Source organism: Segetibacter sp. (assembly GCF_025963695.1).
GTDB lineage: Bacteria > Bacteroidota > Bacteroidia > Chitinophagales > Chitinophagaceae > Segetibacter.
The window spans coordinates 1-57,671 of record NZ_JAOQAH010000053.1 but is presented as its reverse complement, the minus strand read 5'-3'; the positions used below and the strand labels follow the sequence as shown (position 1 = coordinate 57,671).

Sequence of the window (57,671 nt, the reverse complement as noted above, 5' to 3'; positions counted from 1 at the left end):
TTTTCAGCCATTCCTTGTATTGCTTGTCAGCAGCCGGCGAAAGTTTTTGCTCTTCCAGAGTAAACCCCTCACTTACTGCAAACTTCTGGGCGCCTTCTCCAACCAACATTACATGCGGCGTTTTTTCCATCACCCTTCGCGCTACCGTAATCGGATGTTTTATGCGTTCCAATGCAGCCACACATCCTGCATTTCCTTTTTCATCCATGATCGATGCATCGAGGGTAACAATTCCATCACGATCGGGATTAGCGCCGAGGCCCACACAACAATTAATAGCATTTTCAGTAACCATTACGCCCGCCTCAACAGCATCAATTGCTCGGCCTTTTTTGCTCAGTATTTGCCATGCCGCATTATTTGCAGCAATGCCTTCTTTCCATGTAGAAATCACAATAGGCCTGTTGCCCCTTTGAGGTGCCCTAAAAAATTCCGGACTAACAAGACCTGTGATTCCCAAAGTGGACAATTGAAGAAAATATCGTCTTTTAATCATTGCAATTTTTTTATGTTGAGTTGTACTTTCGTTGTTACCAAAATAAATATAAGGGGTTAAAAAGTATTGAAGACTTTATCTTTATCCCCTGAATTTTTAACTACAAACAAAAGTCTGATGCCTTTAGATCCAACTCAAATATTTGATGCATGTCGTAGAAATGACAGGGAACTGGTTGAAAAAATTTACGAAGAAAATGCAGAGGCTATACATACAGTAGACATGAAAGGGTTTACACCGTTGATTCTTGCAGTGTATAATAACTCGGTTGAAGTAGTTGATTTTCTTTTGGAAAAAGGAGCTGGTACAAGCGGGCAGGATGCCGCCGGCAACACAGCTTTGATGGGTGTATGTTTTAAAGGTTATACAGAACTTGCACGAAAATTAGTTGATGCCGGTGCAGACGTAAATGAAAGAAATTCTAACGGGGCAACGGCGCTAACATTTGCTGCCACTTTTGGTCATTTGCAAATAGCTGAAATATTGCTACAAAAAGGCGCAGATGTATTTGTGCAGGATGCAAGAGGTAAAACACCTTTAGATCATGCAAGGTTGCAAGAGAACTGGCCGATGTACGATTTGATAGAGCAATATGCAGTAAATAAGTAATCATAGCACCAAAGCGGCTGTCGGCAGTTAAACGAAAAAGCATTTACTGTTTGTATCTAAGACTACCGCCTAGTTTAATCATTGTTGCGCGGTTGCGCTATCTAACTAATCAGCCTTTCCACCTAACACTCCTCAACTTCTGCAGGGTGTTGGCTTAAGCTTACACCTAAAACCAAACAGCTTTCACTTTAAACTATACGTCGAGATCTGATTACAAACTCCACCGTCTTGTTATTTTACCGGAAGTTGCTTTATTGCTTCATCAATAAATTCAATAACTTTCGATCGAGCTTATGGCCGTTCCAGTCTTCGTAGGCCACATCGGTGCGACCTGAGTCTATAACGCCAAAGTCGCCAATGAAATTCCATAAAGCAAAGCCAATCTTGTTTTCAGAAAGTATACTAAGTACATCGGAAAACCAGGCAATAAAAACATCGTGTGGTGTTTTGTTCCATGCCCCACATTCTCCGCAATGTACTCCAACACCCTTCTTGGTCAAATCGATCCATGGCTTATAAAACTCCTCAAGCATGGTACGGCTCAAGAACTGCTTTCCAACCTGCCCGGGCCATTTCGGCTGCGGCAAATTCTCGGGATCCTTATTTGCCCATGGCGCCTTATAATGTGAAATAATACCGGGATTGTAACCACGACAACTTTGTGCAATATTCAAATCAATTATTTCAGGAATAACATTACTGCCCACGTTATTACCGTCGGCAATAACCAAATGTCCGGAATTTTCTGTACGAATAGCTTCGGCTGCCGCTTTAGCCACCTTGCGATAAATTGCTCCAGGCACTTCACTTCTCTTCGAGAGTTGGTCATTCATATCTTCCCGCATGCTGGGTTCGTTCAGCAAGTCGAAACTTATTTTTTTAGAAGAAACATTTTTATAGCGTCTTGCCCACATTGCCCAGTGAAAATTGAATGCTTTCTGTGCTTCCTCATTCGTCCACAAGTTATACGGTTCATTAAAACCTGCATTAACACAATAACCGGGAGCCCTATGCAGGTTTAGGCTGACGTGCATATTGTACTTGTGCCCCATCCTTACCAGGCTGTCTATGCGATCTACTGCTTCATTGTTTATCTTATAAACGTCATCGGTTGTAATGTTTTTGGTTCTATCGATATTAAGGTAATATGGATAAGCCATTGGTATTCGTACAAAGTCAAATCCCCAGTCCCGCATCCAACGAAAATGATCTTCGGTGGTTGGTTTTGTGGTAGGTTTTGGATTAGGTGAAAAGAAATCGAGTAGGTTAAACCCCCTCCACTGCGGAAGATTGTTTTTAGGGGGAGTTGCTAAGCCTACTGGCGCAATGTTGGTTAAAGCGAGCCCCGCTGTTGCCAGGCTTGTGTTTTTTATAAATATTCTTCTTTCCACTTTTTAACTTTTTTTCATTTCCAATGTAAACAATTCGTTTGTTACAGCCTGCTGTTACCTGCAACAACCTGTTTTAGCTTTACAAATTACCTAAAATATTAAAGCAAATTTGCTTTAAGTTTCAAGGTACTGATAGGGACTTTCATAGATGAAGTAAACCACCAGGCAGCACCGAAACGTTTACTACGGCAGGTTACGGAAGAATAAATCTGTTGGTTTATTGCGCACATTATCGCTGCCATAGAATCGCTTGCAACCTCGCCACCGTTCGGGCTGCTGACAGGTCTTTTGTATGAGGCGTTTTACCCCGCCCAAGGCTTAAGCTTACTTTTAGCGAACATGCCTTAATTAGTCCTTATAACGGTGGCATCGGCCTTATGTTTAGAGTGGTGCCGTACACAATAAATGGGTGTTTAACAGATGCACGGGTTGTAGTACACATTGCGTTTAGTGAGATGGAATATGAAGAGTGTAAATTTTACCAGTTAAACCTGGAACGGTCAAGAATAGATACATTACGTATGAACCGGACGGTTGGTAACGTGTGTTACTTGCACACGTAGACTTATTCTTTCTTCATGCCGGGATACTTCATATTTAACCCCTTTAAAGTATCGCGCACTGTTGTGGCAATTGTATATTCTTTAAACCAATTTTGATCAGAAGGAACTATTGTCCAGGGCAGTTCGTTGCATTGCTCAAAACAGTCTTCGTACGCATTCATATAATCGTCCCAAAGCTTCGCCTCCTTAAAATCATTTTCATTGTACTTCCATTGTTTCGTCACATCAGAGATGCGCTCGTTTAAACGCTCTTGCTGCTCTTGCTTTGACACGTGCAGGTAAAACTTCAGCACCTGGGTTTGATTATGCTCGAGAAGCAATTTTTCGAAACTATTTATTGCTTTCATTCTTTTAAAAGCAGTTTCATCATCTATCCATTTATGTACGCGGGTAATTAATACATCCTCGTAATGCGAACGGTTAAACACCTGAATAGTACCTTTTAAAGGAGCGTGTTGGTGAATACGCCATAAAAAATCATGACCCAACTCATGAGGCGTAGGCGTTTTAAAAGATGTAACAGATACACCCTGGGGATTTAAAGTACCAAATACATCTTTAATAGCACCGTCCTTTCCACTTGCATCCATGCCCTGTATAACTACTAACAACGAATGTTTTCCTTCGGCAAATAATAAGTTTTGTAACTCATCTAATTCTTCTAATACAGAAACAAGCGCTTGCTTTGTTTGAATTTTATCCATTTCTTTTGGTGCACGGGTCGAAATTTTTGAAAGGCTTTGCGGCATGTTTTGGGTTTGAAACTTTATAAATGCGTTTTAGAGAAGTAGATTAGTGATTGCCCATACTGTGCTTTTACAACAAAAAGATGCCAGCCCTACAACACATAAAGGAAACGTTTAACATGTTGATAATGAAGACAACAGAATAAACAATTAAGTTTGCACGTCTCATTCTAACAGGACCAAAGCTAGATAAACCCGACCAATAGAAGGGGGTAATGGTTGGCATAGAGTTGGAAGCAGAAGATAATATTTTTAAATATTTAGCTTGAACAGGTTTTATGAACGTCACCTTAACTAATAGGTTAGGAATATTTGAATATGTAAAGGAAAAATACGAGGTAATTGTATTTGCAATTTATGCAATCTTACTAACTGTCGTTGTTTCGCATCACGAGCCATGGATGGATGAAGCGCAGGCATGGTTGCTTGCAAAAGACACGAGCATCAAAGAGTTGTTTGTTACTTACTTAAGGTACGAGGGGTCTCCCGGTTTATGGCATCTTATTTTAATGATTCCTGCTAAACTAGGTTTTCCGTACTACTCAATAAACATACTGTCGGCACTTTTTGCAGCATCGGGTGTTTGGATTTTTATCAGGCATGCTCCGTTTCCGCCACTTATTAAAATATTGTATCCTTTTACATTTTTTGTATTTTTTCAATATGGTGTTGTAGCCAGGAATTATTGCCTTATTTCCCCCATTTTATTTCTTATTGCATTTAACTACAATAAGAAGAACGATCACCCTTATCTTTTCACATTACTGCTTTGCCTGTTGGCAAACATAAGCGCCCATACCTTTCTGATTGCAGGTTCGATAGCTTTTGTTCATTTTATTGATATTATTAAAGCCTGGAAAAATACAAACACAAGAACGAGAACTCACCAGCTAATCTCGCTTTTTATCTTTGGATTAGTCGCACTTCTGGTCATATACATTATTATGACACCGCCTGACCAGATCTATGCTAACTATATCAACTCTAACATAAAACTAGGGTGGATTATAGCCAGAAGAATGATAGCAGGATCGTTGGTGATGAATGAGTTTACACATCTTCCAATGCTTTTTGGCATAGTTGCGCTAATCATATTCTCTACTACTTTCATTTGGTTTTTTAAAAATAAGACCGGGCTCGTGTACCTACTTCCATTGATATTACTTTCAATTCTGTTTGGAATTAAATACAGGAACCTGTGGCACCAGGGCGTTTTATTTTTACTGTGGATTTTCGTTCTATGGATTAGTTATGAAAAGTACAGGAACGAGAACCCGAGGGGTCTTACTAAAGCGGTAGTTGCAGGCATGGCAGTGGTATTTGTGGTACAGATTTACTGGTCTGTGAACGTGGTAAAATATGACCTCTATCATAATTACTCGGCAGGACAGAGTGTAGCAAAATATATTAAAGACAAAAAGCTTGACCAGGAAAATATCTATATCAGCGGGTGGAAAAATATTTCTATACTTCCTTATTTCTCAAAAAACATTTTTTCTAATCACAACAACGGATCGGATCACCGGTTCTGGAATTGGTCGATATATAATGTAACGAGTGTAGGTGCCTCAAAGGCTGTATTAGACACAATAGAATGCCTGCAACCTGGCGTAGTAATATTCGCATCCGATCACATTAAGAGTAAGGCAAAGATTGAACTGCGGGGATATAAAGCAGTTGCATTTTTTAAAGGCTACCTGTGCTGGAAAACCGGTCTCAGCGAGCCCGAGTGCTACCTGATATTTAGAAAAACCAAGGAAAATGAGTCTGAGAAAATCGCGTACGACAGCAGAACCGAAAGTAAAAACAAAGCTCTTCAAAAGTCTACTTTTTAGATCATACGCATTACTTAGCCAAAAGATAGCGGAATAGGAATAACCAAAGTAAAAGTGTGCGACGCAACGGCTGAAGAAAAAAGGACCTAAAGTCGATTACCAAAATAGTATTTGAACAGGAATTTTTTTTAAACAGCAGTTGATTTGTACAGCCCTACAAAAAGGCACACCCACCCACCAATAAAAGCCAATCCGCCTAAGGGAGTAATGGCACCGACCCAATCGAAATTAGGCTTTGCAGTAGCTTTAAAATAAGTTAAAAGGTACAAAGAACCGCAGAAAAGCAACATGCCAATCATAAACAAATTACCTGCCCACAACATCCACTTGCTCGAAAAATCACGGTAAAGAATACCTACAACGGCAAGTGCGAAAACATGATAAAACTGGTAACGAACACCTGTTTCAAAAATATTGACTGCAACATCAGAAGCAATCTTTTTGAGCGCGTGCGCACCAAACGCACCAAACGCAACAGAAACAGCGCCTAACAAAGCCGCTATCTGTAAAAAAGTTCTATGCATTTGAGGCGATTATTTTTAAGAAAGTAGTTTCAGAAAGCTCTTTGCTATTTAGTCTGTACGCACATTGATCATAAAAAGCCGTTCGCTCTTCCAGTTGTTTTTTGAGAAAGCTTTTTAATGACTGGTCATCCAAATCTTTTATTAAGGGGCGGTGGAATTTTTCTTTCGATAAGCGCTCGCATAAAGTCTCAACAGGCTCATCAATCCAAACAGTAATTCCGTGTTTATTCATCCACTTCATATTGTCGTTGTAGCAAGCAGTGCCGCCGCCGCATGATACAATAAATTGCTTTTTTTCGGAGAACAACCGCAGCATTTTTGCCTCTGCCTTTCTAAAGTATTCTTCGCCATCTTCCTCAAAAATCTCTTTAATAGATTTTTCCTCCATCATTTCAACCAACGAGTCCAGGTCATAAGCCGGCACTTTCAGCTTTTTCTTCAGCTTGTCGGCCCAGTACGATTTTCCCGAACCCATCATACCAATGAGAAAAATTTTTGCCTGAGTTTTTGCATCAGCAGGTAAATCTTTGGAAGTGGCTTTAGTTGGTTTTTTTGCAGTTATGGTAGTCATTGTGTTAGGTGTTATACATTTGCATCAATAGACAAATTCTAATATAAAATGTTGTTTGCCTGCCCCTGGTTTTTCGAAAAAATAGTTAAAGGCTCTTGAACGGGTGGCAAATTATTTTTTGATAAAGCAAAGCCATCGGGGTGGTAACAACAACTAATATTGATGAAAAGAAGGCTACTTTTTAATTTCCTTAACTATTCGGTTACTTCTTTATGTAAAGGCATTTAACCCCGTAACATCCATACCTGTTATTAGCAGGTGAATATCGTGGGTACCTTCATAGGTAATCACACTTTCAATATTCATCATGTGGCGCATAATGCTATATTCGCCTGTTATTCCCATTCCACCTAACAGTTGGCGCGCATCACGCGCAATGTTTGCAGCTATCTCGCAACTGTTTCTTTTGGCCATTGATATTTGTGCAGGCGTAGCACGATTTTCATTCATTAGCACACCTAGTCGCCAAACGAGCAATTGAGCTTTCGTTATCTCTGTTATCATCTCGGCAAGTTTCTTCTGCTGTAATTGAAAACCTCCTATCGGCCGGCCAAACTGCACCCGCTCCTTGCTGTAATGTAAAGCTGTATCGTAACAATCCATTGCCGCACCCAACGCCCCCCATGCAATACCATAACGGGCTTTGCTTAAACAACCCAGCGGCCCCTTCAGACCTTTCACATTAGGAAGAATATTTTCTTTGGGCACCTTCACCTGGTCAAAAACCAATTCACCTGTTGCACTTGCTCTGAGGCTCCATTTACCGTGCGTGGTGGGCGTCGAAAACCCTTCCATTCCGCGCTCAACTACTACCCCCTGAATTTCTCCCTCATCATTCTTTGCCCAAACAACAGCAACTTGCGCAAAAGGTGCATTACTGATCCACATTTTCGACCCATTTAAAACAACATGATCACCTGCATCTTTTATAGTTGTTAGCATGCCTGCCGGGTTGCTTCCGTAATCAGGCTCGGTAAGACCGAAGCAACCAAGCCACTCGCCACTCGCCAACTTCGGCAAATATTTTTGCCGCTGTGCTTCACTACCATATGCATAAATAGGATACATAACAAGCGAGCCTTGTACCGATGCAGTTGATCTTACACCGCTGTCGCCCCTTTCCAATTCCTGCATCATCAAACCATAACTGATATAATCCATTCCTCCCCCTCCGTATGGTATCGGAATGGTTGGTCCGAAACAGCCCAGGTCTCCCAGCTGCTTTACAATTTGTTGCGGAAACTCGGCCCTTTGCGCATAATCTTCTATAATCGGTGATATCTCTTTTTTCACATAACTTCTAATGGTTTCGCGAACCATTCTTTGTTCTTCGGTTAACAACTCGTCCACCAGGTAATAATCCGGCGATTCAAACACATCTGTTTTAGCAGCCATTATCAATTATTTTATTTTTTGTACCCAGCCACCCTGGTACTATTAAACATTGTTGCGTCGCACACTTTTACATAATCGTCAATATTCAGCGAAATAGTACTGAAACGGTAAAAGTGTACAACTAATCATTCGTCATCAATTTCTCCTAATCAACATAAACTTCATAGTCGTCTTCAAGCACTTTTGTTACCAACAGCTTGATTTGGCTGCTGAGGATTCGATCTTCAGACAGTGTTGGAAGATTGTCGAAAGCAAAATAATCCACATCCAATACATCAAAGCCTTTGGTTATTTCTGTTGTAAGTTCCCTGCAGTAAAAAACCATTTTGTAAACATAAAAGGGCTGTGGTGGATGAGGATGCATTTTTTTATCAAACACTGCTAACAGTCGGTCAGGTATCACATCAAGTCCCGTCTCTTCTTTACACTCTTTTATAATTGTCTCCTTTGGACTAAACCCAATATCTGCCCATCCACCTGGTAACGACCACTTGCCATCTACACTTTCTTGTACCAGTAAAATCTTTTTATCTGCAGAAATCATTACACCACGTATATCAACCTTAGCTGTAGGATAATCTTTAGCAGGTGGAAAAATACAAGTCAAATCCTCCCTACTTGTTCCGCTTACTTCAGCAAAAAGATTTAAGCTAATCTGCTGCAGTTCCAGGTATCGCTCTTTATCGTATTCATTTTTACAATAAAGAAGTCCCACATCTGCCAGTGATTTTAAGCGCTTTATTTCGTTTAATATTCCAATGTCTTTCATAATAATGCGACGGATAAAATTAAGATTAACAGAACTTTTATACACAGAATCAAGAAAATTGCATCAGGTAATTCCTTAAACACCAAATGTTGTAATTTTCTTGTTTTAAGCCGCTAAAGATATATTAATGAATTTTGAAGCATCGCGCCGGTTTGCACAACAAAAGGACAAAGAAGATAAACTGGCAAAATATAAACAACAATTTTACTTTCCCCAGATAGACGGTGCGGATTCCATTTATTTCTGCGGCAACTCGCTGGGATTGCAGTCGAAGCAGGTACAGGCATCGGTTCAACAAGAATTAGATGATTGGAAAAACCGGGGCATAGCCGGTTTTTTAAACGCAAAAAATCCGTGGATGTATTACCAGGAATACTTCAAAAAATCCCTGTCGAAAATAGTTGGTTGCAAGGAAGATGAAGTAACCGTAATGAATAGCCTCACTGTTAATCTTCACTTGTTAATGCTGACTTTTTACCGTCCTACCAGTTCAAGATTTAAAATCATCATGGAAGCAGGGGCATTCCCATCAGACCAATACGCTGTTGAGACACAGGTAAAGCATCATGGTTTTGATTGGGATGCAGCAGTGATAGAAATTGCCCCGAGAGAAGGTGAAAAAACATTGCGGCACGAAGACATCCTATCGTTGATTGAAACCAATGGAGCTAGCGTAGCTATGGTGATGCTGGGTGGAATAAACTATTATACCGGCCAGTTATTCGATATAAAATCTATTACAGAAGCTACTCAAAAAGCCGGAGCTATTGCAGGTTTCGACCTGGCCCACGCAGCAGGTAACGTACACCTTGAACTGCATGACTGGAATGTAGATTTTGCTGTCTGGTGTTCATATAAGTACCTCAACGGTGGTCCAGGCGCCGTAGGTGGTTTATATGTACACGAAAGGTATGCAACTGATCCCTCTACGCCACGCTTTGCCGGTTGGTGGGGAAATGACGAGCAGGCAAGGTTTAAAATGAAGAAAGGTTTTGTGGCCAAGCCTAACGCGAGTGGCTGGAACATCAGCACGGCGCAGATCTTGAACATGGCTTCGTTAAAAGCCTCGCTTGAAATGTTTGAAGAAGCAGGTTTTGAAGATATTAAAGTTAAAAGCAGGGAACTAACGGCCTATCTGGAGTTTCTCTTACAGCAGTTGCATCATTTAGATTTTGAAATCATAACGCCCGCTCACCGCGAAAGTCGCGGCGCGCAACTGTCTTTATACTTTAAAGAAAGGGGAAAGGAGATCCACGAGAAAATGATTGACAGCGGAATTGTAGTGGACTACCGCGAGCCTGGAGTTGTGAGGGTTGCACCTGCCCCTCTTTATTGTTCTTACCAGGATGTTTATAGGTTTTATGAAATATTGAAGGACTTTGATTAAAACCTGTAAAACGCAATCCCTACAAAGAAGGTAAAACTTCATCGAATAAAATATTCATCTCGTCGTGGTATTGCCTGGCTATAGTCATTGCATCTTCTGCAAAACATTCATCGGTACCTGCATAAATAATTGCCCGGCTAACATTTACCAAAAGTCCTCCGTCAGCATGTAAGGCTGCGCGGGATACTTCTGCAAGACTTCCCCCTTGCGAACCAACCCCCGGCACTAAAAAAAAGTGTTCGGTATACGCTTTCCTAATCTGCTGTAGCTGCGCTGCTTTTGTGGCCCCTACAACAAACATCAGGTTTTCCGGCGTTCCCCAGCCTGCAATTTGTTGCATCACCTTTTCGTACAGATACTGTTGCGTGTGATGATGCCCCAGCGTTATTTCGGATAAAAACTCTTCGCTTTCCGTACGAACCACCAACTGCTGAAAATCTTCGCTACCCTTGTTTGAAGTCAGCCCCAGCACTATCGTCCATTTGTTTTCATATTCGAGAAACGGACGAACACTATCTTCCCCCATATACGGCGCTACAGTTACAGCGTCAAAATTGTACACTTCAAAAAACGTCTTTGCATATTGAGCAGACGTATTTCCTATATCACCACGTTTTGCATCTGCAATTTTAAAATGAGTTGAGGGTATATAATCAACCGTTTGCTCGAGTGCTTCCCAACCTTTTATACCCATTGCTTCATAGAAAGCCGTGTTAATTTTATAGCTAACGCAGAAGTCTTTTGTAGCATCGATGATTGCTTTATTAAACTCAAACACTGCTTGTTGATTACCCTGTAAATGTTTTGGCAGCTTATCTATATCAGTATCGAGACCTATACACAAATAATTTTTCTTCTCTTTAACCTGCCGTATCAATTCTTGCCTGTTCATGCTCAAGTTTTTAAAACAATAAATTTGGATAATCAGTAATTATTCCGTCAACTCCCCATTTCTTTAATTGCTTCATTTTCGGAAGATCGTTTACTGTCCATGGAATTATCTGCATACCCATCTTTTTACAATCAGCAATTAATTGCTCGTCCACCAGGTGAAACTCGGGACTATAGATCGTAGGAGTAAATCCTAATTTTGAAAGTTGATCTTGCACAGTACCAGCGCCCTCTACCAGGAAAGCTGTTTTAATTGACGGATATTTAAGATGAAGATATTGCAGCGTGCGAACGTCAAAAGATTGTATGATCGTTCTTTTTTCTATCTGTTTAGCTTTAATAACCTGTACCAGTAATTCTACAAATTCAGCCGGCTCAGGATGATATTGATTGTCTGTAGCAGGTTTAGATTTTGTTTCAATATTATAAAACTTAGCAGGAAGCTTTTTACGATTTGTATAAGTTTCTACACTGTCAATTAAATCAGCTAAACGGGGCTTGACAGCTTTTAATTTCTTCTGTTGCAGAAATTTGGGATGTACTTTCATACCCACATCAAACCTGCTTATTTCATCGTAAGTCATTTGATACAGCACCAGATTTTTTTCCTCTGCCTTTGTTAGATAACTACCGTCAGGTTTTGTAGTAATATCAGGATTAAAATAGGGATCGTGACTTACAATCACTTGCTTGTCTTTTGAAATCACCACATCCATCTCAAGCGTTGTTACGCCAAGGTCTACACCACCAAGCATTGCAGAAATTGTATTTTCAGGAAAAATACCGCGTCCGCCCCTATGGGCCTGCCAATCGAAAGTCATAGGCTTTGTATTATTTTTTGTTGCCACACAAGACAGCCATAATATAGAGCATACCCAAATAAATTTACTCATCGTTGCCCGCGTTTTTGCATGACCAATGCCAGTGCCTGTGCCTCGCTATCTCCATCACTTAAATGATTAATGATATTTGCATAACTCTCTTTATCCCTGTTCTGGCTAAGTTTAAATATGTGCGCTATCTCAGTCACTTCAATTTCAAAAGCCACAATCGCTTTGGTTAACCCGCTCACATAATCGCCCGAAAGATGCTCAACCAAAGACGGAGATGAAGCATTGTCTTCGAAATGAGCAGTAAGCCGGTGCAAGAGGTCTAATAAACCATCCTCATTTAAAAATTTCAATTTGCCTTTCGCGTGCACTGCCTGGTAATTCCACGTGCTTGCTTGTTGCTGGTTCTTGTACCAACTCGCGCTTACGTAAGCATGCGCGCCAGAAAAAATAACCAACACATCCGGATTTTGGAAAAGCGCCTTATAATGATCTGTCTGTTTAGCAATATGGGCAAGTAAGAAAAGCTTTTCTTCTCTTTCTTCAATTAAAACAGGAACATGTGTAGCAACCGGATGATGATTTGAGTCAACCCCTGTTATTATAGCAAACGGATGACTATTCATGAAGTCAATAACTTCCCTTTCATCATCAGCTTTATAATAGGGAATGTTGTACATGAGGCAAAAGTAATCGAAGGAATGTAAAGGATACCTGTTTACAAATAAAACAACCGCATCATAATAAGTATTTCTTAAATCCTATCCGTTCTCTTGGTTTTGTTTTTTGAGTGATACCAGGTAATCAACGCCAACCCGGGTTAGGTCAAATTTAAAATCAAGGGGAAACCTATCCTTTGTTACGCCTGACAGCTTGTTTCAAAGCCCTTGTTTGTAGGTTGTATAACAGCGCAAGATTAAAGTCTGACATTACCTTCTGTCCTCTTATAGAATAAATCTTATCCGTTACTTCAAACGTTTGATGTGCGATCGCTTTCGGCATAAAAAAGAGGTATCACATTTTGTGATACCTCTAAAGTAATAACTAAAGCAACTAAAACTAATGATATGCAGTATGGCCAAAACCCTAAGGCTGTTCAGCATCAAGCCACTTACCTACCACTCCACGCTACTCCCCAACCTTACTCACCATCCCCACCTCTTCCACAATTTCCACCACCTGTGTTGCTGTCATATTTGCGTTACGCATACTAATACTTCTTGCAGCAGCAGCAGCAAATTCTTCAAATGCCTGTTTGGTTATTGCGTCATCACCAACCATTACAGGAATACCAATATCGCCACCTTCCCGTATACTTTGTACAAGGGGTATCTGCCCTAAGAAAGGAATGTCATATTCTTCCGCCAACCTTTTACCACCTTCTTTACCAAAAATGTAATAACGGTTGTGTGGTAATTCTGCCGGGGTAAAATAGCTCATGTTTTCCACCAGCCCAATAATAGGCACCTTAATTTGCGCCTGTCCAAACATGGCGATTCCTTTTTTAGCATCAGCTAATGCCACATCCTGCGGAGTAGTTACGACTACTACACCAGTTACCGGCACTGTTTGTATCAAAGTAAGATGAATGTCTCCGGTACCGGGCGGCATGTCAATGACCAGGTAGTCAAGATCGCCCCACAGCACTTCAGTAACAAACTGTTTAATTGCGCTGCTGGCCATGGGCCCCCGCCAAACCACCGCGCTTTTTTCGTCCACCAGCAAACCAATACTCAATAGCTTTATTCCATATCGCTCTAAAGGAACAATTAACCCTTTGCCGTTCACTTCCTGCATCATTGGTCTTTCGCCACGAACGCCAAACATGATCGGAACACTAGGGCCGTAAATATCAGCGTCCATCAAACCTACTTTAGCACCGCCCTGGCTAAGTGCAAGTGCAAGGTTGGCCGCCACGGTGCTCTTTCCAACCCCGCCCTTACCGCTGATTACTGCAATAATATTTCTTACGTTTGGCAACACCCCATCGCCTTCTTTACGCTTACTTGTAGTATTCGAAGTAAACTTTACGTTTACTGTCGCCTCTTTATTCACCAGTATTTTTACCGCATTAATGCAGGCATTTTTTATCATGTCTTTTAAGGGGCATGCAGGTGTAGTTAGCACTACAGTAAACGACACATAGTTACCCTCAATTTCTATATCCTTCACCATGTTAAGCGTTACCAGGTCTTTACCAAGATCAGGTTCCTGCACATTGCTTAACGCCTTTAATATATCGTCTTTTGTCATCACAGAAGTTTTTGTTAAATAAGCTTATCCAGCGGCAAAGTTAACCATTGACTGCCGTACTTTGTTTTAGGCCGAAAGCTATTTGTTAAGAAGGCGTTGAAGATATTTTTTTATGTAACCCGCCTTTGTAACTTTGGTTTTACAGCCGTTGCGTCGCACTCTTGTACCCATGTTTTCTCTATGCAACTCCTTTAGGCTAAAAGGCGTTAGAGGTACGAACAAAACTTTGAGTGGTTTGTAATAAGTGATTAAAAAAGTACAACCGGTTGAAGTGAGTGACACAACGATGATGCCATGAAAAACAGAAGTTGAAAAACAACACGTCAGTTCTTAAAATTTAGAAAATAAATAAAGGCAGCATTGCTAACTATATAACTAAATGAATAAAATTTTACGATACATTATTTTATTGGTTTGCTTTTTTCCCCTCAGGCTGCTTGCACAGTTTGAGAGTATGCAAGACAGCGTGGTACAGTTGTACGGTGTGGTGATGACGGCTGACAGTCTTCGCGCCCTTCCTGCAGTGAGTGTGGTAGTAAAAGGTACTAACCGCGGTACTATGACCAACGACGACGGTGTATTTTCAATAGTTGTTCTTAAGAACGACCAGGTAGAGTTTACCAGCGTTGGCTTTAAACCCAAACTTGTCACCATTCCATCCAAACTGCAAAGCAACCAATACAGCATTATACAACTTTTGGTAACCGATACCGCTTACCTGCCCGCAACTATTTTAAAGCCCCGCCCTACCAGGGCGCAATTTGAAAGAGATTTTGTGAATGCGCGTTTCCCCGACGACAAATATGAAATAGCCAGGCAAAACAATGATATTGCCAAAAGACGGGTATTGATGGCAAGTCTTCCTGCAGACGGGCGCGAAGCGTCGAATTATGCTTTGAGGCAAAGTGCGCAAAAGATGTATTATACCGGGCAAACACCCCCCATGAATATTTTGAACCCTTTTGCATGGTCCGAATTTATCCAGGCGTGGAAGCGAGGCGATTTCAAAAGCAAATAGCCCGAAAACAAAGCGCTTTGTTGCATTTACCGATGCTTTTCTATTTCAATGAAACTATTACTTTTTAAGTGTAAGGCATTATAGCAGTCATTTTTCGAAGCACAAAATTCGCTTCTTGCCTCATCCTTTTTGACCGCCTATCCCGGGTTGCTACAACTCATACGCTTTGCAATTGCATTTTTTTGTTTCACGTTACAATTTTGGTTCACCAAATCAAAAAAACTAAAACAAAAAGGAACTTCTTATGCAACGCCTTAATTCATTCAACCTGATTCATAAAGCGCTCCGTGCAATGATGTACGATGCAGCGTTAACACTACAACAAACTTATTTTGCAGATGTAGATGAAGCGGAGGCGGTCCTTGCAAAAGTAAAATCGGTTGTTCGCCAATTAGAGCAACACGCTTATTATGAAGATGTTTTTATACTGCCTGCAATCGAAGCTTTCGAACCTGAACTTGTGGAGGCATTTGAAAAAGAACACGTGGCCAATGCTAAAATAGGAAACCGTCTCCAAACGCTGATTACCATGTATCGTTCCCTGCAAACAAGTGAAGAACGAATAAACTGCGGCTCGTGCATCAGCAAATCATTCCGCGATTTCCTGGTCATTAACATCAGCCATATGTCGAAAGAAGAAATAGAAATCAATCGTGTTTTATGGGCTAATTACACCGACCAGCAGTTACTTGAACTAAATGAAAGGCTTACTGCAGCCATACCACCGGAAGAAAAAATGCTTAGTGCAAAATGGATGTTACGCAGTATTAACAAAGCAGAAGCCATAAGCTGGTTACAGGCAGTACAACAAACCTTGCCAGCATGTGTGTTCGATGCATTAATAGACATGACCTATACAGAGTTACCAGAACAAATCAGGGCAGAAGTACAGGATGCTGTAATGGAAGAAGAACTTTTATTTTAAAATTATTTAAACTTTTTGAAGTCCGGTTGTTATATAGAAGCTGGCAGGATAATCTCCCGCCGGCTTTCTTGTTTAATTACGTATTCATATTTGTACAACTTACTCACCTTCTTATATCGGTCCGGTAACAATACAATTAATAAATCAGCCAGAGTTTGTTGGTTACATAAAACCTGAAATTCCTTAGCTTTAAATACTGTACTTGTAAAAAGAATATCTATGATGACGGAAGAAAATTCGGACCAGGAATTAACGGAGGATGAAAAACAACTTTTTGGGCAACTCCTGTGTGAAGACCAGAACGAGCTATCAGATTTTAACGAAGCCCGCCGCAGTTTCCTCAAACAAATAACGATGGCTGGTGGCGGAATACTTGCCATGCAAATGTTTGGCAAAGAAACATTCGCAGGTTCATTACACGAACCATTAAACGCAGAACTACCAATTAACCTGGAAAACAGCGTTAATGTTGCTTTTAGAGTAAACGGTGTAAGGAAGTCTCTAGATGTTGATTCAAGAATGACTTTGCTTGATACCCTTCGCGAAAGGTTGCAGCTAACCGGTTCAAAAAAAGGTTGCGACCATGGTCAATGTGGCGCCTGCACTGTCATTGTCGATGGAAAACGCGTGTTGTCGTGCCTCACGCTTGCAGCTAGTTGCACAAATAAATCCGTAACAACTATCGAAGGTTTAGCTAAGGGTGGAGAGCTTCACCCTATTCAGGCTGCGTTTATTAAACACGACGGCTTCCAATGCGGATACTGTACCCCTGGGCAGATCTGCTCGGCAGTAGCTTTAATGAGCGAAGCCAAAAACGGGGAAGTAAGTTATGTTACGCCGGATGTACGTTTAAAAGCAGGTCCACTTCAACTTTCAGATTCTGAAATCCGGGAACGGATGTCGGGAAATATCTGCCGCTGTGGTGCTTATCCCAATATTGTAGATGCCATTCGCGAAGTACACACCGGAAAAGCGGTAGCGCAAAACTGGCACTTTGTTGATCAAAAGGAATCAACCCAAATCTAACGCATCCCCAAAAAAACATTTAATGAGACCTTTTAAATATTCTTCAACAACCAATGTAAAGGCTGCCACTCATCTTTTGATGGCTAATCCCCGTGCAAAGTTTCTTGCAGGAGGCACAAACATTCTTGATCTGATGAAGGAGGATGTGGAGCGGCCGGACGAGCTGGTAGATATAACCAGGTTAGCCCTGGCCCTGGTTAAACCGGTGACTGAAGGCGTTAACAAAGGAGGTATATCTATTGGAGGGCTTGGAAAAAATACGGAAACGGCCAACCACCCGCTAATCCGTCAAAACTTCCCGCTTATAACGCAGGCAATTCTTGCCGGAGCATCTGCACAAATTCGTAATATGGCAACCAATGGCGGTAATCTTAACCAACGTACGCGCTGCCCTTATTTTTATGAAGTCTCCATGCCCTGCAATAAACGTGAACCCGGATCGGGGTGCGGGGCATTGCAAGGCATTAATCGCATGCATGCTGTTTTTGGTTGGTCAGAAAGTTGCGTGGCAGTTCATCCTTCTGATATGTGCGTTGCCCTTGTTGCCCTCGACGCAGTTGTAAAAGTGCAAGGTTCTAACGGACAAACACGCAGCATCCCTTTTGCCGATTATCACCGCTTGCCTGGTGACACCCCTCAAAAAGACAATAACCTGGCGCACGGAGAGATGGTCACCTCCATTGAAATTCCTAAAAATAATTTTGCCAATAAGTCCTATTATCTAAAAGTCAGGGATCGGGCTAGTTATGCTTTTGCCCTTGTTTCGGTAGCTGCAGCAATCGAAATGAGTGGCAATCAAATAAAACAAGCGCGGGTAGCTATGGGTGGAGTGGCGCATAAGCCGTGGCGCGCCTATGAAGCTGAAAAATTCCTTGCAGGAAAAGAAGCGACCGAAACGAATTTCAGGCAGGCTGCTGAAATGGAAATGAAACAGGCAAAACCACTTGAACATAACAAATATAAAATTGAATTAGGCACGAGAGCGATTGTGCTGGCGCTGACAAAAGCAATGAATGGAGGGAAAGCGGGTTAAGAAGTTTCAAAGAAGTCAAAATGAGCAAAGACTTAAAGCTACCTGTTTCTTCTTTGCCTCTTTGCGTTTTGGCGTAAAAACAGCATCGCCCATAATAAAATTCAAAACAAGATGAGTGAACCAAATAAATCTATCGGCCAGGCCATAAACCGTGTGGACGGCCTTTTAAAAGTAACCGGTGCAGCCTCTTATGCAACCGATTATGTGTTGAAAAATACAGCGCACGCGGTAATTTTTAAAAGCACCATTGCAGCAGGCAAAATAACCGATATAGAAACCACCGAAGCAGAAAAAGCACCGGGCGTGCTAGCGGTAATTACACATAAAAATGCACCTAAACTAAATGAAAAAGGAGGTATTCGCGGAGGTGCATTACTGCAAAGCCCAACTATTGAATGGTATGGGCAACACATTGGACTGGTGGTGGCCGAGACGTTTGAACAGGCCCGATACGCGACACGGCTGATAAAAGTAAGTTACGAAAAGGCGGAGCCAAAAGTCGACTTTACAAAGCACCAAAAAGAAGCTGTTTTACCAAAAGGCAATCCTGATGCTGTTCGCGGCGATGTTGATACTGCTTTTCGTAATGCTGAGTTTAAAATAGAAGCCATTTATGAAACACCTATCGAGCACCATCACCCAATGGAAACCCACTCAACCGTGGCGGTTTGGGAAGGAGAAAAGGTGACTTTATACAATGGTTCGCAAATAGTAAACGGAGCACAGGCAGCTGCCGCTTCAACACTGGGCATCGAGACTGAAAAGGTTCGTATTGTCACCCCGTTTATCGGTGGTGGTTTTGGCTCTAAAGGAGGGCAATGGGCAAACCTGGTGCTAACAGCAATCGCAGCCAGGGCAGTCAATCGTCCTGTAAAACTTGCGCTTACCCGTCAGCAGATGTTTAATTCTGTTGGGCTTCGACAAAAAAATCACCAGAAGATCCGGCTTGCAGCAACAAAAGACGGGAAGCTAACGGCACTAGCACATGAGACAAGTACGCACTGTGCCATGAGCAACGAGTTTGTGGAGCCCTGCGGGGACTGCTCGAAGGTGATGTACGAAGTGCCTAATTCACTTATTTCTTACAGGGTAGTCCCGATGAATATCATTATTCCAACGTACACCCGCGGCCCTGGTAAGTCTACCGGAAGTTTTGCGCTTGAGTCGGCTATAGACGAACTTGCTTACCAGCTTAAAATGGATCCGATCCAGTTCCGGCTAAAAAACGAACCAGCAAAAGATCCCTCTAACGGAAAGCCATGGTCATCACGCACCACAGTGCAATGTTTACAGGAAGGTGCAAAAGCGTTTGGCTGGGAAAAGCGAAAAATAGAACCTCGCCAAAATCAACAGGGCGAGTATTTAATTGGTTACGGCGTTGCTTGCGGAACTTACCCTGCACGCCAGCAAAACTCATCTGCAATAGTAAGATTAACCCGCAAAGGCAACGACGTAAAAGCAACGATAGAACTGGCAGCATCCGATTTGGGAACCGGAACGAACACTATTATTGCACAAACAGCTTCAGATGCACTCGGTTTGGCCGTTAATAAAATCACCGTTAAAATAGGCGATTCTACTTTGCCCCCTGCTGCCGGATCAGTGGGTTCGGTGGGTGCCGCAAGTTTTTGCAACGCCGTCAATGATGCCTGCGAAAAAATTACGAACGAGTTAATCAGTAAATCAAGTAAACAGTTTTTTGTGCGCCCAACCGCTGCCCACCTAATGGTAAGTGAAAACCTTACCAAATTTGAAACCCGGGCAGATGCCAAAGCGCCGGCTGACGCTGGTAGTTATTCCTCGCACAGCTTTAATGCAAACTTTGCAGAAGTTTGGGTAAACAGCCAAACGGGGATGGTCAAAGTTCATCGTTTCCTTGCCGTAACCGGTGCAGGCAAAATTCTAAATCCAAAAACCGCGCGTTCTCAAATTATAGGTGGAAACGTATGGGGTATTGGAATGGCTTTAACCGAAGAGTCTGTTCTTGACCCTCGCTGGGGCAATTTCGTAACCCGCTCCCTGGCCGATTACCACGTTCCCTCCAACCTCGATATCGGAACCATTGATACGATTTTTATTGATGAAAAAGATACCATTCCTAATAAACTAGGCGTAAAAGGGATCGGTGAAGTAGGCATCGTAGGTGTAGCGGGCGCAGTTGCCAACGCAATTTTCAACGCCACAGGAAAAAGGGTGAGAGATTTGCCAATAACGCCCGACAAGTTGTTGTAATTTTTTTTGGTAGCCGGCTGGATATTCTTTTCAACATCGTTGTGTCACTCACTTTTACTGTGGTGCTAAAATCAGCAATCAGTGTTTTGCACTACCCATTATAATTGTACTATCCTCAACCCACGCATACCTTTTAATCTGGTTTTTCGAAGGACATTTAATAACTCTGTAAATTCACCACAGTCTACCTTTGAAGAAAAATGAACTACCATAACGGTAGTTGTACAAGGGTCTGTTGCTGAAGCTCCTAAGATAAAATTGGAAGCCAACACAAGAAGTTTAACTAACAGCCCAGGTAATATTACCTTGTTACCCATTTTCGGCAAAAAATGTATGAAACGCTATTCTTATATTGCTTAAGAAATAACCAAATACAATTACCGCATCAATCAATCGTTTAAGAAACATTACAAATTGCCCACTGTGCGGGGCAGCTTTAAGTAAATCGTTACAATTACCACAAAACCATAAAATGTACAAAATGAAAATATTTATTTATGCGCTAGGCTTTATCGTTGTTGCTTCCATTTGTTCATGCGGTAATCCGCCGGGCTACAATTATTCTAATTCGCAGTCAAAACCCCTGGAGTTCCCTTCGAATAAGCAAGAGAATGCGGAAAATAAATCAGGTAATCAGTCTGTTTTTCAATCAGGGGCTAATGTAAATTCATCGGCAGCCCTGCCTGTGGCAGCATTGAACCCGGCTCACGGTGTACCAGGTCATCGCTGCGAGTTGGCAGTTGGTGCTCCACTTAATGCACCGGCATCGGCACCACAAAATCAACCCTTAGTTTCACAACCCCCGGTACAAGGATCTGCTGCGGCATTACCTTCTTCAGCACCTGCTACTCCTTCAAAAAGTTCAGCAGGGCTTAATCCCGCTCATGGCATGCCAGGCCATCGTTGCGATATTGCCGTCGGTGCATCATTAAGCACACCTGTTCCAACCGCCGCTACCCAAAAACAACCCCCAGTAAATACCCAGCCCGCGGTACAATCACCAACTGCAATGTTTCCAACACTTTCACAAGATGCGTCAAAAGCAACAGCCCGACTTAATCCTGCACATGGTCAGCCAGGTCACGATTGTAAGGTCGCTGTTGGTGAACCGTTGAAATAAAGATTACACTGTTTGTTTCTGTAAGCAGTGAAGAAAAGACGCCTATTACATCCGTCTGAACCGGAAGGGCGTGCAATTTATTTTGCTTCTGAAAGCATATTGCCTTATCGCTTCTGCTAACTCTTTACTTGCTGTTTGCAATCAACCTTAATCTTACCGGGAAAAAATCGCACACCCTTTTAGGTACCGTTTGCACCACTTACATCCGCAGTAATTGGATGGCCGGATTTTGACAGCAAAGCCGTTGTTGTGTCTTTTGACCAAAATCTGTAGGGTTAGCAGGAAGTCTGCCAAGTGTAGAGCTTTTGCCTACGCCAGGGTGAAAGGTGTTAACTCCCTTCACCAGCCGCGCTTCGAAGAACACAAACGCGGGCATAAAATCAATTAAGTAATCGAAATGATCAATCTTTGATCAAAGGAAAGTTATGAGCAACTTAAATATCGGGTTGAATACAGTTGTTGAGACAGTTTATAGCCTAAGCCCTGACGAAAGGCTCGAATTGAAAAGCTTGCTAGAGCATAACATAGCGAGTTAAGGGCACTAGTGCCGAAATAACCTTTCGGGAAAAACTTGAATTTTTTATTGCACTACAATGCGCAAATCCATTAAACCTGCCGTAGCGTTTTTTCCTCTTCCCTGAAACTTGATGGTTATATGATCTTTACCTGTTAAAAGAGATGCAGGCAAATGGATTATCTCTGAATAAAACTCTTCAGTGCCTTCTTTGTTCAACTGTGATTGGTCAATTGTTTTTAAGAGTTTGCCGTCTACCAAAACGTCAAAAGATTTATTGCCCCTTGTATTTTTATAAAAGAGAAGGTAAAGTGACTGGGTGGGCGACGAAGATAATTTAGCGTTGTACATAAAATACCCGCCATTGGAAGCATTTCGCCATTTGGATTTGCCCATCACGCCAGTAGAAGAATTTACTGCTGTAAAACCGTGTTGTTCCTCAGATTCTTTGTCTCCGGGTACAACAGCATCAGTGGTTGCCTCCTCAATTGCCGGCATCATCTCCTCAAATCTTTTTACTTTTTGTTGTTCGAGGTGGTAGGCGGCAGCATTGTCGTAATGCCTGAAATAAAGAGCGTAACGATTGTAATGGATACGGTTAAAAGGCATTAGTGTCACTGGGGTGCCAGTTACTGCGGCCGTCGTAGTAAAAGCTAGTGAAGCACCTTTTTGTTTAATGATACCGGCTACCATTGCAGCACTGTCTCCTGCAAATGCAGCCACCTCGGAAAGCGGAATTTCTTTAGCTGCAACCGTTTGCCTTTCGCTGAAGAAATCTTCTTTTGTTAAACCGTGGTTTTCTATCTGTGCGGCCAGTACCAGTGGACCGTATGTTACCGAAACAAATTTGTTGCTGGCTACAAGCGGACTTACTACTACCTTTCCGGGTAGTTCGACGGTTACTTTGTCACCCGTTTTCCATACACGCTTTATTTCGGCAAAACCTCCTGCTGTTGAATTTGTTTTATAGATCTTACCATTTACCCGCACTACCAGGTTTGCCACATTCACCCAATGCGGATGCCGGATCTTAAGCGAGAATGAAACCGGTTGTTTTACGTTAACCGTATACACCGCAGTTTCCTCATCGGGGAAACGGGTAATTTGAGTTAGGCTGACCCCTTTTTCCTGCCAGTTCACACGAGAGGGAATAAATAAGTTTACATACAAGCTATTGTTGTCGTGGGAATAAATCATCTGGCCAAACTTGGCGGGGTTTTCGAAGCCCGTGCCCGTGCAACACCAGAAGCTGTTATACTCGGTTCCATATACTTTATAGTGACCGGGTCGCATAGAAGTAAAATAAACGGTCATTGCACGTTCAGGATCGTAATTGGCCAGAATATGATTGTACAATACGCGTTCGTAATAATCTATTTTTTCGGGTTCTGCATAATCTTTATACAGGAGCTCAGTTAATCGCAGCATGTTTACACTGTTGCATGACTCGGCGCCACCGGGCCATATTACCCGTTTTTCAAATTCACTTTCAGGAAAAAAATGTTCTCCTGTACTGTTGCCTCCATTAGCCCAGGTATGTTTGTTTACTACAGTCTTCCAGAAAAACCTTGCGGCATCGGTATATTTCTTTTCTCCGGTGTAATTGTACACGTTCTCAAAACCGGTGAACTTTGGTATTTGTGTATTAGCATGCCAGCCGTCTAAGATGTCTTTGCCTTGCGCGAGGGGCACCCACATGTCTTCATCGTTCAGTTTTTTTGCCCATTCCAGGTATTTTTTATCCTGCGTCAACTCGTAGGCATTAATGTAATTTTCGTTTATCGAGCCATGCTCACAAACAAGTAATTTTTGTATCTGTTCGTGCGATAATTTATTAAGGACAGAATCGCCAAACCAATCTGCCATTTGTAGAAAAATGTCTTTGGCAACGGGCAACTTGCACTGCGTGTAAACGCCGTAAAGACCCAGCATTATTTTGTTCATAATATACACCGGCTCCCAGCTGTCGTTTATGAGTGGATTGGAAGTAGTAAACTTACCTGCAACTACATCTTCAAACACGTGTCGCCCGTTTATTACCGCAAGAAGATAGCCATCGCCCTGTGCATCCTGGCAGGCTTTTAATTCGTTTAGGGTGTATTTAAGTTTACTGATAATCGCCGTATCTCCGGTGCTCTGGTACATCATACTCATCGACGACAGGTAGAAACCCATGATATGCCCTGCAAGCGGTCCTTTGCCCCACACATCTTCCGACTCCCAGAACGGGTAAGGCTTTGCTTTCGGCACCAGTCCGGCTTCTCTTCTGAACCAGGAAGCCATACGGTCAGGATCGAGCGTGAGAAGATAATTGTGCGTGAGATCCATAATGTGCTTAAACTCCCCGTCGAGCAGGCGCACTTCGGCTAATGAGAAGAGCTCCATTTTTGGCTGATGCATGGGGGTGACACGCAAAGTATCAGCACAAAAGGTTACAGATGCGAAAGAAAAGGACAGGAAAAGCAGCAATATGTTTTTCATCAATTTTTTTAATAAATGTATATGTGTTCAATTATAACAGGAGTAGGCAGGTAGCCGATAGGAGCACAAGTATTTTATAGTTATTACTATCGGTTACACACAAGATAGTTTAAGTGCTGCGTGCTTCTGTTAGTTTTAAGTGTTTCAGCGGATCACTTAAATAATAATTGATAGCAGAACAGCGTCCCGCAACAGATCTACAAAAGCTGCAAATCCAACAAACCCTTTATAGAAGTGCAACAGTCTGTAACGCTGCTATACTTGTAATGCCATGTTTCATAAACCAACTACGCCGGTGCGCGATTTTCTCAAAGTACTTTGTTGTAACACTTGCCATCCTGCCCCATCAGCTACAACAGTACAAGAGTGCGACGCAACTGAAGCTTGACAGATATGCTACTGTCTGCCAACAAATCTTCGCGGCAAAAGCATTAAGAGATATTGCAATACTACAGTTGCAGCGAGTTATACTACTTCTGACCTCTTAACTCCCCATCGCCAGGAGCGCTGAGGAACTTGTGGTCTTTTATTTCTGTTTCGGCACTATTATTATTACAACTGTAAAAAAGATTAATCCAATAATCAGAAATTACTACATATGCAATTTCTACTTGAAAGGGAAGATTTTATAAGTATTGGTATGTCTATTTTATGTGGCGGCATTATTGGGTTCGAGCGGGAATACAACAATAAGTCGGCAGGATTTCGCACCATCATTCTTATTAGTCTTGGTTCGACCATCTTTACCATTGTTTCTAAACATGGCACCGGTTCTGATGACCGCATAGCAGCAAATATTATTACCGGCATTGGCTTTATTGGTGCGGGTGTAATATTCAAAGACAAACTTTCGGTCTTAGGGTTAACAACAGCGGCGGTAATCTGGACTACGGCAGGCATTGGAATGGCAACAGGTATTGGGTACCACGCACTGGCATTTTGTTTAACAGTATTTACAATAATAGTATTGTCAGTATTTGGTAAAATTGAAAGTGTGATTGAGTTGTTTAATCATAGTAAGACGGTCAGCTTTATTTTTGAAAATGCGGAGATGAAGAACGTGTATGCCGTTGAAGAGGTTTTAAAAGCGATGAAAATGAAAAGTAAACGGGTAATGATGAATAAAAACCAGGGAAGGCTACTTCTTATTCTGAATATAAAAGGAACCGAAAAACAATTTGCTGAGTTAAGCGAAGTATTAGTGAAAACAGAGTCGATTACCGAGTTTCATTAGAAAGCATGTTCATATTTAAAAACCCTATTTATCGATCATCACAAATAGAGAGCCTAGTGCGGGTACTGTTACTTTAATACCGTTTGTAGTTGTAGCAGACATTGCCTTAAGCGAAGCATAGTTGGCAGGTCCGCCTGCTGCACCCTCAGGACCTACGTTGTTTACCGCCACTTTTCTTGAGAATTCGCCATTATCATTACTTCCTTCTAAACTATACCAGTAATACCTGCTTCCTGCATTGAAATTTTTGAACTTTATCTCAAATGACTGCGCCTTGGCTGAGGTGTTTAGCAAGGTAACATTTACCTGCCCCGAGCTATAAGTGGATGCGTAAGCCTTAATACCTGCACTTTCTGCACCTTGTACAGTTGTTGAAACGAGCCGGTCGCCGATGCACTTCTGAAAATAATACATGTGGTAAAATGATGGACGAGGGTTCCAGCGAGGGTCGTCGGCACTACCACCATCGCTAAAGAGGCCGTGATCATTGCCGCCGTCCCAGCCGTTCAGAAGATCCCAACGGGCAGCCATACCATATTTATTTTTAATGGCTTCAGATTGAACGATTACCGCAAAGACACCACTTGTATTAGACACTTGCTGCTTCAAATCTTTCGCCCACATATTCCATTCTGTAAAGGCTATTGGCTTCACCTCTCCCCCATTGTTCTTAATTTGATTCGTTACAAAATTCATCATCGAAGCAGGTACTGTACTCGCTGCATTAAGTATAGTAGCAGCATTTGACTTTTCGTCGTAAGGAGTGATGTAGTTGTGAACAATAAAAAAGTCTTGCTTATTGTTCAACTCTGGAATCAAAGTGCTGTTCCAGGTTTGAGTAGTATTGGTTTGCCACGAGGCGGTAGGGCTCTCTTGTAAAACTGCGCCTATTTTTATATTGGCATTACCTACTTCGGCTGCGGCCTTTCGCATAGAGTCGGCGAATACTTTAAAGTGTTGGGCGTATAGTTTTCCTGTTAAAAACTCAGGTTGCCCGTCTTTATTTTTGGTGACATCAATTCGGTAGCCCGCTTCCCAGTCACCATAGTTTTCATTGCCTATTTCCCAGTATTGGGTTCGGCCTTTGTCGTAGCGTACCCAATCAGCAGCAAGATGTGCAGCAGTGGCCACGGGATTTGCGCTTATTCCGTACCGGGCAAAGCCGTAGTTGGCAGTTATGATACCTTTACTGTTAGTCATCTGCAACATGGAGTAATAATTATCCAAAGAAGCCCTCCAATTGTCGTTTGAGCGGCCATAGAAAAACGATACATCAACCAGCTTACCGTCTTTATCTATGTATTTTGTTGGTGCGCCTTCGGGTATATCTCCTGGTCTTACATTCCAGAAATACACATCACTTCCACTACCAGCAGGCCAACGAATGATATTAGGTTTCAGATTAGTTGTATTGGTAATAAAGCTCGGCTGGTCTACAAAAGTTCCCATCCAGGTGTTGGCGTTGTGAGAGAATATCTGCGTGGGAATTTTAGTGATAATATCAGAAGCGTCAATTGTTACTGTGTTAGGAGCGGTTGCAGGAACGGCACCTTCAGCATATGCCGGGGCTGTATAAGTTTTAGGCTGCCACGTATCTAAAAAGAAACCAATGGTAGCTGCTACTTGTGGATCTGTTGCGGGTACTACCGGTATAGGCCCGGTTGAAGGAGGAGGAGTTACTACAGGAGCTGTTTCAGTTACACTTTTAGAGCACGAAAAAATGGAAACGGCTACCAGGGTAAACGCTGCTATTGTAAAAAGATGTTTATTCATATGGTTATTAAATATAGAAGCTTTGCCATTAAAAAAGCATGCAGAGAATCTAAGTTATCAAATACGAGAAGTAAAGCTAATGTACATTAGAAAAGAGCGTTCCTTCTAATATAAGAAAGCAGTTTTATAATTACTTATTGATAAAATAGTATTAATCCCGTTGAAACTTTAACAAGCTGCGCATCTTAATGGCCCTCACTCTGCCATAATCATCCTTAGCAGACAAGGTGTAGAAAATGGGAGTCGGCAAGGGGTGGCAACTGTTGCCCGCAAAACAGCTATACATATATCTTTCAGCTGCAAAGAGGAGATAGGAATTTCACTTCATTTTTTTTACATTCATGGTAGTACACAACTTACCATTTATGAACCCAAGAGTTTTTATCGGTGGCTCTAATGAAGGCCGAAAGAAGGCGGACATAATTAAAAAGCAATTGAATAAAGTAGCAGACTGCCACGTATGGCACGAGGGGTTTTTCGAAAACAACAAAAGCTATTTTGAGTCATTGAACGAAGGTGCTACACTTTTTGATTTTGGTATTCTTGTCGCAACCGCTGATGATGCACAATTAAAGAGAGACAAGATTGAGTCCATAGCACGCGATAACGTGTTGTTTGAATTTGGTTTGTATGTAGGAAGGATAGGGCGCAACCGTTCGTTTTTTTTAAAAGAGAAAGGGCTTGATCTTCCCAGCGATCTATTCGGCATCAAATTACTTGAATTTTCAGATGAGCAAGAAGACGGCGTAAAAACGCTTAAAGAAGTTTGTAAGAGTCTTAAAAAAAGAATTGAAGAAGTTTGGGACACGTATGAATTAAGCCTTGTTCCGTCAACCGTTCTGGCAGTTGGCTATTTTGAAAACTTTGTTTATAAAGTTTCAAATGAATTGATGAATGCCGCTAAGCGGTCTGTAGAGACAAAAAGCTTTGATGACTTCAGGCTTCATATTGTGATACCTGACCAGTTGCCTAATAATTTTACGTCGCAGGTAAAAGAATATTTGAAGAACAAAAATCTGAAAGAGATGAAAGTGGAAACAGAAACAAGGAAGTATAATTTTTACCTTGACTATGCACAACAAGAAGGTTCAATACTTGAGTTGTATGATTTGCCTACTACCTTAAGTGCACTAAAAAAATCAATAGAAACTGCCCTACCGAAATCGCACTTCGGCGATACCAAAAACGAGATTATTCTTAAGAAGAAAGAGATGCATAACTTCTGCCGAACCCTCTCCTACCTGGTAAAAGAAGATGCGATTACAAGAAATCGTGTTATCATAGAGTTTATAGATGTTAAGGAAGAAAAGTAAACTAGCTGCCGCCGGCCGAAATGGGGCTACATAAGGGTTAAGTGCAAGCGTGTTGGTATAAACTCTGATGTCTCGCATCTAACAACTGTTATAAGTCGCGTTATCAGGAGGAGGAACGGCGCAGCAGCCTACTGTTTTTAATATTACCTCTCTTACTATTTGTTAAGCAGATTGCTTCATCGTCGTTCATCCTCCCCACGACAGGCATTGAATCTTCAGTAGAAGGGTGCGACGCAAGGATGATTCATCGTAGAACAAATGCCGGTACCCAAAACCCTTCTGGTTGTATTGAAGAGCGACGAAAGCTGCATTGGTATTTGAAGTTTGCCTGCAACTAAAAAAACCTACATTATAATCTTATTAAATGGCTGAATTTTTTCAGGAATTTCCTGCTCATCCAGCATTTCTCTGAGGTCAATTTCTACACTTCTGCAGATGGAGGTCATGGGAATATCGTTTACACTGTTTTCAAAAGGGTTTTCACTTTTATCGCCAACAACTTCCATTACAAAAAACAGCCACGTAATAACAACGGCTAAGGGGATGGTAGCCCAAACAAAAGAAGGCCCTAACTTATCAAGTTCTCCCACTAACCCAAATGGCAACATAATGGCAAGTATCCAAACAAACACTTCACTAAAAAAAGCATATTGCCTGGGGAACGGATAATTTTTAATCCGCTCGCAAGCTCCCTGCTGATCGTATAGTTCTTTTACTATTTTCCCAATTTCAGCGTGCTTGTAATCTGTTAAACAACCTTTTCCAAATAAGTAATTGAGGTGCTCGCTTTGCTTGCGCATGATGTGGGTTACTGTATTACTTTTATTATGAAGGTATTCAGCCTCATCATCATGTAAAAATTGCTTTATCTCCTTTAATAAATTCTGGTTTACAAAGGGCGTATTCTGAGACACAATATTCATAAATGGGTCGTTGCTATCTTCGCCCCAAACTCTACGACTTCTTAGCTGAATGCGTAAACCGTTGATAAAAGCAAGGTGACGGTAAAAAATAATTCTTTTGTGCTCCTTTAAACTTTCATAATCAAGATCATTCTCGGGCTGAGCATAATCTAGTACGTAGACTGCAAAAGTTCTGCTTAAATTAACAATACTACCCCAGATCTTCCTGGCCTCCCATAAACGTTCGTAAGAAGAGTTGTTTTTAAATCCTACATAAAAAGCAACCGCAGTACCTATAAGGCCTATTGGTGTAAATGGGATACCTAACCAGGTAAGGCCTGCGAGTTCGTAAAGGAAGGTGATGGCCGAAGAATATATAAAAAAGAAGAGAAGCGGCTTCCAAGCAAAATTAAGGAGTAGTCTAAATGATAAAGTTCGCCCGATGTACATACGCTGTTGTTTATTGACTTTGGAAAATTTTGAAGCAGCAATGCAAAAAGGAAGCCCGAAAAACAAGGCTTTATTTCCAATTCTTGCAAAACCCAATATTTTAACTTGTATCTCTGATGTATATGCCCCTCGATACGCAAGGGTTAACTATTGCCACAATTTAACTGCTTATTCATAACAAATGAAGGAGGAAATTAGTTAAGTATAATTTAGAAGTAACGTAACAAGTGCGCAGCGGTGTTTACTCTACTTTTGCAGCCCCTTGCCGCGATAAAACGATTTACCATTTCTGTAATAATAAGGTGATATGACAAATATTTAAAAACCGAAACATTGCGAAGCATATTATTATTTGTATTTTTTACTCTTCCCACTATTTTGTTAGCCCAGGAGAAGTATGCCGTTAGCGGTACTATTACATCGGCTAAGACCGGTGAAACGCTTATTGGCGCTTCAGTCAGAATCAGCGGTTCTACTATAGGTACAACCAGTAACGAGTACGGTTTCTATTCCCTTTCGCTCCCAAAAGGAAGTTATACAATAGAAGTTAGTGCAATTGGCTTACAGCTAAAACAACAACCGATTCAGCTAAATCAGCATATAGTACTGAATGTATCTCTTACAGAAGAAACCAGGGAACTTGAAACGGTTGTAGTTAAAACCACTGGAAGGCGAAGCATTACAAACCCGCAGATGGGCATGGAGCGGCTGACTATGGCTGAAACCAAAAACATTCCGATGTTGTTTGGAGAAAGAGATGTATTAAAAACAATACAACTGCTACCGGGCATTAAATCGGCGGGCGAAGGTAGCAGCGGGTTTTATGTACGTGGCGGAGCTGCTGACCAAAATCTTATCCTGTTGGATGAAGCAACCGTTTACAATGCATCGCACCTGCTAGGCTTTTTTTCTACTTTCAATTCTGATGCTATTAAAGACGTTACTGTTTACAAAGGTGGTATGCCTGCTCAGTATGGAGGTCGTTTGTCTTCGGTACTGGACATTCGAATGAACGAGGGTAATAACCAGGAGTATGATGTGAGTGGCGGCATTGGGCTCATCTCTACAAAACTAAATGTGGAGGGCCCTATTCAAAAAGGCAAATCTTCTTTCCTGGCTTCGGGCAGAAGGACTTATGTTGACATGTTTCTTAAACTGTCAAAAGACTCGGCCCTCAACAAGAATCAATTATACTTCTACGATTTAAATACAAAATTGAACTACCAGTTAGGCAAAAAAGACCGGTTGTTTTTGTCTGGTTATTTCGGGCGAGATAAGCTGGGTGTGGGTGAAACGTTTGCCCTGCAATGGGGTAATGGTACGGGCACGGTCAGGTGGAACCACATCTTTAGCAGTAAACTATTTTCCAATACTTCATTTATATACAGTAACTACGATTATAAGATTACTATTCGAAGTGGCAGTAACGATTTTGATATTTTTTCGCAGATAAGAGATGTTAATCTAAAGCAGGAGTTTCAATGGTTTGCAGGTAGTCGCAACACGGTTCGCTTTGGTGTCAATGCCATTTACCACACCATTCGTCCTGGCGAAATTACCGCCTCGTCTGCTTCTTACATCAATACTTCCAATCGCCAGCGAAGGTATTCTATGGAAAATGCCATTTATGCCTCTAATACTTTTAAAGCCTCTGACAAGGTAAACCTTACCTACGGAGCCCGCATTACTGCTTTCAGTGTGCTTGGTAAAGGTGACTATTATGCTATAGACACTGCCGGAAATGTCACTGATACTTTCAGCTATAAAAGAGGTGAAATTGTAAAAACGTATGTAAACGTTGAGCCTCGTATTGCACTCAGCTATGTGTTTAATCCTACTGTTTCGATAAAGGCTTCCTATGTGCGAAATGCCCAAAATCTTCACCTGGTATCCAACTCTACCACAGGCTCCCCTACCGACAAGTGGGTAGCCAGCACCAATATTATTAAACCAGAAGTTTCTGACCAGGTTTCTTTGGGTTGGTATAGAAATCTGGCTCAAAACAAATACGAGCTGACCGTGGAGGCATATTATAAAACCATGCAAAACCAGGTAGATTACCGAACCGGGGCAAATGTTTTTATCAATAGCGACGCCATAGAGTCGCAACTGCTTTTTGGCAAGGGAAGAGCTTATGGTGTAGAATGGCTGCTACGGAAACAAACAGGAAAACTTTCAGGATGGCTTAGCTATACCCTTTCTAAAACCGAACGCAAAATTGATGGCATCAACAACAACAATTGGTATAATGCAAGGCAAGACCGTACCCATGACATAGCTATTGTAGGTTCGTACCAGATGAACCCAAAGTGGACATTTTCGGCTAATTGGATTTATTATACCGGTGATGCTGTCACCTTTCCTGCGGGCAAATACAGGGTAGATAACCAGGTAATTTTTTATTATACCGAACGTAATGGTTATCGTATGCCCACTTATCACAGGCTCGACTTAGGGGCAACATGGCAACTTAAAAAGCGGAAGAAATATACATCGGAGCTTGCTTTTAGTTTATACAACGCGTACGGGCGGGAGAACGCCTATACCATTGCTTTTCGCGAAAGCAAAGAAGACCCGCAAAAAACAGAAGCCGTTCGCACTGCTTTATTTAAATACATTCCTTCTGTTTCCTACAATTTCAAATTTTAATATCAATGCAGTCATTTCATAAAAAATACAAACGTTTTTTTATTAACAAGCTGCAAAGCTTCTTTCAACTTCGGTTCTGTCACTCACTTGTACCGTCACTACTCCGTGCAACAAAAAACAGCAGTACATTATTTACCCAGCCAATCGCCACATTCTTATTCATAGCCCTTTTGGCAATAACCTTTTCCGCTTGTCAAAAGGTCATTGATGTAGGCCTGAACACAGCAGAAAAAAGATACGTAATTGAAGCAGTAATTACCGACCAGCCAAATTCCTGCAAAGTATTACTTACCCAAACAAGAAACTTTGATGAAAACAATGTTTTTAATGGCGTAACCGGCGCCAGCATAACTATTTCCGACAATAGCGCTGTACCGGTTACACTTACTGAAACCAGTTCTGGCGTGTATGAAGCAGCAAGCCTTAAAGGCATTCCAGGTCATACATACAACCTTACAACAGTAGTGGCAGGGCACACATTTACAGCTACTTCAAAAATGCCGGCACTTGTACCCTTTGATAGCTTATATATAAGCGAACGAACTTTTTTTGATAAGACAAATAAATACGCCACTCTATCTTATAAAGATCCTGCAGGCAGGGGTAATGCCTACCGCTATATACAATATGTAAACGGCATAAAAGAAAAAACGGTTTTTGTTAGAGACGATGATTTAACCGATGGACGTGCTATAGAAAGAATTTTATTCTTCTTTACCGATGATGAGGAAGAAGAAGAAAAAAAGAAATTAAAAACCGGTGATATTGTTACAGTAGAAATGTTAAGCATCGATTACCCGATTTACAAATATTGGTACAGCCTTTCACAAAGCTCAACAGGAGAAAATCAAAGCGCTACACCGGGCAATCCTGTAAACAATATACAAGGCGGAGCGCTAGGATACTTTAGTGCACATACCAGTCAAAGTAAAACGATAGTAGTACCGTAAATGCACTGAGGCTTTTTGCAATAATTATAATTCGGGTAATGTCGGCGAAATCACTAGCGACCGGGCGTCTAACGTATGGCGCTGCTTTTTTGTAAATACCTTTTCAAAAAAACAGGCGCTTCGTTAACCCTGTTGTAAAATCTTACGGGCGCACTATTAATGTTCAGCAATGCACGCTTATGGATGTCTATTACATTTTACAGCTGCTTTAAAACCACATAACCAGGGGATGAGGATTCGAAAAAATGCGAGTTGATACTGTAGGCTACGCCTACCAGGCGGGTGCAAAGATGAACAAGCCTTTTTGCTGAGAAGGGGGAGAATTTATTATTCACGCAAAGTTTCAAGACTGAAAACTTTGCGTGAAAATTGATTTGCTTACTTTTTCCTTAGTACACCTGATGCAGCCTTTAGTGACTTTAAAAAAGGGACTTTAGAAGTCTATTACTTCTTTACGTGGTTGTTCACAATTTTAGCTAATTCAAACATTGAAACCTGGTCTTTGCCATCAAAAACTACTTTCAGGTCTTTGTCTGCATTAATCATTCTTCTGTTCGCCTTATCCTGAAGGTCGTTAGCCTTAATGTAATCCCATATTTTTTTGATTATCTGTGTTCTTGGCAGGGGCTCGCTTCCCACTATTTTTCCTAAGTCAGCGCTAACATTAAGTGGAGCCATTATTCCTGAACTTGCTTTTCCATCAGAAGCTTTTTGATCAGCTTTTGTAGGAGTTTTCTTTGGTGCTTTCTTCGGGGCTTTCTTTGGAGCCTCAGCTTCAGCTTTTTTGGGTGTCTCTTTTGCAGTTGCCTTTGCCATAAAAGTTTTAATTTAAGATTTAGTAATGTGGGCCATTTAATATGCCTTGTTATGCCACTTCTTGTGGTTTTTAAAGCATTAAGATAAATAATTGTTTATCAACTTCTTTTATTAAAAAAATAATACCACGATGCTTAATAAGTAAATCTTTGCATCAACCAGCTTTTTTTAAATATTATTGACAATATTTAATGCAATAAAAAATGCTCTTTATCATACCATTCATTCTTTTTCGTCACTCGGTGGTTGGAAGCGAGGCTTCCTATTTTAATAATTAAGGGCAATATAAGAGGATCTGCCCATAATAGTTAAACTATATCCCCGAGAGGAAAAAAAGATATTAGTGATCGGTTTTTCAACAATGCGATTAAGATTGAAACACTTTTGACCGGCTTGTAAAAATGTTTGTAAGCGAAAGGCCGGCTGCGTGAAAAGATGCGGTATACGGGAGTGACACAACCGGGGATTCGTAAAGAACAAAAGTTGATTTCCAAAATAAAATTTAAGCTAGAAGTTTTATAACCCTGTTTTAAAATATACCAATATGCTTTGTAAAAGTTGGGCGCTAAAAAATGGTCTACTGCTGCTGGCCGCATTTCTATATATAGGTGCAACTTTAGCACAGACAGATGTGCGGGGCACAGCAACCATCAACGTTAACTTAAGTAAGTCCGTGGGTGCAATGCACCCTGCATGGGCGTGGTTTGGACACGACGAGCCTAACTATACTTATATGAAGGATGGCAGGAAATTGCTAAGCGAGCTGTCTGCTCTTAGTCCCGTGCCGGTTTATATGCGTGTACACAATTTACTTACAACCGGCGATGGAACGCCTGCATTAAAATGGGGCTCTACCAATGCCTATACAGAAGATGCCAGCGGCAAGCCTATTTACAATTGGCATATTACTGACAGCATTTTTGATACTTACATTAAACGCAAGATGAAACCGCTTGCTCAAATAGGATTTATGCCGCAAGCTTTATCTACGCATCCTGAACCGTACAAACATGACTGGAAACCGGGCCAGCCTTACAGCAAAATTTTTACAGGATGGGCTTATCCCCCAAAGGATTATAATAAATGGCGGGAACTCGTTTATCAATGGGTTAAACATTGCGTAGAGCGGTACGGAAAAAAAGAAGTTGAAAGCTGGTATTGGGAAGTCTGGAACGAACCGAACGGCTACTGGAAAGGCTCCATGGACGAATTCTTTAAACTCTACGATTTTGCAGCCGACGGGGTAAAACGGGCACTTCCGACTGCAAAGATTGGCGGGCCCAATATAGCTGGCACTTCGGGTGCAAGCGGAGTAAGGTGGTTAAATGCCTTTTTAAAACATTGCATCTCCGACACCAATTATGCAACCGGCAACATTGGTTCACCCCTTGACCTCGTATTGTTTCATGCAAAAGGGTCGCCGAGGGTAGTAAACGGCCACGTACAAATGAATATGGCCCCACAACTGCGCGATATTGCCACGGGGTTTAAAATTGTAACCTCTTATCCTCAAACGGCAAATCTTCCAATGGTTATTGGCGAGTCTGATCCTGAGGGATGTGCAGCATGTGGCATGGCTACCAATCCCGAAAACGCCTATCGCAATGGAACTATGTATTCGAGTTATACAGCCGCTTCGTTCGCACGTAAATATGCCTTGGCAGACAACTATAAAGCAAACTTTCTTGGCGCTGTTTCCTGGTCGTTCGAGTTTGAAGACCAGCCGTGGTTTTATGGATTTAGAGACCTTGCCACAAACGGGGTAGATAAGCCTGTGCTGAATGTTTTTAGAATGTTCGGTAAAATGAAGGGAGGCCGCGTGCAGGTACAAGGCAACAGGATGTATGACCTGCAGCAAGTGCAAGACTCAAGCGTTAGAGGGCCGCAAACAGATATTGGTGGTCTTGCTGCTAAAGACAATAAATCGGCTTCTGTAATGGTGTGGAACTATCATGATGAGGATATACAAGGTGCTGCTGAACCAATAACAGTTAACATTACGGGAATACCTGCGGGGTTGGTTACACTAACCGAATTCAGGATCGACGATAAACATAGCAATTCGTACGAAGTATGGAAACAAATGGGGTCGCCAAAGAGCCCTACAAAAAAACAGATAGCACAATTAGAAAAAGCCGGCCAGTTGCAGACACTTGGTAAACCTCAAAAACAGGCAGTAAAAAATGGAATGTTGCGGGTAAATATATCATTACCAAGGCAAGGTATTTCACTGCTAAAAGTAGATTGGCCGTAGTATTTATATTAATTGAAGAAGACTACGGAGTGCAGATAAATTTTTAGCTTAGCCACACAACATTCTTCAAAATCGTTGTGTCACTCACTTGTATCTTCCACTACCTTATTCAACTTTTTACAGCATTGATACCCGTAACCAGGTGCACGATTTTTCTTTGACTTTGATTCACCTAAAGACATCCCGTCGGATAGTGTAAACACGTATTGCCATAATTTAGAATGGGGGTTTGTAGTGAGATATGCTTAAAAACCAATGGTAACATTTGCAGTTAGTGGGTTAATTGCAACAACCAATGCACAAATAAAATAATCGGGGGTTACGCAACAACTAAAATCTGTTCTGTTTTTAATTACATCCATGCTTAAAGCCGTTCATCATTTTTATTAAACCTTGCCATCACATTTTAAGATTTAACTAAAACAATTTTCTCATTATTGTTGGCTAACTAGTAACGTTCCTGCTTTAATAACTTAAGCTTTCGAAAAAATTGTGATTTCTATAGAAATTTCATAGCAAATTCTTAACAAAAGGAAGAGTAGGCAACGTAAAAAATAGTAACTAATAAAGTTATATTGCTTCTAATTAACTCTTATGCCAAAACTTCTACTGCTATCGCTCATCGGCATTCTGCTGTCTGCAACTTGCTTTGCTCAATCAGCAACCATTACTGGAACAATAGAGGATACAATCAATCGAAAGACACTTCCGCAAACCAACATATCCCTCTTAAGAGCAAAAGACTCTATTTTAATCGACGTTATTAGAAGTGACAGTAAAGGAGACTTCAAATTCTCGAAAGTTGCAAAGGGTAATTATGTCATTCTTTTTACCTATCCCACTTATGCCGATTACCTGGAAAAGGTGAGTGTAGATGAAAATGAAAATAAGTCATTAGGGAAAATAATGCTTACCCTAAAATCTAAAATTCTTGAAGAAGTTTTGGTGAAATCAAAAGTTGCAGCAATGCGAATGAGAGGCGATACAACAGAATATGTAGCAGACAGCTTTAAAGTGCGCGAAGGTGCGTCTGTAGAAGAAATGTTGCGCAAGCTGCCGGGGTTACAGGTTGATAAAGATGGCAAGATTACAGCACAGGGAGAAGAAGTGAAAAAGGTGTTGGTTGATGGGGAAGAATTTTTTGGTAACGATCCTACAATGGCAACAAAAAATTTGCAAGCCAATACAATCAACAAAGTACAAGTGTACGATAAGAAAAGTGACCAGGCCGTTTTCTCCGGAATTGATGATGGGCAAAAGACGAAGACGATTAACCTGACGATGAAAGACAATTTCAAAAAGGGTTATTTTGGCAAAGTAGAGTTAGCCGGAGGTCAGAACGACCGATGGAATAATACGTTAATGTTAAACTCCTTTAGGGCAAAAAGAAAATTATCAGCTTACGGTATTATGAGCAGTACCGGAAAAACCGGCCTTGATTGGGGGGAGCAGGAAAAGTTTGGCGAAGGCTTAGATATGCAAATGAGTGATGATGGAGGAATATACATCGACGGCGGCGGTCGCGACGAGTTTAGCCAGCCGTCATTTCGTGGCCAGGGCATTCCCCGCAGTTGGAGCACGGGCATTAATTACGGCAATAAGTTTAACAACGATAAGCAAACCGTAAACGGAAGCTACCGATATAATAAACTTTTAAACGAAGGCGAGTCTAATACCTACTCACAGTTCATTTTACCCGATACGCTTTTCTACCAACGGGACAATAATAATTTTATAACCAGCAAACAAAGAAACTCCGCAAACGGAACCATTGATGTGCAGATAGACAGCTTTACCTCAGTTAAAGTAAAGGCTAACGGGTATAGTGGTACAGACAGGTCAGCCAGCACAAATATGCTACAATCTATTAATAAAGCCGGCGGCCTGGTTAACACAAGTAACCGCTCGCTTGCGTCAAATGGCACCAGCAATAGTTTCAACAGTAATATGGTTTTTAGAAGACGGTTCAAGAAAATCGGCAGAACTGTTTCCCTTAGTTTAATTGAGGAATATTTACAAACGAAGACTACCGGGTTTTTAAATTCAGCAAACGACTTTTACGATAAAAATCAGTCGATCATTAATAAAAGTGTTGTGGACCAAATGAAACTGTATGATTTAAACACGTTAACTACGTCGGGGAGACTGGTTTACACAGAGCCTGTTGTTAAAAACCTGTTTGTAGAACTAAATTATGGACTGAGATTAAATAATAGTGAGTCAAAAAGACTCTCGTACGATAAAAACAACACAGGAAAGTATGAGACTTTAAATGATACATTCAGCAACCATTATAATTTTAAGATCCTTACTAATAGCGGAGGGATGGCCTGGAGGTACAATAGTAAAAAGTTTAATGTAGGCATTGGAAGTGATGTTGCCGTAGCAGATTTTACACAGGAAGATATACTTAGAAAAAGCACAATAAGGTACACCTACACTAACCTTTTCCCAAAGTCTAACATCAATTACAAATTCAGTACTAATAGCCGTTTTTCCTTTAATTACAATGGTAGTACTCAGCAACCAACTATTCAACAAATACAACCCGTAAGAGACAATACAAACACCCTAGCCATCTATGCCGGCAATCCAAATCTTAAACAACAGTTCAGGCAGACCTTCAATTTAAGCTACTATTCGTTCAAGGTACTTTCGGACCAAAACATGTCCTTTTATACATCTTTTAATACGGTGTCAAACGCTATTACCACCAACCAGTATACCGCCACCTCAGGTGACAGTATCGGCAAAACCATTTACCAATACATCAATGTCAACGGAAATTACAACGGTTTTGCCTCAGGCTACTTCAGTTTTAAATTGAAAAAACCTGACATTAGGATAAGTCCAGGTTTAAATCTGAATGTAAACAGGATGAATAACATCGTGAATAATGTAAACAACGTCACTAATAATGAGGTGTTTGGTTTCAGGGTTGGTTTAAGTAAATATGTAGAAAAGAAGTTTAGCTTTTACCTGTCAGGAACTGTAAATTATAATACATCAAAATCTTCGATCAGGCCTGACGTAAAAACGAACTATTACAGCCAAAGCCACTATTTCAGCTTTAACTATACACTGCCTTGGAAATTTGAATTTAACACAGATGCCAATGCCGAATTGCGGCAGAAAATAAACGCTAATGATAACAACAATAATGTGATAGTGGTGAATGCCTACTTCGGAAGGAAGTTGTTTAAGAATGACAAAGGGTTGATCAGTCTTCGCGGTAATGACCTTTTAGATCAGAATAAAGGTTTTAACAGGTTTATTGGATCAAACGTTATTACAGAAAATTCATATACCAGTTTAAGAAGATTCTTCATGTTAAACTTCACCTGGAACTTTACAAAATCTCCCGGAGGCGCACCCGCTAAATAAAATTTTATGAAAACAATTTACCTGATAGCATCTTTTTTATTTTCAATCGTATCGACAAATGCACAACAGATATTTATTGAAAAAGGAAAAATAGAATTCGAAAGAACTATAAATATTATAAAACGGCTTGAAGACGAAACCGAGGGGGAGGATAATTCGTTTTACGAAGCATTGAAAAAGCAATTACCGCCTACAAAATCTACCTACTTCAATCTCTATTTTGATCGCGATAAAACCCTCTACGAACCTGGTCGCGAAGTAGAGGCCATTAAAAAAGTACCTGAGTGGTTAGCGGGGCCTGCAGAAGATAATGTTGTATACAGCGATTTCACAAGCCAATCTTTCAGCAGTTTAAAAACTGTTTTTGAGAATACCTACAACATACAGGACAGCTTAAGGAAAGCAGAATGGAAGATTACCTCTGACACCCGCATCATTGCCGGGTTCGAATGCAGAAAAGCAACCACTATTATCATGGATTCTGTTTTTGTCTTTGCTTTCTATACAGACCAGATAGTAACCCGTGGAGGGCCGGAGTCATTTTCAGGATTACCAGGTATGATTCTGGGAATAGCAATACCCCGCATGCACATGACCTGGTTTGCGACAAAACTCACTACTTCCGACCCAAAAATCAGTGCTATTGCTCCCCCTAAAAAAGGCAAGAAGACAAATCTAAGTACTCTTAAAACTACTTTATATAATTCTCTAAAGCAGTGGGGCAAATATGGCCAGAGAAATACCTGGAGTATTATGATTTAAAGTGATAACTGACTGTAACCTCTATGAAGCTTGTTTTCTGCACTCCAGCAATTGTTCTTTCGACTGGAGCATTTGGCAAGGTAAGGCATGAGCAAAAATCGTTTGAGCATTTCATTGTCGAAAAAGTTTCAAGTGATTTTAGAAACTTACTAACGAACAACTTTTCAAAGAGACCTGGTTTGAAAGCTTATGTTTTTTGGTTCTTTTTTTCGTGGTAAAAAAGAACCAAAAAATAAAGACTCCATAGAAAAGGCTACAAATTAGCTAAACAGGTTAAAATGAAATAAGTCACAACAGGAGCACACCACCCAACATTTGGAGGACTTACAGACAAAGAATACAGCCAAACACCAGTAACCATTTCTTGACGCGCTTCGCTGAATATAGGAGCAGCTGTACACGAGTGCGACGCAACGATGTTTAATAAGATTTCCAGTGACGGGTCAAGCAACTTTTTCGTTTTAAATAATTCCCCGACACTTTCGAATTTCGCGAAAACTTTTTTGTGCCATTCGGGTAAACAAAGACAGGGCAACTACCTAATAAACATTGTTTTTTAGGGTTACCAGGAAACCAATGACCTTATTTGCCACCGCGTCATTTTTATATAAACTATGGCCTAGTCCCTCTGTTATTACAAATTCAAGGTGTGGCAGGTTTAGCTCTGTTAAGTGCTTCATGTCTTCATAGGGAGTAATGCGGTCCTTTTTATCATGTAGCCAAAGAGTAGGTACCGATAAGGACTGGATGGCTCTCGCCACGGAATACCATGAGGGGGGCTGCCCACCAATTTGCACTATCAATTTTTCCATTTCCCGCCTTACTCGCGCACTTATTTTAAGATGTCTGCAAAAGTCGTTTACCGATCTTGTGGTTTCTGTGGCTGGCGCTATCAGGATAAGTCTTTTAGGCAGGTCATCTTTCATTTCTTCAATTGCCAGCGTTGCTGCTATGCCGCCGAAGGAGTGAGCCATGAGACCGCTAAAGGGACCGTACATTTGGATCACCTCTAAAATCATTTCTTTATACAAAAGCGCATTAATGGTTTTTCCCGTGCTTAAGCCATGGCCGGGAGCATCGAAAGCATATATTTCAAAACCGTGATTTAGCAAAGGGTCTATATATCTTTCAAACCTATAGCTGTGACTATCAAAACCATGACAGATTAGAACTTTATGGCCATTGGGTACTTTAGGTTTCCATTGAAAACCGTGTATCTGGTGCTGCTGAAAAGTAAACGACAATCTTTCTGCATTTTCAAAGGCGTCCGGAGCTTCATAAGTTTTCCGGGACGAATAAGGTGTGCAAAACAATTCAAAAGCAGACTTTGCGGCTTTTGCAGGTGAAAGAAGCCCTATCGCTTTGATTTTGGTAGTATAATATGTTAGAAAGATTGTTTGTATTAATTTCATTAGTTGTAATTAATTCAAAAGTAGATGAAAGTTGTTATTATAGGTTCCGGAAATGTGGCAACTGTATTGGGCAGAAAAATTCTAAAGTCAGAACATGAAATAATACAGGTGGCAGGCAGAAATAGGGAAGAAGTTGCGGCCCTGGCTTCTGCGCTAAACGCTGGTTACACTACAGATTTTACTGAAATGAGTGTTTTGGCTGATATTTATATCATTTGTGTGTCTGACCTCGCCATCAGTTCTGTTGCTTCCCGGCTGCAGTTGGATGATAAAGTTGTTGTGCATACGGCGGCGGCTGTCTCAAAAGAAGTATTGGCTCATGCATCCACTCACTACGGCGTCTTGTATCCCCTGCAAACTTTAAAAAAGGAGGTGACATCTTTACCGGTAATACCAATAGTAATAGACGCGAACAACGAAACAACGAAGCAAAGACTAATGCTATTTGCAGAAGGATGGGCTGAACAGGTATCAGTGGCAAGTGATGAGGTGCGATTAAAACTACACGTCGCCGCTGTATTCGTTAACAATTTTACAAATCATCTTTTTGCAATCGCCGACCAGTTCTGCAAAAGTAATTCGATCGATTTCGACCTGCTACAGCCACTTATGGGAGAGACAATATCGCGAATAGAGAAACACAGGCCATTGGAAGTGCAAACAGGACCGGCAATGAGGAAAGATTTTGACACAATTTTGAAGCACAGGAAAGTGCTTGAAGAGTACCCTCAAACTCTTGACTTATATAATTCCATCACTAAGAGTATAGGGCAGTTTTATGATGCAAACAGTGAGTAAGTATATAGAGAGCTTATTGCTGTCCAGCCTTTTGGATATACCAAAAGAGGCCGTCTTTTACGACGGCCTCTTTTGGTAAAGAGTCTTTGAAAGCAAACTTTATTGCCTGCTGAAAGTTTCTTGTAAAACAGTACTGTTTGTTTTTACAACCAGTTTATACATTCCTTTAGAAAGCTTGCTAACATCTACAAAATTATTAAGCAGTGTAGAAACCGCACGTCTGTGCATTATCCTGCCACTAAAATCAATTATAGATATTTCGGCCTTTTGATTATTATTTGGTAAACCTGTTATCGTAAATCCTAATGTTCCGTTTACAACCGGGTTAGCCATTATTGAAAGAGCGGCTTTTGTTTGTGAATAGTTGATACGAATGATAGACGAATAAGCAACTGTTCCTTGTAAATCCACCATTTTAAGTCGGTACAATACATACTCTCTTGAACCTACTGTTGGCATATCCTCGAAACGGTATTTAGCAGATGAGCTACCGCCATTTGCTGCAACCGTACCTTTTTTAACCCACTCTCCAGTTTGCTCGTTAAGTTGTTCTACTTCATAATTCTTTACGTTAATCTCCTGTGCAGACTCCCATATTAAGGCTATGGTATTACGATCTTTAAAGCCATTGAAATAAGAAAGCTTAACAGGTAGAACTAAGTCACCAAGTTGGCCGCGAATTTCTCCGGCAGGGTAATTAATCGTGTGGATATTTAAGTAAGAAAATCCTCTAATAATCGAATCTGTCAGGGTTGCAGAAATAACCGTATCTACAGGTCCGGTTATGGTGCCCGAGGTAGTTTCAGGAGCGAAATATAACTGAATTGCTACAAGACCGTTAGTGCCGGCAGCACCACGATGAATGTGGGCGTCTCTTATACCGGAAGTTAAATTTGAATAAGTCGCTGTTACATAAATTTTCCTGGTTGCTTTATCAAGCAATACCGTAGTACTTCCTGTTCCTGATGAAACTATAGGAGTAGCAGCTACAGATTGTGAAGCAGTAATTTTACCAGTAAGAAATTCTGTTTGTCCATTAGTAGTTGGCAGTAATTGTGTTCTTATTTCTCCATCAGGAAAGGTTGTAGAACGCACATCCACGTATGTATTTCCTGCAAGAAGATCGGCTTCCTGAGCTTCTGTAAGCGTTACGGCTGCATTTAAAGTTCCCATCGCGCCCCCTGTATTTGTAATAGGGTACAAAACCGATGCAGTCGCGGTAGGGCCTGCAGGACCATGAATAGAAGAGCCACTTATTGTTCCGGAGAGTTTTTGATAGTCTCCAGTAAGTTCTAACAAGTTGCTTTCTGTATTGTACTTTACAATTACAGTTCCTCTGGCTGGTGAAGCATTGGCCGGCACTTCTTTAGCACCCGAAAGCGAACCTGCCAAAAACTGGCGTTGGTTAAGCATTGTTAGTTGACCTCTAATTTCTCCAGCGCTATAAGTTGAATTATGAATGTCAAGATATGTATTACCACTTAACAGGCGTGCTTCATCTGCAGTTGTAGTGCCTTTAAATGTATTAAGCGATCCTGTGATGCTTGGGCTGAAAGTAATTGCATAAAAGGGTGTTCCATTAGTGTTTGGCGAACCGTCGTGTACATCTGCAGCGCTTGCAGAGGTTGTTAAGTTCGAATAGCCACCGGTCAGATAAATTCGGTGGGTTGCCGTATCTAATAATGCAGTAACATTACCGTTAGCTGTAGAACCATTAGGAGGATCAACTTGTGCACCCTGTAACCTTGCATTCAATAAAAAGCTTTTCCCTTCTGTTGTTGGTAACAATTGCCCTCTCATTTCACCATTAGGATATGTGCCGGTATGTATATCAAGGTACATCTTTCCTGCAAGTAAATCTGTTTCCTGAGCGGCTGTAAAAGTTTGTGATCCTGTAATTGTTGAGTCTGGTGCACTAGTCAATGTCATCTGTATTGGACCATCCTCGTTAACGATTCCTGTATGAACGTGTGCGCTTATGAAAGAAGATGTTAGGTTACGATAGTTTCCTACAAGTTGTAACAGCTTGGTTGCTGTATTGTATTTTACGATAATTATTCCTACTGCAGGAGAAGTGACGACAGTTGATACCTGACCTGAATTAGGCCTGCCTTGCAAGTACCGCATTTGAGCGTTAGCTGCAATTGTAACAATTAAAAGTAAACCGAGGGTAAAAATTTTTCTCATTTGTAATCGATTTTTAATAAAAATTGGTGATAATTGATAGAATAAAACTCCCTGAAAGAAGTTGTGTTTTTAATATTTGTAATAGTTGAAATTCAAGGCAAAAAAAATGAAAATTAGAGGGTGTTTTTAGTGTGATAATTTTTAGTGATAAAATGTGTTTTTCTTGTATAAAAGATTGTATGTGTGATAATCAAAAGTAGACAAATAGGGCATAATAAAATCAGATAAAACGATTATTTTTTTAACTTTTTTTAACGTCCTTCCTTTTATTTCTTGGCAACTTACTTTTTTAGTTCTACCTAGAAAAGAGAGAAAATGTTGACCTTTTTCCTAGTGCTTTACTTTTAATGTTTCAAAGGCATAAGACGGGTTTTGATAGATGGAAGTTGTCATCTTACCCAGTAAAAATTGCTAACAGACAATAAGCTGTTCAGAGAGTTGTGCAGCAGAGTATAAACAATAACAGCTTGTTTTATGGCTGCTTTTTAATTTCAGTTCAATAAGCAATTGTTTTCTAATACTTTTGCAGGCAAAGAAGGATTATATGTACACTATTAAATTCAGGTTTGAGGAAAAAGGACGGGAACCAGTTACGCTTACAAATATAGCACCTGATCAAAGTTTACTGGAAGTAGCACTGCTAAATGATATAGAACTTCATCATAATTGTGGCGGCGTGTGCGCATGCAGTACTTGCCACCTATATATTAATAAAGGTGAAGATTATCTTGAGGAGCTAAGCGATAAAGAAGAAGATTTTATTGACCGCGCTGTAAACCCCCGCATTAATTCAAGGCTCGGATGCCAATGTTTATTGTTAGAGGGCGACGGAGACGTTGAAGTAACCTTACCTGACCAAACTCAATTCCTCGGAGAATAATTTCTCATCATTTTACTATTCAAATATTAATTAATACTATTCTTTATGGCTCAGTATGAACCTCCGATTAATTGGAACGATTATGAAGACATTGCTTTAAAACTATATGAACGCTTTGGAGACGCTTTTAACGAAGGCAAAATCTATAGGATCCGTTTCACTGACCTGTTGGAGTATGTTTTACAGATCCCAAACTTTGCGGGTACAAGGGAACAGAGTACCGAAGGCCACCTAGAAATGGTCCAAAGCTCGTGGGTATATGAATGGAGAGACAACCAGAAGTAGTATTGCGATTTGAAAGAGATACAACCCAAACTGAAATAACTACAATTACATTTAATGAGTCTCCTCGAGAAGTTTAAGGCAGTTACAACTTTTGTTTTTGATGTAGATGGCGTATTAACAGATGGAACTTTAACCATTCTTCCCGAAGGTGTTATGGCAAGAAAAATGAACGTTAAAGATGGATATGCGCTCCAACTTGCAATTAAAAGAGGTTATGGAATAGCAGTTATTTCAGGCGGCGCATCTGATGAAGTCGCCGATCGTTTACACAGGTTAGGTGTGGCTGAAGTATTTATGAGGGTAACAGATAAAGAACAGGTTTTAGAGGAGTATCTTCAAAAGAAAGGGCTTTCATGGCATGAAATATTATTTATGGGTGATGATATTCCTGATCTTGAGGTAATGAAAAAATGTGGCCTGGCCTGTTGCCCCGCAGATGCTGTTGAGGAAATTAAGGAGGTATCTGCTTACATATCTCCACTAAACGGGGGCTTTGGTTGCGGGCGTGATGTAATTGAAAAAGTAATGAAAATAAGGGGAAATTGGAACGAGGATACCCGTGTACCATCTACATAAATTAGTCCCTCTTTTAGTATTCAATTATTACTTTGTGCATAAATCGATTTCCTTTTGAAACTTAAGGCATTCCTACGGCTGGTTCGATGGCCAAATTTGTTGTTTTTTGCACTTACCCAAATCCTTTTTGTGTATTGCATTATTCATCCAATTATGTTTGCAAGCGGAGCTGTCCCTAACATAAAAGGGGTCTACTTGGTTTTATTAGTTGTGTCTTATGTACTGATATACGCAGAAGGGTATGTAATTAATGATTACTTCGACCTTAATATCGACCAAATAAATAAGCCGGATAAGGTTGTTGTTGAAAAAATCATTTCGCGTAGATGGGTTATTTTTTGGCATGTGTTTCTTAGCGTAGTTGGGATTGCTATTGGCTTCTACATCGACTGGAAAACCGACGTTCAATTTCTTGGTTTACTAAACACCGGCATTGTAGGCCTGTTGTTTCTGTACTCTATCTCGTTAAAGAAAAAGCTACTGGTTGGTAATATCTTAGTTTCTATTCTAACTGCCTGGGCTATTCTTGTGGTTACTTTTTGTGAGACGTCTAACCTCCTGAACCTTGACATAATCGGTTCTTATACTCAAAAAATAACCCGTATTTCGTTTTTGTACACAGCCTTTGCATTTGTTATCTCTATTGTAAGAGAAGTTGTAAAAGATATGGAAGATATAGATGGTGACAGGCGCTATGGCTGTAATACCATGCCTATTGCATGGGGTGTGCAGTCAACAAAAGTCTTTGTTTCCGTATGGCTTGTTGTCCTGATAGCTATGTTGCTGGTTGTACAATTCTATGTTCTTATTTTAAATTGGTGGTGGAGCGCCGCTTATTCTTTCTTATTAATCATTGTTCCGTTATTATATATCTTCAAATTGCTGCTAAAAGCAAAAACCAGTAAGGATTACCATCATTTGAGTTCGCTTATTAAAATGGTAATGTTTGCCGGCATTCTATCAATGCTATTCTTCCGGATTTATCTTCAGTAAATTATTTGCCCTAAATCTTAACCTGCCCATTCGAATACCTTTGCATATGCAAAAAATTATTCTTGCTTCTCAATCTCCCCGAAGAAAGCAGTTACTTGAGTGGGCCGAAGTTCCATTTGATATTGTTGTGAAAAGCACGGAAGAAACTTACCCCGAAAGCCTGGCTTTAGATGAGATACCAATACACATTGCGCGGCAAAAAGCAATCGCAGTAAAAAATTTACTGGTCGAAGCGGGCGAGACTAACGTGGAGTCGAGAACTATACTTGCTGCCGATACAATAGTTGTATTGAACGGCAGGGTAATTGGAAAACCCGTTGATAGGCAGGATGCTATAAACACATTGGCCTCGTTGTCAGGAAGTACGCACAAGGTAATAACGGGGGTAGTTATTCAGCGCGGTGATAAAGAGACAGCTTTTTCAGATATTACCTCAGTTCAGTTTCATAAGCTCACTATAAATCAAATAGAGTTTTACGTTGATAAATATAAACCCTATGACAAGGCCGGTGCTTATGCTATTCAGGAATGGATAGGTGTTATTGGAATAAAATCGGTTACCGGTGATTTTTATAACGTGATGGGTTTGCCTGTAAGCAGAGTAGTTCAGGAATTACAAATGTTGAAAGTAGGAGATGGGTTGAATTAAGTACAACCTTTATTGCTTGCACTTTTCATGATATAAAATTATATTTAAAATAATACATATTTCATGAACGAGCGCCTGCTTCAATTTATCTGGCAATTTCAATACTTTAATAAAAGCCAATTAAGGGTAGAGCAGGGGGACGAAATCATGGTCGTACAGCCTGGTACCTACAATACTCACCAGGGCCCCGATTTTCTTAATGCAAAAGTTGTAATTGGAAATACTACCTGGGCAGGAAACATTGAAGTTCACGTCAATTCTTCGGACTGGCAGAAGCATTCTCATACAGGCGATAGAAATTATTCGAATATTATTTTGCATGTGGTTTGGGAGAATGATGCCGAAATTAGTTGTGAAAATGGATCTATACTTCCCATGCTTACATTGCATAACCTGGTTTCTAAATTATTAATAGACCGGTTTAGAGAACTGATGGTGCGGGAAGCTTTTGTACCCTGCGAAGCTTACCTGCCAGTATTTAATGAAATGAAATGGACAGGTTGGAAGGAACGGATGATAATAGAAAGATTGCAGCGAAAGTCAGCTTCTGTATTAGATCTTTTGAAAGAGGCAAACAACCACTGGGAAGAAGTTTTTTGGTGGATGCTTGCAAGGAACTTTGGGATTAAGGTAAACGCTGTCACCTTTGAATTAATTGGTAAAAGTTTGCCCTTAAGCGTTCTGGGCAGGCACAAAAACCAAATTCACCAACTTGAGGGCTTTTTGTTGGGGCAAGCAGGGTTGCTTGATACCGACTTTTCAGAAGATTATCCAAACCTTTTAAAAAAAGAATATCTTTTTTACCAAAAGAAATACCAATTAAAGTCAACGTTCACAAAGCCATTTTTTCTAAGAATGCGTCCCGCCAATTTTCCAACGGTACGGCTGGCGCAATTGGCAATGCTTATTCATAAATCCTCTCACCTTTTCTCGAAAATAAAAGAAACGGCTTCACTTGTAACAATAAAAGAGTTTTTAAATGTTACAGCAAACGACTATTGGCATTATCATTACCTATTTGACGAGCCAGGTGAATATCACCCCAAACAGTTGGGGAAACAGATGACAGAAAACGTCATCATCAATACGGTTATACCTGTTTTATTTGCCTACGGTCTATTTAACGATGATGCACCTGTAAAAGACAAGGCCCTCGAATGGCTTCTGGAGCTTTCTCCCGAAACGAATAGTATTACTCAAAAATGGATGTCTTTTCGTGTCACCAATAATAATGCTCTTGAAAGCCAGGCATTAATCGAGTTAAAAAATAACTATTGCAGCCAGAGAAGATGTTTAGAGTGTGCAGTAGGAAATTCTATTTTAAAAGGGCGCTAATTGTTTCGCAAACTCATCCGCAGCTACAATTGCCAAAAGGCGAAAAAGTGGCATAAAGATTTACAAGTACAAGTGAGTGACACAACAATGCTATTGTTTATTCAAAAAGCCGATCAAAAAAATGAAAGTTACCGTCTTGAAAGCGAAAACACTACACTACGTTAAATTCAAAACCTGAAAGGTCGCAACTCAGCTCCACTTAAACTCAACATCTTTTTTTAAATCAGGATGAAGGCTTTCAAAAACAGGGCAGGTCATAGCAGCTCTTTCAATAATTGCACGCTGTTTTTCGTCAGTCTCCAAACTTTTAGGAAAATTTATGACAACCTTTATTTCGCCTATTCTCCGTGGATTGGCGACCATGTTTTTGGTAATATCCACTTGTGTACCCTCAAGGTCTATTTGCATGTCTCTCGCCTTGATTCCCATAATAGTTAGCATGCAGTTTCCCAATGCTGTAGCCACCAGGTCAGTGGGCGAAAAACGTTCTCCTTTGCCTTGGTTATCAGTCGGTGCATCTGTTTCTATAACTGTCCCACTTTGCAAATGAGTGGCAACTGTTCTTAAATTTCCTTCGTATATTATCTGTGATGTCATTGATTGCAATTTTGCATTAAATTTACAGGTATCAAATCAAATGAAAGTGAAGAATATAGTTTTAATAGCAATTTGCACCCTTATTGTTACTGTCGGCTACAGTCAGAATAGGGATGCAAAACAGCAGAAAAAAGCGGAGAGAAGAGAGCAGATCAACCGGATGATTTCACAAGAAGAAGAAGGTGCAATTATCTTTCAAAAGCAAACTGTTTTTGGCGTTAAGTTAAATACCGATGGATATGGGATGTTTTTAGAAACGGGACGAATGAAAACTGCAAGAAAGTCTAATTTATATAGTCTTGAAATAGGGGAGAGAAAACATTCAAAAGAGGAAAAGCTTTCTACCATTACAGGTACCTATTTAAGTAATCCCTACATCTATGGAAAAATTAATAATTTTTACTATGCGAAGATCGGGTATGCGCAACAACGTTTAATAGGCAATAAAGGCAATAAAAATGGTGTTGCAATTTCTGCCATTTATGGCGGCGGTTTGAGTGCCGGTTTGTTAAAGCCTTATTATTTAAAAGTTGCCGGTCGCCAGGGCAATTCTACTGCAGATGTAAAGTATAAGAATAATGACTCCATTTTTTTGGATAACCCCGGTTATGTTTTAGGCTCCTCTGGTTTTTCGAAAGGTTTTGGGGAATTGAAATTTACACCCGGAGTTTATGCAAAAACAGCGCTTCGTTTTGATTACGGTCGTTATAACGAGTTAGTTAGTGCCATTGAAGTTGGTCTTAATCTTGAGGTTTATAGTAAAAAAATGCCATGGATGTTGCTGCAAAAAGAAAAGCGTATGTTTTTTCAAGCTTATGCGGCAATTGAATTTGGTAAGAGAAAGTAGTGGGTTAGTTGCCGTAATTAGCAGGCGGTTTTGAAAGAAGCATAAAAGTTTTTTCTTTTTGGTGTCCGCATTTTACCATTACTCAACATTGTTGTGTCACTCACTTGTACTTTCTCGTCTTTAATCTTCTTTTTATTAAACTTCTTTAGCCTCTAATTGAAATACTGCTTTTTTACAAGCAAATTATAAGACCTTTGCTGCCCGGTACTTAACAGTACAAAGTATCTAAGTAATACAATTATCATTATTAATTTCATTGGTATTCCATGATAGAATTACCTGTAGTAGCTAAAATTGATCCTGCAAATTCAAAGGTTAAAAAACCTGAATGGCTTAGGGTAAAGCTGCCAATTGGCGAAAGCTATAAACATGTTCGGGGCCTTGTCGATACTCATAAACTGCATACCATTTGTGAAAGTGGCAATTGCCCAAATATGGGTGAGTGCTGGGGTGAGGGAACCGCTACATTTATGATTCTTGGTAATACGTGCACCCGCAGCTGCGGCTTTTGTGCAGTTGCCACTGGCCGTCCGGACCCCGTTGATTGGGACGAACCCCAACGGGTTGCTGAAGCTATTAACCTTATGAGAGTGAAGCATGCCGTACTAACAAGCGTTGATCGGGACGAACTAAAGGATGGGGGATCTATTATATGGTACAATACAATTAAGGCAGTAAGAGCCTTAAATCCTGATACTACGCTGGAAACTTTAATACCAGATTTTAAAGGATATGCTGACCAGGTACAAAGAGTAATAGACGCAGCCCCCGATGTGGTTAGTCATAATATGGAAACTGTTGAAAGGCTAAGCAGGCAAGTAAGGATACAAGCAAAATATCGAAGAAGTCTTGAAGTTCTTCGTATGTTGAAGGACGGGGGAATGCGCACAAAAACAGGTATTATGCTCGGCCTGGGTGAAAAGAAGGAAGAAGTAATTCAAAGCATGCAAGATCTTGTAGCTGTTGGTGTAGACGTGCTTACCCTTGGTCAATATTTGCAACCAACGAAAAAGCATTTACCAGTCGAAAGGTTTGTACATCCCACAGAATTTGCTGAATTAAGAGAGATAGGCTATGAACTAGGATTTGACTATGTAGAAAGTGGACCGCTTGTACGTTCGTCATACCACAGCGAAAAGCACGTTATCCCCGGTTATGGTCGTAAAAAGTACGAGGAAGAACAAGAGATGTTGATTGCATAAAGTTTTTGAACTTATATGTAAAAAGCGATAGCGATTAAACCGCTATCGCTTTTTACATTCTTTTTATACAGTTGCCTTAGTTGAAAGGATGTAGGGTAGTTATTGAAATAATAGAGCAACCTTTTATTAGCAAGCCTATTTTTATTAGGACTAATTTTCTGTCGCTTTTCGTTATAATTCTTCTGCCGCTTAAATGTTCGAAAAGAAAAGCGCAATAATGATACACGGTAGAAGTGAGTGACACAACAATGTCAGAGGAAGATTTTAAGCCCGACCAAAAAATTAATTCATTTGTAGAGCGGGTAAGCGATAGGTTTGGCCATCGTACACAAAGAGTTCATCTATTTCAAAAGTCCAGTATTTAAAAAGGGGAGACTTGCGGAGGTATTCTCTTACCTCATCTTTACTTTCTGCAGTTATCATTAGCCAGCTTCGGTAGCTTTCCATGCTTACGGCGTAAGAGTCGATAATGCCTTTGTTGATTAAATAATTAATATACGTACGGTGGGGCGGGACCAGGGTCGTAAATTGTTCATCCATAACAAAGCTTATGGTAACAATAAATTTTTTTAGGGTGGAGTCCTCCATTTGGTGGCGAATTATATTGTCCAATCTACGATTTGATTAACCCAGTCAGCTTTGTACGGGGCGTTAATTTTAATATAATTATCAGTATATCCTTCCATCATTCCACTTTTTGAATTCGCTTCAAACAGCACTTTCCTCGCCTCGCCGATGTGTCTTCTTGTGTGCTCGCTCATCTTCATATAACTAAGGTTGCGCAACCGTTTGTTTCTTTCATTTCGAACGTTAACAGGTACAACATTTTGCATCTCTATCGCTAGTGTATTTGGCCTTTCGCTGTATGTAAACACGTGTAGGTAAGAAATATCAAGACTATGTAGAAAATCAAAAGTTTCTGTAAAGTACGCTTCTGTCTCACCGGGAAATCCTACAATTACATCAACACCTATTGCACAATGAGGTATTAGTGTCTTTATCAGCCTCACTCTTTCTGCATACAATTCTCTCCTGTACCGTCTCCTCATTAAACCAAGAATAGTATTGCTACCGCTTTGTAATGGAATATGAAAATGAGGCATAAATTTATCGCTGTTAGCAACTAATTCAATAATCTCATTTGTCAGAAGGTTTGGTTCAATGGAAGAGATGCGATACCGTTCTATTCCATTAATTTTTTCCAATGCCTGAACCAATTCGAAGAAGTTTTCCTCATTGCTTTTATTTCCGTCGGGCCCCTTGCCGAAATCTCCAAGGTTAACTCCTGTGAGTACTATTTCTTTCACACCCGTTGTAGCTAAGCTCTTTATGTTATTGACAACATTCTCAACATTATCGCTGCGGCTTTTTCCGCGGGCCATTGGGATGGTGCAAAACGAACAGTTGTAATCGCATCCATCCTGAACTTTAAGAAATGTGCGCGTTCTGTCATTTATAGAAAAAGATGCATTAAAACCTGTTACTTCAGATATATCGCAGCTACAGATCTTTGCGCTGTCGTTTTTTGTTAGCTCTCTTAAATGTTCAGCTATATTAAATTTTTCTGCTGCTCCCAAAACAAGATCGACGCCTTCAATTTCGGCAATCTCTTTTGATTTTAGTTGGGCATAACATCCTGTTATCACCACCAGGCTTTCAGGTGATTTGCGCTGTATTCTACGAACCAACTGCCGGCATTCTTTGTCGGCATTATCTGTAACAGAACAAGTATTAATTACATATACATCTGCTTTGTCATCAAAATCTTTCTTTTCGAAACCTTCGTTTTCAAGTAACCTTGATAAGGTAGAAGTTTCGGAAAAATTGAGTTTGCAACCCAACGTATGAAATGCAACGGAACGTTTATCCATGAGGTGGTAAAGATAGTACAAGTGAAGAATTAAGGGCAGGTTGAAGGAGGGTTAGGAATGCGATCAGACTATTTTTGATTTTAAACACGCTGATTTAACTTTCGCTTATGAAATTGAACAAAATACTTCCTGTACTGCTATTAGTCGCCATGGTTATACTGACTTTTTTAATAAAACGTTGTAATAATAGCAATCAGCCTGATATTCGAAAAAGGCAACCCGACAGGCAGACACAAAGTATTCCAAATGCAAAAAAGCCGGCCGAAAATACAGGAGGGTTAGATCGTACAACCACTAAGTTGTTTTTTACGAAGCATGCTAAATGCCGCATGAAGTGCAGGCATATAACGCAAAAGGAGGTAAAGGAGATACTGTTGAACGGTACAGTTAACTATAATAAAAGTGACTTGCAAGATTCAAAAGGACCAACGTATGCAGTTGAAGGAATGACAGGTGACCGGCAACATGTGAGAATTATTTTTGCGCCAAAACAACAGCATCTAACGGTAGTAACAGTTATAGATCTGGATGAGGAATATGAGTGTAGTTGTGCTTGAAACTAAACAGTACGTGCAGAAACGACGTTTTAAGTGCGTGCGGGATATGGCCGTCTGCTGTTGTAATGTTTATGCTTTTTATCTCTCTTAGCATTTGTTACTTTCTTTGTGTTGATACAAAAAAGTAACCAAAGTAAAATCACGGCGGGAACGATAACAGCCCGTATCTGTTGGGGTGCCCTGTTCATACATGTTTTCCGGAAGTTTGTGCATGGCATCGGTGACAGGGTCTTCACTGAAAAAAGTTGTGTGCCAACATGAGATGCCGCAGGACGTAGGAAACTGACATCAATCATCACAAAGGTTAACACCCGTCATACATCCAAGCACGCCATCAATCTACTTTTACAAATGATGATGATTGATCATTCAAAAACACAACTGATATGAAAGGCGTAATTATTTCCCAGGGAAAATACGGGGCTACACAACAATATTCTAACTGGCTGGCTGAGGAACTTCAGCTACCTCAATTAGTACCGGGTAAAGTAGATGCAGCCGCGCTTACCGCAACCGATTATGTAGTAATTGGAAGCTCAGTGTATGTCGGCAAGTTGGTACTCAGTAACTGGTTAAAAAAGCATGCTGATTTATTGCAGGCGAAAAAAGCTTTCCTGTTTATTGTTTGTGCAACTCCACCATATGAAGCGGAGAAGCTGGAGGTAATCAGGCAGCAAAACGTTCCACCAGAGTTGCTCAACCAATGCGCGGTTCATTTTCTTCACGGACGAATTATAAAAAAACAACTGTCGTGGAAAGACAATTTTATGCTGAGAATAGGTGCTATGCTTCAAAAAGATCCGGTGGCAAAAAAGAAGATGCTGCAGGACTTTGATGGTGTGCGAAAAGAGAACATCATTCCGTTAGTAAAAGATATTATGCTTTACAACCAGGAAGAGAATACATCGGTGTACACAAAGGGCGATAGGGCTTTTGAATTGGTATCTTAATGGGTATTTTGTATTGAGGTTTCTAAATGCCTTAGGTAGTGGTATGGTGGCGTACGTTATTGCGAGGGACGAAGCAATTTGCTGGTGCAATCTTTAGCGTTGTGTTTTTCAATTAGCATTGTCACTTTCTTTTGCTTAAACAAAAGAAAGTAACTAAAGAAAATTCAAGACGGAGACGATAACAGCCCGTTCCCGTCGGGGCTGTTTGATTGAGCGGTGGTGCTATGGCTATGGATGGTGGGCTGAACTTTAGTGCTACTATCATTGCCTTTTTCAAAGGCAGGAAGTCGGAGACTTCCATTTATCCTGCGTTCGAGGTCATCCTTCGTAAGACATTCGAACAACTTCAGCGCTTTTATTTAGCATTGAAAACATCCCGGCAGAACGATTAGCATTCACTCGCTGCTCAACTTCTCGAAGCTTCAGTTGCTGGTGAGGACAGCCTGCAGTGGCCTACTGCTGAATGCCCGGCCTTTATATTCAATCCTTGCTAATAAGCTAAAGTTTTTTTACTTTTCTCAACTAAATCTTTAACTGATGGAACAATTAAATGAACTAACAACCTGGTTGAAGCAAAACAAGTTAGCTAAACAAAATTCCACCTTTGGCAATCAGGAAGCACATGTGGTTTTATTTAGCGGAACTGCCACTAGCACTAAACTTAATGCAGTAAAATTTATTGCAACAGAAAGTAATAAAGAAGTCCAGTATGTAGATTCCTCTAAGGTTGTTAGAAAGTATATTGGAGAAACAGAAAAGAATATAAAACGAATTTTTGCAAGCGCAGAAAGTAAAGGATGGATATTGTTTTTTGATGAGGCTGATGCCTTATTCGGTAAAAGAACTGATGTGAAAAATGCGCATGATAAATACGCAAACCTTGAAGTAAGTTACCTGCTTCAATGCCTTGAGGAATTTCATGGTTTAATAATTCTTTCAGCTCATTCTAAGGCTGCACTTGATACTGCCTTTATCCGTCGGATCAGGCATGTAGTAAGGTTCACCAATGCGATTTCACCAGGTTTGTTTTCTTCTTCGTCTTTAAAGTGAAGTAATGAAAGAAAATTCAAGACGGGAACGATAACAGGCCGTTCCCGTCGCGGTTGTTTGATTGAGCGGTGGTGCTACTGTGGCTTGGGCATTGGTGTGATATGTAAATGAACTTTTAGCACAATCAAAGTTGAGCTATAAGATTATTATAATCTTCATGGGAACCGATCCAAAACCAAATTATGGTGTTTTCTTCTTTAATGCCTAAAGCTCTATACGATAACCCCACACGTACTGAATAGATTGGTTTGTGATTGTGTATTTGCTTAAAGTGTAAAGCGGGATGATTAGGGTTTTGCTTCCATTGTTGATAGGAAGTTCTTGCACGTTCCTGAGTTGCTGGTGGTAGGTTAGCAAACGCTTTTCGAAATCTATTTGTTGTTACT

General features: G+C 40.6%; 52 protein-coding genes (1 of these 52 running past the window's edge). 28 read left to right on the top strand and 24 right to left on the bottom strand.

Annotated features, from left to right (window positions below; all coding sequences use genetic code 11):
• Nucleotides 1-496, bottom strand: partial view of a N(4)-(beta-N-acetylglucosaminyl)-L-asparaginase gene (locus JWR87_RS09305; protein ID WP_297818744.1) — the start only. It extends 518 nt beyond the left edge of the window; the window shows 496 of its 1,014 coding nt (coding positions 1-496); its start codon is at nt 494-496; the stop codon falls past the left edge of the window.
• 117 nt (nt 497-613) lie between these two features.
• On the opposite strand from JWR87_RS09305, the gene JWR87_RS09300 reads away from it, so the two are divergent.
• Nucleotides 614-1,105: an ankyrin repeat domain-containing protein gene (locus tag JWR87_RS09300; RefSeq protein WP_297818741.1), complete on the top strand. Its 492-nt coding sequence runs from the start codon at nt 614-616 to the stop codon at nt 1,103-1,105.
• A gap of 251 nt (nt 1,106-1,356) precedes the next feature.
• Here the strand turns inward: JWR87_RS09300 and JWR87_RS09295 are convergent, their stop codons facing one another.
• The gene (locus tag JWR87_RS09295; RefSeq protein WP_297818737.1) at nt 1,357-2,496 is read right to left on the bottom strand and encodes a cellulase family glycosylhydrolase; all 1,140 of its coding nucleotides are present in this window, start codon (nt 2,494-2,496) and stop codon (nt 1,357-1,359) included.
• Between the two features lie 565 nt (nt 2,497-3,061).
• On the bottom strand, nt 3,062-3,808 hold the full coding sequence (locus JWR87_RS09290; protein ID WP_297818734.1) for a PPK2 family polyphosphate kinase: 747 nt from the start codon (nt 3,806-3,808) through the stop codon (nt 3,062-3,064).
• 275 nt (nt 3,809-4,083) lie between these two features.
• Here JWR87_RS09290 and JWR87_RS09285 point away from each other — a divergent pair, with 275 nt between their 5' ends.
• The gene (locus JWR87_RS09285) at nt 4,084-5,640 is read left to right on the top strand and encodes a hypothetical protein (RefSeq protein ID WP_297818731.1); all 1,557 of its coding nucleotides are present in this window, start codon (nt 4,084-4,086) and stop codon (nt 5,638-5,640) included.
• Between the two features lie 128 nt (nt 5,641-5,768).
• Here JWR87_RS09285 and JWR87_RS09280 read toward each other — a convergent pair whose 3' ends face one another.
• The 4 genes from JWR87_RS09280 to JWR87_RS09265 all read right to left on the bottom strand — a co-directional run bounded on the left by JWR87_RS09280 (nt 5,769) and on the right by JWR87_RS09265 (nt 8,899).
• Nucleotides 5,769-6,164 carry a DUF423 domain-containing protein gene (locus tag JWR87_RS09280; RefSeq protein WP_297818728.1) on the bottom strand — a complete coding sequence of 132 codons (396 nt, stop codon included), beginning with the start codon at nt 6,162-6,164 and terminating at the stop codon, nt 5,769-5,771.
• Complete coding sequence (locus JWR87_RS09275) at nt 6,157-6,735, bottom strand: shikimate kinase (protein WP_297818725.1); 579 nt, start codon at nt 6,733-6,735, stop codon at nt 6,157-6,159. The genes JWR87_RS09280 and JWR87_RS09275 overlap by 8 nt, the downstream gene beginning before the upstream one ends.
• Nucleotides 6,736-6,945: 210 nt before the next feature.
• Nucleotides 6,946-8,130 (bottom strand): acyl-CoA dehydrogenase family protein, encoded by a 1,185-nt coding sequence (locus tag JWR87_RS09270; RefSeq protein WP_297818723.1) that lies wholly within the window; start codon nt 8,128-8,130, stop codon nt 6,946-6,948.
• Between the two features lie 145 nt (nt 8,131-8,275).
• Entirely contained in the window at nt 8,276-8,899 is a 624-nt protein-coding gene (locus tag JWR87_RS09265; RefSeq protein ID WP_297818720.1) for an NUDIX hydrolase, read from the bottom strand.
• A gap of 127 nt (nt 8,900-9,026) precedes the next feature.
• Between JWR87_RS09265 and kynU the strand changes: the two genes are divergently transcribed.
• A complete protein-coding gene (gene kynU / locus JWR87_RS09260) occupies nt 9,027-10,286 on the top strand; it encodes a kynureninase (protein WP_297818716.1) in 1,260 nt (419 codons plus the stop codon).
• A gap of 19 nt (nt 10,287-10,305) precedes the next feature.
• Here kynU and pyrF read toward each other — a convergent pair whose 3' ends face one another.
• The 5 genes from pyrF to JWR87_RS09235 all read right to left on the bottom strand — a co-directional run bounded on the left by pyrF (nt 10,306) and on the right by JWR87_RS09235 (nt 14,260).
• Nucleotides 10,306-11,178: an orotidine-5'-phosphate decarboxylase gene (gene pyrF / locus JWR87_RS09255; protein WP_297818712.1), complete on the bottom strand. Its 873-nt coding sequence runs from the start codon at nt 11,176-11,178 to the stop codon at nt 10,306-10,308.
• A 10-nt stretch (nt 11,179-11,188) separates the two neighbouring features.
• Nucleotides 11,189-12,070, bottom strand: a complete 882-nt coding sequence (locus tag JWR87_RS09250; RefSeq protein ID WP_297818710.1) for a glycerophosphodiester phosphodiesterase — start codon at nt 12,068-12,070, stop codon at nt 11,189-11,191.
• Nucleotides 12,067-12,687: an FMN-binding negative transcriptional regulator gene (locus JWR87_RS09245; RefSeq protein WP_297818707.1), complete on the bottom strand. Its 621-nt coding sequence runs from the start codon at nt 12,685-12,687 to the stop codon at nt 12,067-12,069. The genes JWR87_RS09250 and JWR87_RS09245 overlap by 4 nt, the downstream gene beginning before the upstream one ends.
• 169 nt (nt 12,688-12,856) lie before the next feature.
• Nucleotides 12,857-13,009 carry an ORF6N domain-containing protein gene (locus JWR87_RS09240; protein WP_297818704.1) on the bottom strand — a complete coding sequence of 51 codons (153 nt, stop codon included), beginning with the start codon at nt 13,007-13,009 and terminating at the stop codon, nt 12,857-12,859.
• 126 nt (nt 13,010-13,135) lie between these two features.
• Nucleotides 13,136-14,260 carry an Mrp/NBP35 family ATP-binding protein gene (locus JWR87_RS09235; RefSeq protein ID WP_297818701.1) on the bottom strand — a complete coding sequence of 375 codons (1,125 nt, stop codon included), beginning with the start codon at nt 14,258-14,260 and terminating at the stop codon, nt 13,136-13,138.
• A gap of 379 nt (nt 14,261-14,639) precedes the next feature.
• Between JWR87_RS09235 and JWR87_RS09230 the strand changes: the two genes are divergently transcribed.
• The 6 genes from JWR87_RS09230 (at nt 14,640) to JWR87_RS09205 (ending at nt 21,614) form a co-directional block, all read left to right on the top strand.
• Nucleotides 14,640-15,278 (top strand): carboxypeptidase-like regulatory domain-containing protein, encoded by a 639-nt coding sequence (locus JWR87_RS09230; protein WP_297818698.1) that lies wholly within the window; start codon nt 14,640-14,642, stop codon nt 15,276-15,278.
• A gap of 244 nt (nt 15,279-15,522) precedes the next feature.
• Nucleotides 15,523-16,203, top strand: a complete 681-nt coding sequence (locus JWR87_RS09225; RefSeq protein ID WP_297818695.1) for a hemerythrin domain-containing protein — start codon at nt 15,523-15,525, stop codon at nt 16,201-16,203.
• A 219-nt stretch (nt 16,204-16,422) separates the two neighbouring features.
• Complete coding sequence (locus tag JWR87_RS09220; protein WP_297818692.1) at nt 16,423-17,229, top strand: 2Fe-2S iron-sulfur cluster-binding protein; 807 nt, start codon at nt 16,423-16,425, stop codon at nt 17,227-17,229.
• Nucleotides 17,230-17,251: 22 nt separating this feature from the next.
• Entirely contained in the window at nt 17,252-18,262 is a 1,011-nt protein-coding gene (locus JWR87_RS09215; RefSeq protein ID WP_297818691.1) for a xanthine dehydrogenase family protein subunit M, read from the top strand.
• A gap of 111 nt (nt 18,263-18,373) precedes the next feature.
• The gene (locus JWR87_RS09210) at nt 18,374-20,494 is read left to right on the top strand and encodes a xanthine dehydrogenase family protein molybdopterin-binding subunit (RefSeq protein WP_297818688.1); all 2,121 of its coding nucleotides are present in this window, start codon (nt 18,374-18,376) and stop codon (nt 20,492-20,494) included.
• A gap of 481 nt (nt 20,495-20,975) precedes the next feature.
• Complete coding sequence (locus tag JWR87_RS09205; RefSeq protein ID WP_297818686.1) at nt 20,976-21,614, top strand: hypothetical protein; 639 nt, start codon at nt 20,976-20,978, stop codon at nt 21,612-21,614.
• Between the two features lie 199 nt (nt 21,615-21,813).
• Here JWR87_RS09205 and JWR87_RS09200 read toward each other — a convergent pair whose 3' ends face one another.
• Both JWR87_RS09200 and JWR87_RS09195 read right to left on the bottom strand, forming a co-directional pair.
• Nucleotides 21,814-21,990: a hypothetical protein gene (locus JWR87_RS09200; protein ID WP_297818684.1), complete on the bottom strand. Its 177-nt coding sequence runs from the start codon at nt 21,988-21,990 to the stop codon at nt 21,814-21,816.
• Between the two features lie 204 nt (nt 21,991-22,194).
• Nucleotides 22,195-24,609 carry a glycoside hydrolase family 127 protein gene (locus tag JWR87_RS09195; protein ID WP_297818681.1) on the bottom strand — a complete coding sequence of 805 codons (2,415 nt, stop codon included), beginning with the start codon at nt 24,607-24,609 and terminating at the stop codon, nt 22,195-22,197.
• 598 nt (nt 24,610-25,207) lie between these two features.
• Between JWR87_RS09195 and JWR87_RS09190 the strand changes: the two genes are divergently transcribed.
• Nucleotides 25,208-25,843, top strand: a complete 636-nt coding sequence (locus JWR87_RS09190) for an MgtC/SapB family protein (RefSeq protein WP_297818678.1) — start codon at nt 25,208-25,210, stop codon at nt 25,841-25,843.
• Nucleotides 25,844-25,867: 24 nt separating this feature from the next.
• On the opposite strand, the gene JWR87_RS09185 is transcribed toward JWR87_RS09190, so the two are convergent.
• Entirely contained in the window at nt 25,868-27,616 is a 1,749-nt protein-coding gene (locus tag JWR87_RS09185) for an alpha-L-arabinofuranosidase (RefSeq protein WP_297818676.1), read from the bottom strand.
• A gap of 365 nt (nt 27,617-27,981) precedes the next feature.
• Here JWR87_RS09185 and JWR87_RS09180 point away from each other — a divergent pair, with 365 nt between their 5' ends.
• On the top strand, nt 27,982-28,929 hold the full coding sequence (locus tag JWR87_RS09180) for an STING domain-containing protein (RefSeq protein ID WP_297818673.1): 948 nt from the start codon (nt 27,982-27,984) through the stop codon (nt 28,927-28,929).
• 344 nt (nt 28,930-29,273) lie between these two features.
• Here JWR87_RS09180 and JWR87_RS09175 read toward each other — a convergent pair whose 3' ends face one another.
• Nucleotides 29,274-30,281, bottom strand: coding sequence for a bestrophin family ion channel (locus JWR87_RS09175; RefSeq protein WP_297818670.1), 1,008 nt, complete (start codon nt 30,279-30,281; stop codon nt 29,274-29,276).
• A gap of 333 nt (nt 30,282-30,614) precedes the next feature.
• On the opposite strand from JWR87_RS09175, the gene JWR87_RS09170 reads away from it, so the two are divergent.
• Nucleotides 30,615-32,930, top strand: coding sequence for a TonB-dependent receptor (locus tag JWR87_RS09170; RefSeq protein ID WP_297818667.1), 2,316 nt, complete (start codon nt 30,615-30,617; stop codon nt 32,928-32,930).
• Nucleotides 32,931-33,100: 170 nt separating this feature from the next.
• A complete protein-coding gene (locus JWR87_RS09165; protein ID WP_297818664.1) occupies nt 33,101-33,880 on the top strand; it encodes a DUF4249 domain-containing protein in 780 nt (259 codons plus the stop codon).
• A 444-nt stretch (nt 33,881-34,324) separates the two neighbouring features.
• Here the strand turns inward: JWR87_RS09165 and JWR87_RS09160 are convergent, their stop codons facing one another.
• Complete coding sequence (locus JWR87_RS09160; RefSeq protein ID WP_297818661.1) at nt 34,325-34,696, bottom strand: SWIB/MDM2 domain-containing protein; 372 nt, start codon at nt 34,694-34,696, stop codon at nt 34,325-34,327.
• Nucleotides 34,697-35,240: 544 nt separating this feature from the next.
• On the opposite strand from JWR87_RS09160, the gene JWR87_RS09155 reads away from it, so the two are divergent.
• The 3 genes from JWR87_RS09155 (at nt 35,241) to JWR87_RS09145 (ending at nt 41,096) form a co-directional block, all read left to right on the top strand.
• The gene (locus JWR87_RS09155) at nt 35,241-36,950 is read left to right on the top strand and encodes a beta-xylosidase (RefSeq protein ID WP_297818658.1); all 1,710 of its coding nucleotides are present in this window, start codon (nt 35,241-35,243) and stop codon (nt 36,948-36,950) included.
• Nucleotides 36,951-37,544: 594 nt separating this feature from the next.
• Complete coding sequence (locus tag JWR87_RS09150; protein ID WP_297818656.1) at nt 37,545-40,334, top strand: outer membrane beta-barrel protein; 2,790 nt, start codon at nt 37,545-37,547, stop codon at nt 40,332-40,334.
• 6 nt (nt 40,335-40,340) lie between these two features.
• The gene (locus tag JWR87_RS09145) at nt 40,341-41,096 is read left to right on the top strand and encodes a GLPGLI family protein (RefSeq protein ID WP_297818653.1); all 756 of its coding nucleotides are present in this window, start codon (nt 40,341-40,343) and stop codon (nt 41,094-41,096) included.
• Nucleotides 41,097-41,635: 539 nt separating this feature from the next.
• Here the strand turns inward: JWR87_RS09145 and JWR87_RS09140 are convergent.
• Nucleotides 41,636-42,508, bottom strand: coding sequence for an alpha/beta hydrolase (locus JWR87_RS09140; protein ID WP_297818650.1), 873 nt, complete (start codon nt 42,506-42,508; stop codon nt 41,636-41,638).
• 24 nt (nt 42,509-42,532) lie between these two features.
• Between JWR87_RS09140 and JWR87_RS09135 the strand changes: the two genes are divergently transcribed.
• Nucleotides 42,533-43,306 carry a DUF2520 domain-containing protein gene (locus tag JWR87_RS09135; protein ID WP_297818647.1) on the top strand — a complete coding sequence of 258 codons (774 nt, stop codon included), beginning with the start codon at nt 42,533-42,535 and terminating at the stop codon, nt 43,304-43,306.
• Nucleotides 43,307-43,405: 99 nt separating this feature from the next.
• Here JWR87_RS09135 and JWR87_RS09130 read toward each other — a convergent pair whose 3' ends face one another.
• Nucleotides 43,406-45,493 carry a CHRD domain-containing protein gene (locus JWR87_RS09130; protein ID WP_297818643.1) on the bottom strand — a complete coding sequence of 696 codons (2,088 nt, stop codon included), beginning with the start codon at nt 45,491-45,493 and terminating at the stop codon, nt 43,406-43,408.
• Between the two features lie 544 nt (nt 45,494-46,037).
• Between JWR87_RS09130 and JWR87_RS09125 the strand changes: the two genes are divergently transcribed.
• The 6 genes from JWR87_RS09125 to JWR87_RS09100 all read left to right on the top strand — a co-directional run bounded on the left by JWR87_RS09125 (nt 46,038) and on the right by JWR87_RS09100 (nt 50,211).
• Nucleotides 46,038-46,373: a 2Fe-2S iron-sulfur cluster-binding protein gene (locus JWR87_RS09125; RefSeq protein WP_297818621.1), complete on the top strand. Its 336-nt coding sequence runs from the start codon at nt 46,038-46,040 to the stop codon at nt 46,371-46,373.
• A gap of 45 nt (nt 46,374-46,418) precedes the next feature.
• A complete protein-coding gene (gene iscX / locus JWR87_RS09120; RefSeq protein ID WP_297818618.1) occupies nt 46,419-46,658 on the top strand; it encodes a Fe-S cluster assembly protein IscX in 240 nt (79 codons plus the stop codon).
• A gap of 54 nt (nt 46,659-46,712) precedes the next feature.
• Nucleotides 46,713-47,234, top strand: coding sequence for an HAD hydrolase family protein (locus JWR87_RS09115; protein WP_297818615.1), 522 nt, complete (start codon nt 46,713-46,715; stop codon nt 47,232-47,234).
• Between the two features lie 54 nt (nt 47,235-47,288).
• Complete coding sequence (locus JWR87_RS09110; RefSeq protein WP_297818613.1) at nt 47,289-48,227, top strand: geranylgeranylglycerol-phosphate geranylgeranyltransferase; 939 nt, start codon at nt 47,289-47,291, stop codon at nt 48,225-48,227.
• A gap of 46 nt (nt 48,228-48,273) precedes the next feature.
• A complete protein-coding gene (locus JWR87_RS09105) occupies nt 48,274-48,876 on the top strand; it encodes a Maf family nucleotide pyrophosphatase (RefSeq protein WP_297818610.1) in 603 nt (200 codons plus the stop codon).
• Nucleotides 48,877-48,939: 63 nt separating this feature from the next.
• On the top strand, nt 48,940-50,211 hold the full coding sequence (locus tag JWR87_RS09100; protein WP_297818607.1) for a DUF2851 family protein: 1,272 nt from the start codon (nt 48,940-48,942) through the stop codon (nt 50,209-50,211).
• A 189-nt stretch (nt 50,212-50,400) separates the two neighbouring features.
• On the opposite strand, the gene JWR87_RS09095 is transcribed toward JWR87_RS09100, so the two are convergent.
• On the bottom strand, nt 50,401-50,808 hold the full coding sequence (locus JWR87_RS09095) for an OsmC family protein (protein WP_297818604.1): 408 nt from the start codon (nt 50,806-50,808) through the stop codon (nt 50,401-50,403).
• A 46-nt stretch (nt 50,809-50,854) separates the two neighbouring features.
• Here JWR87_RS09095 and JWR87_RS09090 point away from each other — a divergent pair, with 46 nt between their 5' ends.
• Together JWR87_RS09090 and lipA are read left to right on the top strand one after the other, a co-directional pair.
• Entirely contained in the window at nt 50,855-51,655 is an 801-nt protein-coding gene (locus tag JWR87_RS09090; protein ID WP_297818601.1) for a hypothetical protein, read from the top strand.
• A 266-nt stretch (nt 51,656-51,921) separates the two neighbouring features.
• Nucleotides 51,922-52,857 (top strand): lipoyl synthase, encoded by a 936-nt coding sequence (lipA, locus tag JWR87_RS09085; protein ID WP_297818598.1) that lies wholly within the window; start codon nt 51,922-51,924, stop codon nt 52,855-52,857.
• A gap of 282 nt (nt 52,858-53,139) precedes the next feature.
• Here lipA and JWR87_RS09080 read toward each other — a convergent pair whose 3' ends face one another.
• Both JWR87_RS09080 and mtaB read right to left on the bottom strand, forming a co-directional pair.
• The gene (locus tag JWR87_RS09080) at nt 53,140-53,397 is read right to left on the bottom strand and encodes a hypothetical protein (protein WP_297818595.1); all 258 of its coding nucleotides are present in this window, start codon (nt 53,395-53,397) and stop codon (nt 53,140-53,142) included.
• A gap of 59 nt (nt 53,398-53,456) precedes the next feature.
• Nucleotides 53,457-54,728: a tRNA (N(6)-L-threonylcarbamoyladenosine(37)-C(2))-methylthiotransferase MtaB gene (mtaB, locus tag JWR87_RS09075; protein ID WP_297818593.1), complete on the bottom strand. Its 1,272-nt coding sequence runs from the start codon at nt 54,726-54,728 to the stop codon at nt 53,457-53,459.
• 107 nt (nt 54,729-54,835) lie between these two features.
• Between mtaB and JWR87_RS09070 the strand changes: the two genes are divergently transcribed.
• A complete protein-coding gene (locus tag JWR87_RS09070) occupies nt 54,836-55,285 on the top strand; it encodes a DUF4258 domain-containing protein (RefSeq protein ID WP_297818591.1) in 450 nt (149 codons plus the stop codon).
• A 386-nt stretch (nt 55,286-55,671) separates the two neighbouring features.
• Nucleotides 55,672-56,235, top strand: coding sequence for a flavodoxin domain-containing protein (locus JWR87_RS09065; RefSeq protein ID WP_297818588.1), 564 nt, complete (start codon nt 55,672-55,674; stop codon nt 56,233-56,235).
• A gap of 164 nt (nt 56,236-56,399) precedes the next feature.
• Here JWR87_RS09065 and JWR87_RS09060 read toward each other — a convergent pair whose 3' ends face one another.
• Nucleotides 56,400-56,579: a hypothetical protein gene (locus JWR87_RS09060; RefSeq protein WP_297818585.1), complete on the bottom strand. Its 180-nt coding sequence runs from the start codon at nt 56,577-56,579 to the stop codon at nt 56,400-56,402.
• A 193-nt stretch (nt 56,580-56,772) separates the two neighbouring features.
• On the opposite strand from JWR87_RS09060, the gene JWR87_RS09055 reads away from it, so the two are divergent.
• Nucleotides 56,773-57,285, top strand: coding sequence for an ATP-binding protein (locus JWR87_RS09055; protein ID WP_297818582.1), 513 nt, complete (start codon nt 56,773-56,775; stop codon nt 57,283-57,285).
• A 124-nt stretch (nt 57,286-57,409) separates the two neighbouring features.
• On the opposite strand, the gene JWR87_RS09050 is transcribed toward JWR87_RS09055, so the two are convergent.
• Nucleotides 57,410-57,671, bottom strand: a 262-nt coding sequence (locus JWR87_RS09050) for a hypothetical protein (protein ID WP_297818579.1), incomplete at its 5' end; no start/stop codon positions are given.

What these genes read in the sequence shown, in the direction of transcription:
- pyrF (WP_297818712.1), bottom strand. Translation starts at nt 11,178, where the DNA reads ATGAACAGGCAAGAATTGATACGGCAGGTTAAAGAGAAGAAAAATTAT.
- JWR87_RS09055 (WP_297818582.1), top strand. Translation starts at nt 56,773, where the DNA reads ATGGAACAATTAAATGAACTAACAACCTGGTTGAAGCAAAACAAGTTA.
- JWR87_RS09280 (WP_297818728.1), bottom strand. Translation starts at nt 6,164, where the DNA reads ATGCATAGAACTTTTTTACAGATAGCGGCTTTGTTAGGCGCTGTTTCT.
- JWR87_RS09275 (WP_297818725.1), bottom strand. Translation starts at nt 6,735, where the DNA reads ATGACTACCATAACTGCAAAAAAACCAACTAAAGCCACTTCCAAAGAT.
- JWR87_RS09250 (WP_297818710.1), bottom strand. Translation starts at nt 12,070, where the DNA reads ATGAGTAAATTTATTTGGGTATGCTCTATATTATGGCTGTCTTGTGTG.
- JWR87_RS09160 (WP_297818661.1), bottom strand. Translation starts at nt 34,696, where the DNA reads ATGGCAAAGGCAACTGCAAAAGAGACACCCAAAAAAGCTGAAGCTGAG.
- lipA (WP_297818598.1), top strand. Translation starts at nt 51,922, where the DNA reads ATGATAGAATTACCTGTAGTAGCTAAAATTGATCCTGCAAATTCAAAG.
- JWR87_RS09205 (WP_297818686.1), top strand. Translation starts at nt 20,976, where the DNA reads ATGAAAATATTTATTTATGCGCTAGGCTTTATCGTTGTTGCTTCCATT.
- JWR87_RS09235 (WP_297818701.1), bottom strand. Translation starts at nt 14,260, where the DNA reads ATGACAAAAGACGATATATTAAAGGCGTTAAGCAATGTGCAGGAACCT.
- JWR87_RS09225 (WP_297818695.1), top strand. Translation starts at nt 15,523, where the DNA reads ATGCAACGCCTTAATTCATTCAACCTGATTCATAAAGCGCTCCGTGCA.
- iscX (WP_297818618.1), top strand. Translation starts at nt 46,419, where the DNA reads ATGGCTCAGTATGAACCTCCGATTAATTGGAACGATTATGAAGACATT.
- JWR87_RS09300 (WP_297818741.1), top strand. Translation starts at nt 614, where the DNA reads ATGCCTTTAGATCCAACTCAAATATTTGATGCATGTCGTAGAAATGAC.
- kynU (WP_297818716.1), top strand. Translation starts at nt 9,027, where the DNA reads ATGAATTTTGAAGCATCGCGCCGGTTTGCACAACAAAAGGACAAAGAA.
- JWR87_RS09230 (WP_297818698.1), top strand. Translation starts at nt 14,640, where the DNA reads ATGAATAAAATTTTACGATACATTATTTTATTGGTTTGCTTTTTTCCC.
- JWR87_RS09210 (WP_297818688.1), top strand. Translation starts at nt 18,374, where the DNA reads ATGAGTGAACCAAATAAATCTATCGGCCAGGCCATAAACCGTGTGGAC.
- JWR87_RS09240 (WP_297818704.1), bottom strand. Translation starts at nt 13,009, where the DNA reads ATGCCGAAAGCGATCGCACATCAAACGTTTGAAGTAACGGATAAGATT.
- JWR87_RS09135 (WP_297818647.1), top strand. Translation starts at nt 42,533, where the DNA reads ATGAAAGTTGTTATTATAGGTTCCGGAAATGTGGCAACTGTATTGGGC.
- JWR87_RS09180 (WP_297818673.1), top strand. Translation starts at nt 27,982, where the DNA reads ATGAACCCAAGAGTTTTTATCGGTGGCTCTAATGAAGGCCGAAAGAAG.
- JWR87_RS09080 (WP_297818595.1), bottom strand. Translation starts at nt 53,397, where the DNA reads ATGGATGAACAATTTACGACCCTGGTCCCGCCCCACCGTACGTATATT.
- JWR87_RS09215 (WP_297818691.1), top strand. Translation starts at nt 17,252, where the DNA reads ATGAGACCTTTTAAATATTCTTCAACAACCAATGTAAAGGCTGCCACT.
- JWR87_RS09175 (WP_297818670.1), bottom strand. Translation starts at nt 30,281, where the DNA reads ATGTACATCGGGCGAACTTTATCATTTAGACTACTCCTTAATTTTGCT.
- JWR87_RS09100 (WP_297818607.1), top strand. Translation starts at nt 48,940, where the DNA reads ATGAACGAGCGCCTGCTTCAATTTATCTGGCAATTTCAATACTTTAAT.
- JWR87_RS09270 (WP_297818723.1), bottom strand. Translation starts at nt 8,130, where the DNA reads ATGGCTGCTAAAACAGATGTGTTTGAATCGCCGGATTATTACCTGGTG.
- JWR87_RS09115 (WP_297818615.1), top strand. Translation starts at nt 46,713, where the DNA reads ATGAGTCTCCTCGAGAAGTTTAAGGCAGTTACAACTTTTGTTTTTGAT.
- JWR87_RS09065 (WP_297818588.1), top strand. Translation starts at nt 55,672, where the DNA reads ATGAAAGGCGTAATTATTTCCCAGGGAAAATACGGGGCTACACAACAA.
- JWR87_RS09190 (WP_297818678.1), top strand. Translation starts at nt 25,208, where the DNA reads ATGCAATTTCTACTTGAAAGGGAAGATTTTATAAGTATTGGTATGTCT.
- JWR87_RS09200 (WP_297818684.1), bottom strand. Translation starts at nt 21,990, where the DNA reads ATGCCCGCGTTTGTGTTCTTCGAAGCGCGGCTGGTGAAGGGAGTTAAC.
- JWR87_RS09150 (WP_297818656.1), top strand. Translation starts at nt 37,545, where the DNA reads ATGCCAAAACTTCTACTGCTATCGCTCATCGGCATTCTGCTGTCTGCA.
- JWR87_RS09285 (WP_297818731.1), top strand. Translation starts at nt 4,084, where the DNA reads ATGAACGTCACCTTAACTAATAGGTTAGGAATATTTGAATATGTAAAG.
- JWR87_RS09265 (WP_297818720.1), bottom strand. Translation starts at nt 8,899, where the DNA reads ATGAAAGACATTGGAATATTAAACGAAATAAAGCGCTTAAAATCACTG.
- JWR87_RS09220 (WP_297818692.1), top strand. Translation starts at nt 16,423, where the DNA reads ATGATGACGGAAGAAAATTCGGACCAGGAATTAACGGAGGATGAAAAA.
- JWR87_RS09070 (WP_297818591.1), top strand. Translation starts at nt 54,836, where the DNA reads ATGAAATTGAACAAAATACTTCCTGTACTGCTATTAGTCGCCATGGTT.
- mtaB (WP_297818593.1), bottom strand. Translation starts at nt 54,728, where the DNA reads ATGGATAAACGTTCCGTTGCATTTCATACGTTGGGTTGCAAACTCAAT.
- JWR87_RS09105 (WP_297818610.1), top strand. Translation starts at nt 48,274, where the DNA reads ATGCAAAAAATTATTCTTGCTTCTCAATCTCCCCGAAGAAAGCAGTTA.
- JWR87_RS09155 (WP_297818658.1), top strand. Translation starts at nt 35,241, where the DNA reads ATGCTTTGTAAAAGTTGGGCGCTAAAAAATGGTCTACTGCTGCTGGCC.
- JWR87_RS09145 (WP_297818653.1), top strand. Translation starts at nt 40,341, where the DNA reads ATGAAAACAATTTACCTGATAGCATCTTTTTTATTTTCAATCGTATCG.
- JWR87_RS09130 (WP_297818643.1), bottom strand. Translation starts at nt 45,493, where the DNA reads ATGAGAAAAATTTTTACCCTCGGTTTACTTTTAATTGTTACAATTGCA.
- JWR87_RS09095 (WP_297818604.1), bottom strand. Translation starts at nt 50,808, where the DNA reads ATGACATCACAGATAATATACGAAGGAAATTTAAGAACAGTTGCCACT.
- JWR87_RS09245 (WP_297818707.1), bottom strand. Translation starts at nt 12,687, where the DNA reads ATGTACAACATTCCCTATTATAAAGCTGATGATGAAAGGGAAGTTATT.
- JWR87_RS09185 (WP_297818676.1), bottom strand. Translation starts at nt 27,616, where the DNA reads ATGAATAAACATCTTTTTACAATAGCAGCGTTTACCCTGGTAGCCGTT.
- JWR87_RS09140 (WP_297818650.1), bottom strand. Translation starts at nt 42,508, where the DNA reads ATGAAATTAATACAAACAATCTTTCTAACATATTATACTACCAAAATC.
- JWR87_RS09290 (WP_297818734.1), bottom strand. Translation starts at nt 3,808, where the DNA reads ATGCCGCAAAGCCTTTCAAAAATTTCGACCCGTGCACCAAAAGAAATG.
- JWR87_RS09195 (WP_297818681.1), bottom strand. Translation starts at nt 24,609, where the DNA reads ATGAAAAACATATTGCTGCTTTTCCTGTCCTTTTCTTTCGCATCTGTA.
- JWR87_RS09125 (WP_297818621.1), top strand. Translation starts at nt 46,038, where the DNA reads ATGTACACTATTAAATTCAGGTTTGAGGAAAAAGGACGGGAACCAGTT.